Consider the following 47,003-nt stretch of genomic DNA (forward strand, 5'->3'; position numbering starts at 1 on the left):
CGGTTTACGAGCCGCTGCAACTATACCCCAAAGAGGATCATTCCGAACTCGTTGCCTGGAATCTCAAACGGGGGCTGGAGCAGCAGGTGCAAGGCGACGTCAGAGGCGCGGTAGACTCATTCAGCTTTGCGATCCAGCTGGATCCTTACAACGCCGAGGCCTTTTACGACCGGGCGCTTGCCGAGGCATCCCAGGGAAATTACGCCATTGCCGCCACGGACTGCCGGCGCGCCATCGAACTCGACCCGAAGCGCGCAGGCTCTTGCAGCGAACACGCCCCAGGCGAAACAGCTCCGTCGGTTGCCACAGGGAAGGACCCGGCAGCCGCAAAAATCCTGCTCGAGCGCGCCGAGGCGCGGCTTACAAAATATGGCATCGAAGGCGCACTTCTCGATCTCGACAAGGCGATCAACCTGGATCCCGAGAGCGCCGAAGCGTATTTCAGCCGGGCCGGTGCCAGGACACTGAAGGGCGATATGGTCGGTGCAGCGGCGGATTGCCGTCGCGCCGCCGAACTCGATCCAAAATGGACGGGAGGCTGCAGTGAACAGGTTGCGGGTAACCACAGCAAACCGCCACCATTGCCGGACACCCGACAGCCGACGCCGCGAGCCGTCGTTGCCGATGTAACGGCCACGCAGGACACGCTGGCCGCGAAGGCCCTGGAGGCGAACGACCCGCGGGCCCTGGAAGCGATCCTTGGCGGCGATGCCTTCCTGGACATGGGCAAGTACGATCAGGCCATCGGCGCCTACAACCACGCGATCGCGCTCGACCCGGACAACCGGTTCGCCTATTTCGGCCGCGGCAAGGCCTGGGCTGCCAAACGCGCCTACCAGCAGGCGATCGCCGACTACGGCCAGGCCATCGAACGCGCCCCCAATTTTGCCGCGGCGCATTTTCGCCGAGGCCTCGCTAAGATCACCCTTGGGGACATCGATGGTGCTCTCGCCGATTGCGACCGAGCCGCCGCGCTCGATCCAAAGGCGCGCGACGCATTTTACTGCAAAGGCATGGCTCAGCATGCCAAGGGCGACGCAGGAAGCGCAATCGCTGCTTATTCGGTGGCGATCGGGATCGATCCGAAGGATGATGCCAGCTATTACGGGCGCGGCATGGCGTGGGCCGACGGCAAGGACTATTCGAAGGCGATTGACGACTTCGATCAAGCCATAAAGCTCAGCCCTAGCAATCCAGACTATACGGTTGCGCGCAAAGCGACGGTGGCTGCGCTGGCAGAGGGTGGCGCCGCGCCGGACGCCGTAGGCTCGGCCCCAAAGGACCTCAAGGCTTTCATCGACCGCGGCGACGCCTTCTACGACAAAGGCAAATTCGATCGCGCCATCGCCGAATACAGCAAGGCGATTGCGCTCGATCCAAGAAAGGCCTCGACCTATGTCGGCCGCGGTCTGTCGTTTGTCGAGAAGGGCATGTACGACGCAGCCATCACCGACTTCGGCGAGGTGATCAAACTCTATCCCGGCCATTCAGACGCCTACATCGGCCGCGCCGTCGCGTGGACAAACAAGAACGAACTGGATCGTGCCATCGCCGACTACAGCCGCGTGATCGAACTCAACCCGCAATATGCGCCGGCTTATTTTGCACGTGGCACTGTCTGGTTCACCAAGGGCGACTACGACCCGGCGATTGCCGACCTGGACCAAGCGCTGAAGCTCGATCCAAAGATGGCCCTCGCCCGCAAGGGTCGCGAATTGGCGATGCTTGCAAGGGACGAAGCCAACGCATCGAACATGCCGGGCCAAGCCGTTGGCCGGGCTGGCGAGCAAGCGACCAGGCCGAGTTGGACTTCGCTGGCCGCACAGACCTTCAACAAGGGTCAAGCGCTGTATGGCAAGGACGACTATGACGGCGCCATAGCCCTGTATGGCAAGGCGATTTCATTCTTTCCTGCATTCCACGACGCCTATCTAGCCCGAGCAGTGGCCTGGGAGGCCAAGAGCGATTACGCGCATGCGGTCGCCGATTACAGCCAGGCGATTACGCTCAATTCGAATCTTGCCGAGACCTATTACGACCGCGGCCAGAACCTCGGTTTCCAAGGCGATTACGACGGGGCGCTCGCGGACTACAACATGGCCATCAGTCTCAACACCTCGGACGCAAGGGTCTATGCCAATCGGGGACTCATATGGATGGGCAGGCATGAGGACGTCGCTGCGTTGCGCGATTTCGAAAAGGCACTCAGCCTCGATCACGGAAACCCCTTTGCTTATTTGGGCCGAGGCGTGATCCGGACCAGCAGGGCAGACTATGACGGCGCCATCGCCGATTTGAGCCACGCGATAAAGCTCCAACCGGATTTCGCCACCGCCTACAACGCGCGAAGCCAGGCGTGGGAAGCCAAGGGCAACCACAAGCGCGCCGAGGCCGACCGCAAGAAGGCGCTGAGCCTTGGCGCGAAGTAAGGTTCGAGAACGCTGCCAGATGACGCGTTGAAAAGCTTTGAACGATGGGAAGCTTTCACGCCAACCGAGCGCCTTTGGCTAGCCAGCCATTCCCTCGAGGCGCGAAAGGCAGACCGACGCACCTTACCCCAGAGCTGAATTGCTGAAATACCCTGCAAAATCAGGGCGCTGCGTCAGAACCTTACCATCCGCGTCGCGCAAAATGCCCGCTTTGAAGAGATAGTCGCCGATGGCGTCCATCTTGGCCGGATCCATCGTACCGATGGCGCCGTTCTCCGCGCGCAGATAGTGTCCGTCGATCAACGCCTTGAGCGATGCTTCGATCAATGCCGGATTGGTCAAGGCGTCCTTGTTGCCGGCGATCAGCAGCGCGGCGGCTTCGGCCGGATGATCGACGGTGAACTGATAGCCGCGCCGCGTTGCCTGGATAAAGGCCGACGCTAATGCCGGGTTTGCCTTGAGATAGGCTTCGCTCGACGAGATCAGCGTCGTGTGCTCGTCCGGCACGCCGTAGTCGGCATAGACGAAGTTCCGCTGCTTGACGCCCTTGAGTTCGGCCTCGACGCCCTCCCAGGTCGAGACCTCGAGCGTGAAGTCGACTGAGCCATTGGCCAGCGCTTCATAGGCGGAAGTGCCAAGCGTCACCGTTTCGAAATTGCCCTTGCCGCCGTCGTGGCGGATGATGGTCGAGATCAGTGCGTTTTCCCAGGCGCTGCCGAAACCGCCATAGGTCAGGCCGTCAAGATCCCTGGGACTTTTGATCTCGCTGCGCGCCGCATTGAAGACCACGCGGCCGGTTTCGGACTGCACCACGGCGTAGACGGCCTTCAAGTCGGCCCCGCCGGTCTTCTGGCTGAACAGGCTGATGGTGCCGTTGATGCCGAAGTCGGCAACGCGGTTGGCGACCAGCGTGCCGGCGCCGGTGTCACTATAGGGTAAAATGTCGACCTCGAGGCCGGCCTCGCGGTAAAATCCCTTGTCGCGGGCGACGAACAGCCCGATGTGGTTGGTGTTGACAGTCCAGTCCAGCGCGACGGTGACTTTTTGCGTCGCGGCGAAGACGCGGCTCGCTCCAGCGATCAGCGGAAGACCGCTGGCAAGGGTGAGCAGCAGGGCCTGCCGGCGTGTCATATCAGTCATGGTCATGTCCTTTGGATGGTTGAGGGTTGAGCAAGATGTCGAGGATCTCGGCCTCGAGTGCGCCGGCCTGCTGCGCGGCGGCGCCAGTCGGATCTCGCGGACGCGGCAAGGGCACCGTGATCTCACGCAACACACGGGCCGGACGCGCCGACAGCACATAGATGCGGTCGGACAGGAACACCGCCTCGCGCACATCGTGGGTGATCAGCAGCGCCGTCCAGCGATGGTGACGCCACATCTGCTCAAGCCAGCGCTGCATGGCCGCACGGGTCAATGCGTCGAGCGCGCCGAACGGTTCGTCGAGCAAAAGCATGTCGCGCTCCTGCACCACCGTGCGCAAAAGCGCCGCGCGCTGGCGCATGCCGCCGGAAAGCTGTGCCGGAAAATGCCGCTCGAAGCCGGCAAGGCCGAACTCTGCAAGCAGCGGCACGACCCGCGCCCGCGCCACCTGGCGTCTGACGCCTTGCACTTCAAGCCCGAGTGTCGTGTTGTCGAGGATGCGCCGCCACGGCATCAGGGCGTCGCGCTGCGGCATGAATGCGAAATGCCGGCCATGGTCGTCGAGCGGCATGCCGTCGAACAACATCTCGCCTTCGCCATGCTCGGCACCCGTCAGAAGCTGGAACAGCGTCGACTTGCCGGCGCCCGAAGGCCCAAGGATCGAGACGAATTCGCCGGCACCGACGCTGAGCGAAATGTCGGCGAGCACGTCGAGCCCGCCAAACGCCTTGCGCACATGCCGCAATTCGAGCCGGCTCATCGCCCCGGCCCCTTCCCTGCCGGCTGACGGCCGATCCGTTCCCAGGGCATGGCGAGGCGCTGCAAGAGCGCCGTCAGCCCGAACAGGATCAGCGTGAGCGCGGCACTCACGCCGACCGCGGCCAGCACCAGATCGGGGCGGAAATTGTTCTTGGCGTTGAGCATGTAGATGCCCAGTCCCTTGGCCGCACCGGCATATTCGGCGAAGATGGCGCCGACCACGGCATAGGTGATGGAGATCCGCAGGCCGGCGAAGAAATAGGGCAGTGCCGAAGGCAGCCGCGCCAGAACGAAGACACGCCAGCGCCCTGCCCCCATGGCGCGCAGCATCTGGCCGATCTCCACCTCGGTCGCCTCGTAGCCCTGCACCAGAGCCACCAGCATCGGGAAAAAGGTGACCAGCGCCACCAGCATGATCTTTGGCGTCAAACCGAAGCCGAACCACAGCACCACCAGCGGCGCGATGGCCACCAGCGGCAAGGTCTGGCTGACGATGAAGACAGGAAACAGCGCGCGCCGCAGCGGCTGGAAGAAGTCGACCAGCATCGACAGCGCGAAAGCGGCGCCGAGCGAGCAGGCAAAGCCGATCAGCGTGGCGCGGATGGTGGGAACGGCGTTGTCGATCAGCGCCTCGCGATTGAGCATCGCCTGTTCGAAGACGCGCGACGGCGCTGGCAGGATCGTCGGCTTGATGCCGGAATAATTTGCGTAGAGTTCCCAGGCCACGAGCAGCAACCCGACCGACATCACGGCCGGTGCCGCCCTGGCGAAGAGACCCGCGAGCTGCCGCGGGCGGCTTGACGACAATGAGACCACGAGAGGACAACCTCGACCGCGCGTAGAGCAAGCGGGTGTTTCAGACTCAGACAGCGGTGGGGCTGTTGGCGGAAACCGTGACGTCAAGGGTTACGTGGCCCGCGCCCGGTCCGAAGCGGCAGAAGGCTTCGTTCAGCGCCGAAAAGATCGCGCCGGTATCGCCGCGCAGTTTGGTGCAAAAATTCTTGGAGCGATCGTAGACGCCGGACTGTTTCAGGAAATCGATGCAGCCATAGATCTCATCGATGTGGTCGCCGGTGCCCATCACATAGAGCGAGAACTGCGCCGCCGCCGGCTGGCCGGTGGCAGCAGCGCTGCGCACGGCGGCGATGGCGGCTTCCTTGCGCGGCCCGAGCGGCCCGACAGGCCCGCCAAACGCGTCGGAGCGGCAGATCGGATCGTCCGGCTCGCCAGGACAGCCGCGCGAAATGGCGGCCGACAGCACGCAATGCTTGCCGCTCTGCGCCGCCGCCACGAACAGGTCGCGCAGCGCCGGGAACAACACTTCGGGCGGCCCGACCAGCAAGGTCGAGATGTCGTCGGTTTCGATCCGGAGCCTGTCCCGGTAGGGATCGAGCGCGCCGAGCGCGCCCAGGATGACGCCGACGAAATCGTCGGCCATGGGATATAGGGAAATCTGTGCGCCTGAAAACATAGCCCGCCTCGCTCCGCTGGTATTACCCAGATCAGCTTCTAGGGTCTGTGGGCTTGCCGCCCCCGTCTCAGCCCCGACCGTACGGAGCACCCCTGTGGATGGACGCGTTAAAGCACCATTCGAACGGAAGGGGAAGCCGTTTTTTCAGCGCACCGGGCCAAAAGCGTTGCACCAACTCTGGCCGTTGCGTGGACGCTGGCGACGCCGCGCAGTCGGAATTTTATGGGGAACCTTCGCCAAGCCGAGAGGTTGTCCCACCAGTCGCAACGCGGCGAGTTCACAGAAATGGAGGCAAAACCATGTTCATGAAAATCCTCGCAGCTTCGGCGTTCACCGTTGCGCTTGCCACTTCCGCGATGGCGCAAAGCAACACCGCAAACGGCATGGATGGGTCAGGCGGCAGCGGCCACTCAGTGACTGTAGACCCGAGCACGCCGGCTTCGCCCAATACGGTCGATCCGGCAATTACCAACAGCACCACCATCGCGCCGGGCGACATGAACTCCAATGCGGATCGGAATTGCCCGACCAACCCCCAAGGTGCGCAGTCCGATGCCAACGGCAATTTGACGGCGCCCACCGTGAATGACAACAACTGTGGCAAGTAAGTGATTGTCCAAAAACAAAAAAGCCGCCGGACATCCGGCGGCTTTTCGATATCACTTCCAACGATGCTTTGTGCCAACCGTTAGGATGCGGCCTTTTCGCGAACCGGCAGTTTCCAGCCCGGCCTGACGAAGTGGCAGGTGTAGCCGTTTGGATATTTCTCCAGATAATCCTGGTGCTCGGGCTCGGCTTCCCAGAAGGCGCCGGCCGGCGCGACTTCCGTGACGACCTTGCCAGGCCACAGGCCGGAAGCATCGACATCGGCGATGGTGTCTTCGGCGACGCGTTTCTGCTCGTCGCTCGTATAGTAGATCGCCGAACGGTAGCTCATCCCGACATCGTTGCCCTGGCGGTTGCGCGTCGTCGGATCGTGGATCTGGAAAAAGCGCTCCAGCAGCGTGCGATAGCTAATCACGGCCGGATCGAAATTGATCTCGATGGCTTCGGCATGGGTGCCGTGGTTGCGATAGGTGGCGTTGGCTACATCACCGCCGCTATAGCCGACACGCGTGGAGATGACGCCGGGATAGCGCCGTATCAGATCCTGCATGCCCCAGAAACAGCCACCGGCAAGCACTGCGCGTTCGGTCGAAGTCGCCATGTCACGTCTCCTCAAAAGGCAATTCCAGCTCATGTAGCGGTTTCCCGCCCGGAATTGCGCGGACAAAATTGGATTTCCCAATAGATGGGCATTGTCGTCCGCTTCGTCCAGTCGCGTGGAAACAACGCGGCCATGAGCGAACGATATCACGACGCGGTCGGGGATCGAACCGTTTCAGTTGCCCGGATGCAGGGTCCGGCTGTCGACGGCAAGCGGCGGATACAGCGTGCCGGGCGGAATGGCGGCAAAGCTGATTGCCACCGGCGGCGCCGTGCGCGACCAATTGAAAAGAACCGTCTTGACCGGGAGGTTGCCCAGCCATGTCTGCAACTGCGGCGGAACGTCATGCCCTGGCCAAACCATCAGCATGCCGTGGTCGTGCAAGCGCTGCCTGGTGATCCAGGGCGCGAACCGCGTATCGAGATCGGTGAAGATCGACGGCTTGTCATAGGCATTGAGGCCCGCCAGCATAGCCACCTGGGTATCGCCGCCGACAATGTCGAGCCGGCCGGGCGCCGCCGCGTGCCAGACCGCCTCGGCCTCGTCCGCGATCGGCTGTGCCGGCCAGCAGACGGCGTCCAGGCGCCCCCGCACATTGCAGCCCGTCCAGCGCAGCGCCGCATAGGCACCCGACATGGTGAGGATGCAGAGGAACGCGCAGATCGCCAGCCTTCGCATCTCGATGGCGCCGAGCCGGTGGCCAAGAAAGGCGAGCACCGTGACGCCGACAAGATTGTACATCGGCGCGCCCCAGGACTCGCCGGTGCCGGTGAACAACGAGGCCACCATGATCAGGGTCGCCGGGCCGAGCCCCATCCACACGAGATAGACCAGAATGCCGCGCTCGACCGGCGCTTCTGGGGCCGGCGAGCGCCGCAACAACCCGGATATCGTCAGCACCAGAAGCAAGCCGGAGAGCCCGGCCATCTGGACGCCGATGTAGTAGAGACGCGCCCGGTTTTCGGTCACCCATTGGTCGCGGGCTGCGAAATAGGTCAGCGGCAGGAAATCGATGCGGTAGAGCGCTATGGCCAGCGGCGCGGCAACGGCGAGAAAGACGGCAAGGCCGAGCCATGGCCAGGGCGTCGCCAGCCGGCTGCGCGCGCGTGCGTCATACAACAGCCAGAGCGCGCCGAAGGCAAGCAGCAGGCCGGTGGAGAACTTGGCATAGAGCCCGACGCCCGACACCAGTCCGAGCGCCAGCCACCAGCCCGGCCCGCCGCCACGGCCGGCGCGCCAGAGCAACCAGCAAATGGCCGCCCAGAACGGCATCTGCGCGTAGTCATGATTGAATTGCGGGGTCGGCCAGCCGAAGAAATAGACCGACGGCATCAAAAGCACGGCGGCCAGCGCACGGCTTTGCCCGAGCATGTCGCGGGCCAGCAGATAGACCAGGATGAAGGTCGACGAGATCGTCAGCTGGGCAAGCATATATTGTGGCCAGCGGAACGATCCGGTCAGAAGATGGCTGGTTTCGAGCAGCCAGCCTGGAAGCTGCGGGTGCTTGTAGGTCAACAGCACCCATTCGCGGCCCCACATGAAACCTTCCACCACATCGCCGGGCGGGGCGGGATCGATCAGTGCCGGCACCACCGTCCAGCACAGGATCTGCACCAGGCACAAAAGCGCCAACAAATACCAGGGATGGCGGAGCAGGCCGGGCCATACCGATGACGAGTCAAGGCCGGCGGCAGTCAGCCCCGCCGGCTCCCAACCATCCATGGAGTCGTCTATTCCCACCATGCGGCGCTTAAACCACATCGTCCGGTTTGCCGAACAGCCCCAACGTGAAAGCTTACGAAAAAGTATACTTGCAGGCCATTGCAAGACCAAGATTGGGCAGGAATTTCGGCGCTCCGTTGCCCTCCCCCGGCAGAACAGCCGCCCATTTGATCCTGTCTGAACATCCCGGATATTCGATGCGTCACCAGCATGCCGTCATCCACCATCGCGCGCTCGACTTCTGGCTGGCACGCGCGGCGGTCCTCGTCATCATTTGTTTGCAGCTCCTAGTGATCAACGATCTTTCGTTCGGCCCGCGCTGGCTGGCGCCGGCGCTGGAGGCCGCCCTGCTCGTGCCCCTGTCCGTCGCCACCGCCTGGACACAGGTCGCCAGCCAGAAAGCGGTCGAGGAGGAGCACTGGTATCTGGTCGGCCGGTTTCGCGTCATCATCCGCAGGACCGCGCTGGTGATGACCGGCGTCGTCAGCATCATGAATTGCGGTTCGCTGGTGTTCCTGGTGCGCGCCTTGCTGGCGGGCCATGCCGGCTCCACCGGCCAGACGCTGCTCATCGACGCGCTCAACATTTGGGTCACCAATGTCATCGTCTTTGCCTTGTGGTTCTGGAGCACGGACCGCGGCGGGCCGCCGACCTGCGGCCTCGTCAATCGCGCCCATTCCGACTTCCTGTTCCCGCAAATGACCTTGAACGACCGCGAGATCCGCGACTGGCTGCCTGGCTTCGTCGACTATTTCTTCCTCGCCTTCACCAATGCGACGGCGTTTTCGCCGACCGACACCTTGCCGCTGTCGCAGCGGGCCAAGCTTTTGATGATGGCCGAGTCGATGATATCGCTGCTGACGATCGCACTGGTCGCCGCCCGCGCCGTCAACATCCTCGCCTAAGCCCAGAAACGCAAAATAGCCCTCCCGGCGAACCGGAGCGGGCTATTGGATGGTTTGCGACAGTCCCGAAGCTGGAGCGCGGGGTGGACGATCCTCACCTCAATCCGCGCCGAGGTCGCGTTCGAAGACCACCTGGTCGCGCAGCGGAATGCCGTTCACAGCCGAGCCTTCGGGGTAACCGGTCGATGGCCCGAACGCATCCTGCACGATGCGAGACATTCGAAAGCCCTGTCTCTGGTAAAACCGCAAATTGCCGATATCGGCCGCCGCGGTCGCCACGATCAGGCGCCGGCCGTGGCGCTCGCGGCAGCGGGTGACTGCCGCCGCGACAAGGGCGCGCCCCAAGCCCTCGCTCTGCCTTGCCGGACGAACGGCCAGGCTCTTGATCTCGAAGACACCGCCCTCGCCTGTCTCGATGAGTTGCACGTGGCCGATGATCCTGTTGCCCTCCCGCGCGACCAGCACTTCGCCCTCATCGATATAGCTGGAAACCTGCATGGGGGAATCGTCGGCAAGGGCAAACAGCGGCAGCAATATTTCACGGTTCCCGTCATATCGTTCAATCTGCATCCGTAGCCCCGGGCTGGATCAACGCCGCCGCGATCTCGGCAACCTTGCACCGCGATATAGCAGTGGCCGGGCAGGAGCCACAAACGCAAAAAGCCCGCCCCAGCGTGAGCCGAGGCGGGCATTGGCTCGATCGAGCCGTCAGGCGCGAATTCTCGGACGCAGGGCAAGGCCTGGAGCTATTCCTGGACCGCGCCCCGCCGCGTGCAATCTGTCACCCAAACCAGCCAAACGTAAGGCTAACCACCAAGACCGCGATCAGGATCGAGAGCGGCACCGCCATGAACAGCCCTGCTTCTAATAATCGGGTTTCCCTGTCACTGAACATTAGGCCCTGCCTCAACAAGCTTCGCTCAGATAGAAGCTGCGAAGCCTGTTTCCGTTCCCAATACCGGCGACATGCGATCCACGAGCGATTGGCTTAACGTGGCCGCCTGGAGAGCGAAATCAGTTCGGCTTCCCCAACGATGCCGGCCATGTATTTTGCAACGATACGGGAGGCCAGCGCATCATTCGATTGGTGCTCCATTCCGCCCCAACAAAGGCGTTTTGGGGGCAATTTCAGCGGAGGCTGATTGAATCGCTGTTTTCAAGGAGCGAGCAGCTGTCGAAAAGCCCGCCGGCCGGAGCCAGCGCGCCCTGCCCTTCCTTCGTTCGCATGTTTCGCTGATATGGGCGGGGGTGCATACATCTTTGCCAGTCGGCGCTGCCATCCTTAAGGCCCTGCCGGTCAGGCCCAGTGGCCTTCCGCTGCCAGTCCCCACTAGCAACCAAGCCGCTGGGCCGCAGGCATGATTTGCGCCACATATGCGGCTTGAAGGCGCTGAACAGAAGGTGTTGCTCGATGCTCCGGACAGACAATGGCGCGGCGCTCAGGCTTTCAGATTTTGCCGATCCTAACGATGCAGTCATTGCCGCAATCGAACTCTATGGGCCGGAAGCGCAGACCGCAGCGGCCTACTGTGCGATGGAAGCACACTTCGCCGGGAGACTGGCCGATTTCCGCCTCTGGTGCGAAGTCTTTCGCGTCTTCAAAACCAGATTCCATTGAGAGGCACATATATCGAGGCCGCCACGGCCATCAGCGCGTTCGCGCCGTGTAGCCTGCCGGGAAGATAACGAAGCAATCATCGGCAATACCGAAGCCCGCTTCGCGGCCTTTCAGTCTTCCGTCGCCGGCCTGAACTTCCGCACGATCAGCTCGAACAGGATATCCGAAAGGCGGCAACGATCGCCGCGCGTTCTTCGGGCGAATAATGCGCGGCATCGTCGATGGTCATGAAGGTGACGTGACGGGACATGAGGCGGCCTGAATCAATCGGCGAGATGTCAATCGTATCACTTTGTTAAGGCGAGATTTTCGGGCGACACGCGGCGGCTCGTTCCTTCTCCCCTTGTGGGAGAAGGTGGATCGGCGCGCAGCGCCGAGACGGATGAGGGGTGTGACGGAGCGCGGCGGCGCCAAGCTGGAACACCCCGACCGAGCTTCGCTCGGCCACCTTCTCCCGCAAGGGGAGAAGGGAAGGCCTGCGCGCACCGCATCTCACCCCTTCCCCATCCTCTCCACCTCCCCCGCCGACAGGAACAACAGCACCACGTCGCTCATGCCAAGCAGCGGCGTGAAGGTGACGATCGTTATCCCGCCCGTGGCGTTGGTGCGGGTCAGGCCTTCGGAATAGATGTCGAGCGGCGGCTCCTCGTCGAACCAGACGCCGTGCAGCGTCTCGCCCTGCCATTTCTCGCGGCCTTTCTCGAAACTCTTGAACGACAGCACGCTCTCGCCGGCCTGGACATCGCCGCCGCCGCCATGGCGCACCACCACGCTGTCGAGCGCGCCCGGCGCGCCGCGGCCCATGATGGTGTTACGAATAGCATCGGCCGGGATCATGCCGGTGCCCCAGGCCGCCTGCTGCTGCGGCGGGCCGACCAGCACGCGCTGCGGGTTGTCGCGCGTGCCCTCGCCGGTCACGCCGGCGGCCCACAGCCGCACGGGCGTGTCGAAAACCTTGCCTTGCCACCACGCGGGATAGCGGCCGGTCAGATGCATGGCCCATTCGGCGCCGCCGGCCCTGGTCTTGCCGAGCTGGTTGCCGGCCATGAACAGCCTTTCGCGGTTCAGCGCCCCTGCCGCGTGAAATTCGGCCTGGCGCCGATACGGTTTGTAGGCCGCCAGCAGGTTGCGGCGTCTGCGGCGGTCAAGTTCCGCCAGCAGCGCCAGATACTCCGTCTTCGCGGCGAGCGGCGGGCTCTTCGAGGAATGGCCTGAGGACGGTTTCAAGGCTGCGGATACGGCTGCGGATTTCTTCATCGCTCAAGGCGTCCAGATGGTTGATGGCGACATCGAAATCCCTGGGCAAGACGGACAGCACGATCTTCAGATACTGGTCGGGCTTGTCGGCCCGCACCTCGGCGATGACGCCGGCGCCATGCGCGCGGAAATCGGCCCGCACGGCGGCGAGAAAATCGTCGCCCAGCGTCTTTTTCGTCCGCTTCGCGCGGGGTTTTTGCGCAACCGCCGCGCGGCTGGGCTTGCGCCTTGCCGGCTTTGTCATGCGGCGCACCGGCCTGGCATCGGCTTCGTCAGCCATCGACCTGACCCATCGCCTTCGCAGCGGCATTGTTGGCCGCCTTGCTTGCCTTCGGCATTGATCCGGCCGGATTCCTCGATCGGACGGCTTTCTTCTTCGTCCGCTTTGTCCGCTTGGATTTTGCGATCGCGGCAGGTTTTGGCGCGGCGGCCCGGGCTTTGAGCCGCGCCATGGCAAGCGACACCGCGTTGGCGCCGACGCCCGGTAGCTCGAAAGAAAAGCCGCCGCCAGCATCCCGCACCATGCCGATCAGCACGCCGGATGCCACCGGCTCGATCCGGCCCAGACGCGGGCGTGGCGCCGCACCCTCAAACGCGCCGATGGCGCTGACGATTTCGCGGCCGTCATCGTCGGTGATGATCGTGGCGTAGCGTTGGGTCATTGGATTGCTCGCAAAGGTCGCGCTCTACGGCCCGCCAGCGTTCAAATAGGCAGCCACAGCGCCGTCACAGAAAGGGGGGCAGAAACACAAAACCCGCCTCGGCGGGCGGGTCGTTGGCGCAAATCAGCACCATGGACAAAAATGTAGCATGGCTGCCCTCACCCGGTCAAGGAAAAAATTCCTATATCATCAAAAACCCTCCTTCTCGGTCAAGCTCTGCGCCACTTATGCCCGCATTGGCTAGCCGGCTTTTCATCAGCCGGCAGCTGTGGGACCATCAGAAGAAGCTCATGGAATGATTCGCGTCGTACGGCCTTGTAGGAGAGGACGATGGACAGGCCAGCCATGGCATCCGTCTTCAGGATGCGGCATGCTCCAGCCACGGTTTCCGGTGTGCGCAGCACCGGTCAGGGTCAGGCTGATCCGATGATCCGCGTGAACTCGCTTGGCGACGCGATCCGCTTCGTCGCCAACGCCTACCCCAACTACGACATCAGCGCCGTCGCCATCACCTGCGGCGATCCGTCGATCCCGCGCCTCGGCAGCCTCGAGGTCAAGGCGGTGTGGCGCGAATATGGCGAGCGCCTGACGCAGGAATAGGCCGGTAGCACGAGCCAGCGCCTGCCCGGCATCGCGGTTGAAACCGGCTCCGCGCCTGGCTTCGGATCGGAAACGCCGCTGGCGCGTTTCCTCTTTGGTCAATGGAGGGAACACCATGAACGTCGCCAATCTGCAACTCGAAGGCCTGCTGATGGCCGTCGCCTCGATCAACCACGTCCTGGTTCGCAAGGGGGTGCTGACTTCGGAGGAGATCGATATCGCGCTGCGCAAGGCCGAGGCCAGCGAAACCGGCGAGGAGCGGTCCAACGGCATGTCGGCCTCGAGCCGCGACGCCGTCAATTTTCCGATCCGGCTGCTGGAACTCGCCAACCAGTGCCAGCCGGAAGCCGACATGCCGTCCTTCTCGAAACTGGCCCGCATGGTCGGCCAGATGAAGGAACCCTACAACGATCAGATGTGATGACATCACGCAGGGGCGATTGAAATAGTTACGCTATTTGCGTTGCAAGAATTGTGCTCCCGCTGTTTCACACACTATTTTAGAGCGCCGATCATATTCGTTGCGCGCCTGCGGCACGCTTTGACTCTCCCCAATTTTAGTGCCGAATTCTTTGGCGATCTGGACGTCGATAAGATGAAAATTGGCCCTATGCAATTAAGAAAACCGCAACGCGGCAGCGATACTGATTGCAAGTCGGGCGAAGATGGGAGACGGGGTGTTGGTCGAGGACAATATTTGGGCGGCTTCGCTCGAAGTTTATATCCGCAACTGGAAATGGGTTGTCGGATACATCTTCTTGGCCGGTGGACTAGCGTTGCTCAACAGGTTCATACACATCAACTCCGGAGCTTCAATCTTCGTCGGTGTAATGGTTTCGAGCTTCTTGGCGATTCCTGCTCACATCGCCGTTCTGACACAGCTTGATCCCGACCAGGTATCCGATTGGCTGAAGGAACGGCCCAAGGCATTCTTCACTTTCGTGAAGCGTTGCCTGTTGCTCGGCTTCCTCGGCGCGATAGGTCCACTTGCGTTTGGGATCGTCATGGTCATCGGCGGCATCCGTCCATCCGTCGCCATGCTGGCAGCGCTCCTGGTCTGGGTTCTTTCCGGCATCGCTGCGTTCGCGAAATGGGGCACCATGTTGCCTGCGGTCATTGCCGATGATGACCAAACGCTTGCAGTTGCCGGCCAACGCGGCTCCAAAGTGTTCGGCTATGCGTTCCCGCGTCTGCTGATCTCGTTCGGCTTGCTTACGGTATTGTTCGTAGCGATATTGATGTTGCTGGCCTCTCTGCTGGGCATCGATCCAAAGGATTCAAGCCCCGCGTCTTTTATCCTGCCTGTCATAGGCGCCATGATCGGCGCCTATCAAATCGTGATGACATCAGTCGTTTTGTCACGCTCGTACCTCAGGGCACAACCGGCTGCACGCCGGATGGCGGATAAGTCCTTGCTGTCCTTTCGAACCTGACAAACAACGACAAGCTGTGAGGCCAGGCCTGCTCATGCGCTGCCCGGCCAGCCCAGGTTCAGCGCCAGTACCCTGCCCGGGCCATGCACGGCGGCAAACAGCAGTCCGGCCATGAACGAAAAATGGTCGACGAAGAAGCCGAACTCGGCCTGGTTGCCGGCCCAGTGGCTGGGCCCGTGGAAGGCGAAGCCGAGGAACAGCACATAGGCCGCGGCTATCAGCGCTGCCTGTGTAAAGAAGGCGCCGCTCAGGAAGCACAGCACCAGCGCCACCTCGAGGATCGCCGCGCACCACGCCAGGAACAGCGGAAACGGAAAGCCGGCGGCTGCGATGAAGCCTGCGGTGGCACCCATGCCCATGAATTTGAAGGTCACCGCCATCAGGAAGACGGCGGCGAAGATCAGGCGGGCAATGAGAAGGGCCGCGGTCTGCCACGGCGATTGGGTGAAGTCCGACATGCTGTCTCTCCAGGGTTGCAATGGATATCGACCTAAGGACGAGCGACACCGTGCAGTTCCGACACCGGCCCGGAATTTTTTGTCCGCAAACGCTGCCGCGACGGACGTCGGCACCGGTCCGGCGCTTGCCGACAGGAGGCCGTCGCCGGGCTGCAACCTTGCCGCGGGCTGCCTCGAAAGCTACCCTCAACAGGGGGGCTTGATCAGTTTGCGAGGAGAGCCAGCAATGGCGACGGTCCGGTATCTCGTCAGCGATGTTGAGTTGGCGATAGAATTTTACACCAGCCATCTGGGGTTCGCGCTGCGGCAGCAGTTCGGTCCGGCGATGGCCATCCTCAAGCGCGACGACCTGACGTTCTGGCTCGCCGGCCCGATGGCGTCGGCGGCAAGACCGATGCCCGATGGCCGTACGCCGCAGCCGGGCGGCTGGAACCGCATCGTGATCGAGGTGCAGGACCTGCCGGCGCTCGCCGCCCGGATGCGCGATGCCGGCGTGCCGTTCCGCAACGAGATCGTCGACGGCCCCGGCGGCCGCCAGATCCTTTGCGAGGACCCGTCCGGCAACGTGGTCGAGCTTTTTGAACCAAGGGCATGATTCCCTCCCGAAGCCCGCGGGATGATCATTTGGCCCTTCGTTGCCTCGCCTGGACCTAGTTCGCCACCGGCGCCGGCGTGCTGAGTTCGAGGAACGGCACCGTCGATCCGGGGATCATCGACTTCGGTAACTGCCCGTCCCACTTCTCGGCCTTGGTCAATTCGACCAGCAGCGGATTGTTGGCGAGGGCGGCGGCGCGCGCCTTGATCGCTTCGGCGGTCGCCTCGCCTTCGATCTTGGTCTTGTAGGCGCTGGCCTCGGCTTCCGCCTTCACGCTGTCGGCACGGCCCTTGGCCTGGGTGACCGCGATGTCGGCCTTGATCTTTTCCTGCTGCAGGTTCTGTTCCTGCTTCTGCACTTCCACCTGCGCCGTCATCCTTGCCTCGACCGCCTGCTCATAGGCGTCTGAAAAGTCGATGTTTTCGACCTGGACGCTGTCGATCATCACCGGGCCGTCCGTCACGGACGAGATGGCGTCGGCGACATCCTTGTTGAACTTGGCGCGGTTCTGGATCACCGACACGGCGTCGTACTGGCCGAACACCGTCTTGATCTCCTGCGGTGCCTTGCGGGCGATGACCCGGTCGGCCAGCGCTTCGATCGACCCGTAATTGGTGTAGACGTTGGAGACCTCCGCCTCCGGCACGTGGAAATTGACGGTGACGCGCATGTCGGCCGGCTGCTGGTCACGCGAATAAGCCTGCATGGCCGGCAAATTGCCGCAATCGCTCTGGTTCTCGCAGCCCCATTTCAACACCTGCTGGCGCAGGCTGATCTTCTCGACCCGCTGCAGCCAGGGCAGTTTGAAATGCAGGCCGGGATCGACGACCGAACTCAATGCGCCATTGGTCAACAGCACGCCGCGGTCGCCCTGATCGATCGTGTACCAGGACCCCATGACGGCACCGACCAGCGCCAACACGATGGCCAGTGCGACAATGCCGCTGCCGATCGAGCGCTACCCGACGGCACCGTGCAGTTGGGCACGGTTCGAATTCCCTTGCGTGTCAGTCATTGCCAACCCCCGTTGTCATTGCCCGATCCCAGGATTGCACGGAATCATGCCGGCAAGATTGCTGAGATGTGGAGTGTCGCGGCCGTCCGCGCCAGTAAAATCGGATTATTTTCGGTTGCCAGCTGATGGCATCATCCTCCTCGGCCAGGGGGGAATCGACCATGGCCAAAAGCGATGACTATCGCCGCGCGGCGGCACCCGGCGATGGTTGCTGTCAGGATTGGCGGGAGATGCTCGTCCCCATGTCGACCCGCTGCTCGACAAGGTCGAGGCCGCCGGCTGGGATCGCGGCCAGGCCGCGTCTCGCCGCCAGACTGAACGCTGACCGAGGCCGACGCCCCAGGCCCTTGGCGCCAACGTTCAACAACAATTTGCGATCCTGAAACTTGTCCGTAACCGGCAAAGTGATACTGTAGACATGGCTAATGTACAGGCATGTCCGGTGCATCCATTTGGGGGTAAGTTTTGGGCGCGAGCGTCAGGTTCAGGACGGGGTCCTATCTGGTCCGGTCACCGGTCCTCGAGTGTAGCGGCTGTGGCGGCACCGGGCAGGTTTTCCAATGCCCACGCTGGACAAGCTCCAACGGGCTTTGCTGTCCCGCCGGCACGCATCAGCGCGGCTGTCCCGGCGCCAGCGCGCCTTGCGCCGAATGCGGCGCGGCCGATCCCCATGCCGCTGGCCCCGCCCCGGCCTGACAGCCTGCGATCCGCGTCCGGCAGGCTTCTGTCCGCCGTCTGCCATGGAACCAGCAGCGCCGATCGCTGTTATGTCTGATCGCGGCATCCTATATACTGGTGTTCCGCGACCGTGCGGCTGACAGAAAGCGAGGCACGCAATGCCCGACGACAAAACGAAGATCAAGCAGGACCGCAAGCTGGTTTCGAGCGAGGAGACCTATGAGGTCGCCGCCTTCGCGCGCAAATACGGCATCCCGCAGAGCGAAGCCCAGACCATCATCAAGCGCTACGGCCCGTCGCGCAAGAAGCTCGACAACCACATGGCCGCGCGCGGCTAGGCAGCGAGCCGCAACCATTTCGCCGGCATTGCGTTGAAGGATGCCGCGGGCCACATCGAACGGGTTGGTAGCACCAACCTGTTCGGCGGTACGATGAACCGGATTTTTTCCCGGTTTCTGACCAACGAAATGGCGAGCATCTGTTCCGCCCGGCCCCCGGCGTGCCAGACTGACGAAAGCCAGACCAAGGGAGGGCCGCGATCATGTCCGACACCACACGCAGAACCGGCAGTTGCCTGTGCGGCGGCGTGCATTTCGTCGTCACCGGCCAGCCAACACGCGTCGGCCTTTGCCACTGCAAGGACTGCCGCAAGGCCAGCGGCTCGGCCTATTCGGCCTTCGCCATCTGGCCGCGCGACGCCTTCGAGACATCGGGCGAAGTCGCCTCTTACGGCACGCGCAGCTTCTGCCCGACCTGCGGGGGCCGCGTCGCCTGGATCGGCGACGATGAAGTCGAGGTGATGCTCGGCAGCCTCGACGTCGCGCCGACCGACTTGGAGCCGCAATATGAATTGTGGATCAGCCGCCGCGAGACATGGCTGCATGCCTTGCCCGGCACCGAACAATTCGAGCACGACCGGCCCCTTGACGGGCCAGCGCCGGAAGACGCCGCTCCGCCGCCACCGCGACCTTTGTCCGACGCCGTCGCGCACGACTGAAAATTGATCTTTCGGGCCTGGAACCCTCCCTTGTCGACGGCGTTATCCGGCGCCCCTCAAAGTACCGTTGTCCCACATCCGCGGTCACTGTCGGGCGACATGCACGGAGACTTCAGTTGAACGACAAGATGTTCCCCCGACCGATCCGCCTGAAATTCTCCCCCGAGCGTGAACGCGTCGTGCGTAGCGCCTGGGAGGGCCTGGAATGCCTCGGCGACTGGCCGGCCGGCCAAGGCCGGCGATACCGGGCGGCGCTGCGCAGTTGCCGCGATGCGCTGGATGGCTGGACGCCGCCGGAGAAGGCGATGCGGGCGATGATCGACGCAGCGCGCGAAGCCCGCATCCTTCAATAATAGCGGGAAAACCGGAGGTGGGAAAAACAATGGCCGAAATGATGCTGTCGACTCCGGTGCGGATCAAGCCGCACGGCTCGGACACGATCCGTGAGGTGGCGACCCTGCAGGACGCCAGTGAAATCCTCATCGACTGGCCGCATGCCAGCCGCGGTCCTTTCTACCAGGCCGCACGCGAAAAGATCGAGGCGGCCCTGGAAGACAAGGACGGCGCGGCACAGGCGCAGGAAGCCTTTACGGCACTGTGCGATCACGCCGGCGTGCTGGTCCGCTAACCCAAAAAAGCAGGCGATGCCCCTCGTCTGCCTTCCTGTTGATGCCGATCCCTATTTTTGCGTGGGCAGATCGCCATCCACGATCGGATGAGAGGTCTCGAACCCAAAATTCTTCGGCGCCATCAGCATCAGGACGATGACGATGGCGATAGAGGCAATAAACGTGGCTGTGCTGGCAATATCTCTCATGGCCCCGTCCTTTCAAATTGAATTCCTGAAAGAAACGTTTCGTCGGATACGAGGTTCCGGCTTGCGGAAATAACGCCGCCAGCCAAGCTTTTCTACTTGGCGGGCGGCTGGGCTGGCACTTCGCCCGGTTTGATCACCGGTGTCTTGCCTACATCGGGCGCCGGCGTGGCCATGCCCTGGTCGCCGGTGGCCGGCGGCTTCAGCACCCCGCCGCAATCATTGAGCTTTTCGCTCAGATTGCCGCCATCTGGCTGCTGCTTGCCTTGATCGGGCTGGACCCGGCATTTGTCGGCCTGCGGGGCCGGGTTGTCGGTGCCCTGCTGCTGATCCATCTGTGCCGCCGCCGGCGCGGCCAGGGCCAGCATCAGCGACGCGATAACCAGAGGTTTCATCCGAGCCTCCTTTTGCTTTTCTTGCTTTGACGGCCGCCCGCGGCAGCCTTCCTCGCAGGGACAACGCCCAGCCGCGCGAAAGGTTGGCGACAAAGGTGGACACCGAGCGACCGCCCGCAACCAAATCCGGCCTCCAGCCGTTGCCGGCAAGGAGGCACCACCATGTTCGGTAACTTTCAGTCGATGGAAATCGATACCGGCGAAGCCGGCATATTTATCCGCCGTGCGGGCAACGGTCCGGCGCTGCTGCTCCTGCACGGTTTTCCGCAGACCCATCTGATGTGGCGCGACGTGGCGCCTGAATTGGCCGAGCGGTTTACCGTCATCTGCGCCGACCTGCGCGGCTACGGCGCCAGCGCGTGCCCTTCGTCCGACAGCGCTCATGCCCCTTACGCCAAACGGGCCATGGCCGCCGACATGGCTGCCCTGATGGCCAAACTCGGCTTCGGCAGCTTCATGGTCGCCGGCCATGATCGCGGTGGGCGGGTCGCCTACCGCATGGCACTCGATCATCCCGGCCGCGTTGAAAAGCTCGCGGTGCTGGACATCGTCGCAACGGCCGACGCCTGGGATCGGGCCGACGCCAGACTGGCGCAGGGCTACTGGCCCTGGTCGCTGCTGGCGCAGCCCGAGCCCTTGCCGGAATTGATGCTGGCGGGAGCCGCCGAGGCGGTCGTCGACAACGCGCTCGGCGGCTGGGGATCGTCGCCGTCGGCATTTCCGCCCGAGGTGCGCCAGGCCTATGTCGATGCCTTGCGCGATCCCGCCCACATCCACGCCATCTGCGAGGAATACCGCGCGGCGGCGACGCTCGACCGCGAGCACGACCATGCCGACAAGGCCGCCGGCCGGCGTATCCGCTGTCCGGTGCTGGCGCTGTGGAGCGGGCAAGGCGCGCTTGCCGACTGGTACGCGGGCGAAGGCGGGCCGCTGGCTCTTTGGCGAGGCTGGGCCGATGATGTCCGCGGCCAAGCCATGCCCGGCGGCCATTTCTTCCCCGAGGAGGCGTGGCAACAAACCGCCCGGGCATTGGCGAATTTCTTCGGCGAACCAGATCGCGCCTAGTGGTCGACCTTGCCTGCACTATCGCCCGAGCGAGGAGACGGCGCACCGCGATCTCCTTTTATGTCTTGCGGGCGGGGACCGAGCCGATAGACCAGCCCCGCGACGACCAGCACGATCAGCGTGGCAAGACCGGCCACTTGCCACAGGCCGAGACCGCATGCGACGCCGATCGCGCCGGCGAGCCACATCCCGGCGCCCGTAGTCAGCCCGTGCACCTCTCCACGCGAAAACAGGATTGACCCGGCGGCGAGAAAGGCAACGCCGGCAGTCACCGCCTCGACCACACGGATCGGATCGACCTTGACGGAGTCCTGCGCGAACATTGGCGCATGGACAATCTCGATGGTGAGGATGCCGAAGGTGGCAGCGGCCACGCAGATCAGGATGTGGGTGCGCAGCCCGGCGGGACGGTTGCGCCATTCGCGCTCGAAGCCGATCACCGCGCCGTAAAGCGCCGCGAGCAGTAAACGCGCGGCAATGACCGGGAACGAGGTGTAGCTCGGATGGCCGAATTCCTCGACGAGTTGTTCCATGATTCCCTCTGAAGATCTGGAGTGCACAACGTGGACGACGTGCGGGAGTTCCGTCCACGAGGCGAGCGGGTGGAACCTGCCGTCTTCGATGCGCGACAGGGAACCTTGCCAAGCGGACGGAGTTGCGACCTTTGAACCAGGAGGAAACTGATGGCCATTGAGAAAGACGACCTCGACCGTGTCTGGAAGCTGATGGATAAGATAGGCTTCTGCATGTTGGCCACCCGCGAAGGCGACGACATCCGCTCGCGACCGATGGCGGCGCATGTCGTGCGGGGGGAGAACGCCGTTTACTTCCTCACCGACGTCACTAGCCACAAGGATGACGAGATCGAGGCGGAGCCCAATGTCGCCTTGGCCTTTGCCGATTCCGGTGGGCAGAAATACGTCTCCGTCAGCGGACAGGCGGAAGTCTCCAATGACCGCGCCAAGATCAAGGAATTGTGGTCGACACCGGCCAAGGCCTGGTGGGACAGCGCTGACGATCCGGCGATCCGCGTGCTCAAGATCACCCCAAAGGATGCTCAGTACTGGGACAGTCCCGGCACAGTGGTCAGTTATGTGAAGATGCTGGCGGCGGCAGTCAGCGACAGCCGTCCGGAGATTGGCGATAGCGGCAAGGTCAGAATGTAGCTCCGACAGCGCAGGTCGCGCCCGCAGTGCGGCCTGCATTGCATCGTGCGGCAGGTTTGACTGACGGAAAAGTTCTAGCCGCGTCGGGTAGGCCGAGAGTGGCCGCTATCGTCCTGATGCTGCGTGGCAGGCGGATCGGCCCTTTGCGGGCACTCCTCAAAGCGGTGGTCTCGGCCGCCGCAGAAGGAACAGCAAATGGCTTCGCGGCCCTCGTTTCCGGGCCACCATTGCGGCGTTTCGTAAGGCTTCCTGCCATCCATGACCAGCAATGCGCGATGCCTGATTTGGTTGCGTGGGCGGCCACCGCGTCTTGCCCGCGCAATGCGCGGCCCGTCGCGGAACCGGCGGACACATCCCGGGTTTTATGGGACAATGCAGCATCCTGAACCAAAGAGAAGCCGTCATGCCCGCTCGCCTTCCTGTCCTGTTGATGTCCTTGGGCGCCGTGCTCGCGGCGACCGCCGCAGCCGAGGCCCGCCCCGACAGCCGCGGCATGAGTTGTGCCGAGATCCGGGCCATGATCCAGAGCCGTCGCGCCGTGGTGCTGACCACGGGACCGAACACCTATGACCGCTATGTCAGGCAGTTCGGCAATGAATGCGACTGGCCGGAAGTGCCGATGTCGGCCTATATCCCGGCGCGCGACGGGCACTGCCCGGTCTATCGCTGCGAAGAGCCGGTCGACAACTTCCCGAATTGACGCCTCGCCGTCCTGACGGCATAAGCATCCGAGCTTCTCCCGCTTCGTCTAATGGTAGGACAGCGCCCTTTGAAGGCGTGAATCGTGGTTCGAGCCCATGAGCGGGAACCAGCCACAATCAGATCGCTGGCTTCTGGACCTTCCTTCTGTCGAACATCCACCGCATGAGGGATGTTCAGGACATGGCCCCGGACAAGAACGCAAAGCCGCCTTCCCCGGTGTCTCGGCGGCAATCGAGCGGGCACATCCCACCGTGTTTGCAACCGAGCCCCAAGCCTGCCTTCCGCGATCACACCATAGGCTAACGCGGCCACGTGGTTCACAGTGCAATCACAAGCGGTCGATTCCTTCGGGATGTAGCCACTGCGAAAGCCCGCTGCGGGTCGCTCCCGTGGCGGGCTTTCCCATGGGGACCAAGGTCCCATGGCCCTCGCGCAAAGGTCTGATGTAACCGCTTTGGTTCCGATATCGTCCATTGGACGTTCCGTTACTTTATCCAATCGCGATATACATCTCCTTCATTTGAATGCTTCAGTTGAATTGGACGTGCCGCATATATGGCCAGCCGGCAGCCGCCCCAGGCCGGTTAGGCCCGGTGCGCTGCTTTCCCCAACCAGAGGTGTACCGGGCCGCCCTAAGGATGAAAGCCCGCGCTCTCGGCCAGAGGCGCGCGGGCCGATCGGAAGCCCGATCTTCGGCAGAGATGCCCCCGCCCTGCCGACAAACACAAACAATTAGAAACGACTAATGTTCCATCAGCCCGTCATTCATCTTCGATCGAATGCCGGTTTCCCGTCGCGGCAAAATTGCCACTCAATTAGCAGGGACTTAATTAGCTATTTTGGATTTTAACGAATCGTTGACCGCGCTGTCCTATTTTGGAACAGCGCGGTCAAACCCCAACCGGACCGCGTAGGCGGCTCCGGCAACCCGGCCCCCGTTGCACTGCCGGAGCCGCCACCACACCCATATAAAATACCAGCAATGGTTGAATCAACAGTTACCACGCGTGCTTTCCAGTGCGCTAACGACGCCATTGGCAGTGCCAACGGATCGGGGAACGCGTTCCGCTTCGATCGAGAAAGCCCGCAGGACCTTCAGGTCTCGCGCCTCGTGCGTATCCCCGAGCCAACATTCGAAGATGTCGCCACAGCAGTGCCCAGCCTCACGCGACAGTGATTGGAACCGGTGAAACCTTGCGCCGACATGCGCGTTTTTCGCCGGCAACCTTGTCGAGGTTCCAATGCAACCTGCATGGTTCTCCAAGCCGGTGGTGGTTTCGGTCGGCGTGGCCGGCGCCACCCGCCACCTGTCCAATACACAGCAGGCCATCGAATTGCTGACGACCCATTGGCGCGACGCCGGCAGCCTGAAACATCAGTCCGCGCTGCGCGCCTGCCGCCAAGCGACAAGGGGCGACGTGCCTCCCGATATCGCCAGGGAGGCTCTGATCGAGGCCGCGCGCGAGGCGCATATACTGGTCGAGTAGCCCGCGCCCCATTCACGGATCGCAACCCTCGTTCACAATTTCGTGATCGAGGGAACCGTTTGAAACGGCAGGCGTTTTTTTGCAGGCGTCTTTTTGTCAGGCAACATCAGGAGGCGTTTATGCGCATCATGAACCTCGTCACGCTCGCCCTCATCATCCTCGGCGGTCTCAACTGGCTGTCCATGGGTGTGACCGGCTATGACGTAATCGGCACGGTCCTTGGGGGCGCCATGCTGGCCCGCTTGGCCTATCTGATCATAGGCCTTGCAGCCATATGGCAGCTCATGCCGGGCTTCCAGAGCTTCACCGTTGGGGAAGTCGACGCCGAAAGGCATCTCCCGCATCACCGGTGACCGGCAAGCCGGGGCGGCGGAAAACCTGCCGCCCCGGTTGGGCACGACGCCCTTGGCTGGCTGTGTCCATCGCCTGATTATCGCTGGTCTCGAACAGTGCCGCGATTGCAGTGGCAATCAAAATCCAACCGTTGCCGGACGGAGAAACGACGCCAATCTCTTTTTACGGGGCATACGGGACGTTCAGATGCCGAAGCCCAGCGCGGCGCCGTCGTCGCCTTCGATGCCGGCTTGCGGCACGATGATCGATGCCAGCGGTGCACTGAGGCGCCAGCTGAGACGGCCGGGCGAGCGCTCCAGTTGAGCCGAACCGCCCAGCGACTGCGGCGCCACCCGCTGCAGGACGACGGTGCCGAACCCCTTGCGCGCACTCTCGTCCCCCTTGTCGTCCGGGCGAGGCGTGGAAGTCTCGGTCCAGAGCAGCTGGAAGTCGCGTCCGCCCGATGCACCGACACTCCTGCCCAAGTCCTTGGCACCCAAGTCCTTGGCACCCAAGTCCTTGGCACCCAAGTCCTGGGCACCCAAGTCCTGGGTGCCGGAGCCTTGGGCGCTTGAGCCGATTGTCCAGGTGATCTCGACCTGGCCGTCTTCACTGCCCAGCGCGCCATATTTGGAGGAATTCGTGCCAAGCTCGTGGAAAGCCATGCCGAGATTCTGTACCGCATTCGACTGCAGCGTCAGGACCGGGCCGGAGAGCAGGATCTGCTCCTCGCGGCCGAAAGGCTTCAGATGTTCCTGGATCAGGTCGAACAGGCTGGCGCCGGCCCACTCCGAGGTGACGAGCAGATCATGCGAACGCGACAGCGCCATGATGCGGGCGCGGATCAGTTCTTCGAACTCCCGCGGGTCGCTCGAGCGCTTGCTCGTCTCCCTGACCATCGACAGGATGACCGCGAACTGGTTCTTGACGCGATGGTTGACCTCCCGCATCAAAAGCCTGATGCGGCGCTCGCTCTCCTTTGCGGCGGAAATGTCGCGGGCGATCTTGGAGGCGCCGACGATCTCGCCATTGGCGTTCTTGATCGGCGAAACCGTGAGCGAGACGGAGATAAGCGCGCCGTCCTTGCGCCTTCGCGTCGTCTCATAACTCGCCACGCGGTGGCCACCGCGAACCCTGCTGATGATCTCGGTCTCCTCGCTCTTGAGGTGATCGGGAATGAGCATGAGGATCGACTGGCCGACGGCTTCCTCGGCGGTGTAGCCGAACATGCGTTCAGCCGCCAGGTTCCAGCTCGTGATGATGCTGGTCAAATCCTTGCTGATGATGGCATCGAAAGAGGAATCGACGATGGCCGCGAGGCGTGCGTCGGCGGTCGCGCTCTGTTTTTCGTTGTTTGTTGCCGTCGCCGCCACGATTTCGGTCATTGGCATGAGGTAGCGCGCAAGCGGATCAAGACAATCTCCCCGGACGCAATTCACATAGGCGGCGCGCCACGGATGAAGCAAGCTTCACTCCGAAGGCCGATCGCTCGTCTTGCCGTCGCCTTCGGGCAGCACGCCGAATTCCTGCGACTTGACGCCGTGCTCGGCCGTCAGGAACCCATCCGAGGAAAGACCGCGCCGCAGCAGCTCCCGGACCGCTGCCGAGCGGCTCGGCATGCGCTTTTCGAAGCGCCAGTTTTCCAGCGCCGCCAATTCGTCCGTGGTGAGCATGATCTGCAGCCGTTCCGGGCGTTCCAGTTCAGCCATGTGCGCGCTCCTCGCTCAGGACTAAAAATACGGTGAGTTAGTATCTAACTCATTCAGCTTATAATTATGGTAACACCCATTACGCGTCAAGGCCGGCCAGTGAGCCCTCCGCACATCAAACGCATGATGCTCATCGAACGTCTGATACGCATTCCTGTAATTTCACTAACTAACTGATTTTATTTGTATATTTCACAGATTTTGCTTGCCAGGCCGACACCCCGGGCGCATGCTCCAATCTGAACAGAAAACCGTTCCCTTTGGGAGGTTTCGATGCGGTACGATTACTCCATGCGCCTGCGCGATGACGTCAATGCAGCGGTCGAGAAGGCGTTCAAGACGGCCGGCATCGTCAACATTACGGTGACGGCCGAGCAGGTCAGGGTCATGAATCTGGCCGAGAATGTCGCGCTCGAGGATGTTGAATACCTGGTTTTGCAGGCTGCCCAAATGCTTGGAGCGGCAATCGAATTCGACACGTTGGGCAGCGGGTTGGTGCTGTCTGGAAACGGCGTCGAGGGTGATGAACCAGTGATCAGCCCCCTCATCCTTTCGCAGCCAGCCTCGATCCAGTGATGCCGCTCCGACGCGGCGCCCTGCGGTCGTGGCGTCGCTTCCAACATGTGAACGGATGGCTCCGGTCCGAGCCTGCACGGTGCCTGGCACCCTTGATCACAGTCGGTTGAGGTGGCGCTGGACACCTATGGCAACCGAGCACACGCTCTATATGGTGCTGCAAACCCCAAACGGAGCAGCGCTGCCATGACCCTCGCGACACGAAAACTCGGCAGCCAGGGATTGAAAGTCTCGGCCATCGGCCTCGGCTGCATGGGCATGAGCCAGTCCTACGGCCCGGCCGACGAGGCCGAGTCCATCGCCACGCTGCACCGCGCCATCGAACTTGGCTGCACCTTCCTGGATACCGCCGAGGTCTATGGCCCGCACACCAACGAGGCATTGCTCGGCCGGGCGCTGAAGGGCAAGCGCGACCAGGTGACGATCGCCACCAAATTCGGCTTCCGCATCGAAAACGGCAAGCAGCTCAGCGGCGTCGATAGCCGGCCCGAGCATATCCGTGAGGTTGTGGAAGCCTCGCTCGGCCGGCTCGCCACCGACCATATCGACCTGCTCTACCAGCACCGCGTCGACCCTGATGTGCCGATGGAGGATGTCGCCGGCGCGGTCGGCAAGCTTGTGGCCGAGGGCAAGGTGCGCTTTTTCGGCCTGTCGGAGGCCGGTAGCGCCAACATCCGCCGGGCGCATGCCGTCTTTCCCGTCTCGGCGCTGCAGAGTGAATATTCGCTGTGGGAGCGCAATCTGGAGCCGGAGATCATCCCGCTGCTCAAGGAACTCGGCATTGGTCTGGTGCCCTTCTCGCCGCTCGGCCGCGGCTTCCTCACCGGTGATGTCAAGCGCGCCGAGGATTATCCGGAGGGCGACTATCGCCGCAACGACCCGCGCTACCAGGGCGAGAACTACGACGCCAATGTCGAGGCGGCCGGCACGGTGCGCGACATCGCGGCCGCCCGGGGCGTCAAGCCAGGACAGATCGCGCTGGCCTGGCTGCTCGGCAAAGGCAGCGATTTCGCTGTCGATATCGTGCCGATCCCCGGCACCAAGCGCAGAAAATATCTGGAGGAGAACGTCGCCGCCACCTCGCTGAAACTCGACGCCGCCGAAATGGCCGCACTGGGAGAGGCGCTGGCGCCAGGAAAAATCTCCGGCCCGCGCTACGGCGAGCGCGGCATGGCGATGGTCGATCGATAGCTCGTCTCGACCGCGCGGCGAAGGCCCGGCGGCAATCATTACCGGATCGGCCGATGCGGACGATTGCCAGCCGTCCATGCACGGTCGCTCCGTAAGCAGTTCCGCGAAAAGGATCTCATCGACAGCATCCCTGAATGTGATTGTCCCCGCCTGTCTCCCGAGATTTCCGCCTGTCGATTTTGCCAATTCGCCGGGAACGAAGTTTTTTCGTTGAGGTTTACCCCGCGAAGGGACTGATGCTTTCGAGGAGATCTCCCATGAAGCAAATTCTGATCACCAGCATGCTCGCGCTCGGCATCGGATGCGGTGCCGCGATTGCTCAGACACAGCCGGCTGAAACCCAGTCGGGCGGTGACGCCAATTGCGCGGCCGCTGCGGCCAACTGTCAAAAAGGCTCGAAGATGAAGATGGGCGAGCAGGCCCAGGGCAAGGCCAAGGTCCAGACGGACCAACAGGCCCAGGGCAAGCCCAAGCTCAAGACCGACGAGCAGGCCCAGGGCAAAGCCAAGGTCCAGACGGATCAGCAGGCCCAGGGCAAGGCGAATGCAACCACCGATCAGCAGGCTCAGGGCAAGGCCAAGGTCCAGACGGATCAGCAGGCTCAGGGCAAAGCCAAGGTCCAGACGGACCAGCAGGCCGAGGGCAAGGCAAACGCGACCACCGATCAGCAGGCCCAGGGCAAGGCCAAGGTCCAGACGGACCAGCAGGCCCAGGGCAAGGCGAATGCTACCACCGATAAGCAGGCCCAGGGCAAGGCCAAGGTCCAGACGGATCAGCAGGCCGAGGGCAAGGCAAATGCTACCACCGATCAGCAGGCCCAGGGCAAGGCCTCGACACAGACTGATCAGGGGTCGACTGCTTCCATCAGCAATGTGACTGTCGAACAGAAAACCCAGATCACCCAGGTCATCAAGGAGACCCGGGTCGAGCCGGTCTCCAATATCGATTTCGACATTACGGTCGGCGTCGAGGTTCCCCGGCACAAGATCCGGCTGCATCGTCTGCCGGCGCGCATCGTCAAGATCGTACCAGCCTACGAAAGCTACGAGTATTTCGTATTGGCCGACGGTCGGATCGTCATCGTCGATCCGGATACGTTGAAGATCGTCCTTATCCTGACCTGACTTGGGCGCTCGCTCTGAAACGCCCGCCACATCCAGGTGGCGGGCGTTCTATGAAACCTGCCGCTAAATCGACCGTGGCCGAACGACTGCAGAATGGGTTTCAGCGTCATGCAACCAGAGCTGGGCAATGCCGCCAGGATTTGGCCGTCAGGACATCAAAGCTGGATTTCAGCCCCTGCCTGTTCATCGAACAAGACTGAGCAGCCTCGTGCAAGCGCTACAGTGGAAAGGGCGTTTGCCACCACGTCGTCCGGCGACACGAAATCGCCGGTCAGAACCCGCAACTCTTCCACCCCTTCAGCCATCGAGACAAAATTTCCGACCACGCGATCGTGCTTGCAGGCCTCGACCACGTAAAGCAGATCGACCAGTTCGAAGCTGCGCATGTTCAGCCTCCAATAAGAATGTCCCTTGCTTTATCGTGAAACGCGTTGGCTGAACATTGTGTTCCGGCGGGCTCGAATTAACCCTGCCCCACCGCTGCGTCCGGCGCCGTTGGCGACGAACTTCAGCGCCAACGGCCGCTCGTTCGGCGTGCGCCCGTCCACCATGCCATGCGCGACAAAATCCGCGCTGATGTCATGGGCGAGCGCTTGCCGTCGATCGTCAAACTCACTTCCGAATATCGGAACATTTTCGGCCCGGCGCGCCTCGCCGACATCAGCGCCGATGGTTTTTCCCGCCTGATCTGAAGCCCTCGCTGTACATGAGGTTCTGACGCCAACGATGCGCAGCGCCTGTGGCCGTTGGAATTTTGCCGTTGCTTGGGTTATGATCAGCCGGATGCTTCCCTCTGGAAATGGCGGTGAAGGCATGTTGCGAAAGAGCTTTTCCAGCTATTTGAGGCAGGGCCTCCTGCTCGCGTTCCTGGCCACGTTCAGCACGCTCTGGCTCGCCCAGGCCCACGCCGAGCGGCGTGCGGCCATTGTCGTCGGCAACAGCGAATATCCGTTTGCCCCGCTGACCAATCCCCGCAACGACGCCAAGCTCATCGCCAATACCTTGACCGAACTCAAATTCGACGTCCTGCTCTTTTACGATGTCAAGAAATCGGCGGAGAAAGACCTGAACGACGCGATACGCGCGCATCTCATAGGCGCCGACATGGCGGTCTTCTATTACGCCGGCCATGCCTTGCAGTATAACGGCCAGAACCTGCTGCTCCCCGTCGATACCCGGATCTCGTCGGCCAAGGACGTCGCGGCCGACGCCATGAGGCTCAACGATCTGATCGACATCGTGAAGAACGATCCGGTCGGCGTGAAAGTCTTCATCCTCGATGCCTGCCGCAACAATCCGGTTGCCAAGGAGAAGGGGTTGCAGCAAGGCCTCGCCTACACGGAGGCCGGCAGCGGCCAGGTGCTGGTCGCCTTTGCCACCAGCGCCGGTGAGGTCGCTTATGACGGGACGGGCATCAACAGCCCCTATTCGTCGGCGCTCGCCAACGCCCTGCTCATGCCCAATCTCGATGTGTACGACACGTTCCGCACGGTGCGGGGCGACGTTCGCCAGGCGACGGCCGGCTCACAAATTCCCTGGATCACCGGCTCGATCGAAACGAAATTCGTCTTCCGGCAGGGTGACGCCGGCAAGCAGGTTGCGCAAGCCGAGCACGCCGCCGAAGCGAATGGCGGCCTGACCATCGATGAGGTGTTATGGTCCTTCATCAGCGACAGCCAGAATCCGGAGGACTTCGAGCGCTTCGTGAAGGTCTTTCCCAATAGCCGCTACGCGGCCGAGGCGACGGAGAAGAGCCGCTTCAAGGTGGCTGCGTTGACCAAGCGCGGACTCTATGTCAACGGCAATCTGGTCTCCAGCTCGATCGCGGCGGTGGCGCCGGTCGAGGCGAGTGACAAGGCGTTGAGCGAGGAGTTCGTGTTCCAGCAGGCCGGCGAGCGCGCCGTCAGCGAGACCTTTCGTATTTGGCCGAGCAACCTGCCCGACACGCAGCGCGGCATGCGGACGATGGTGACGGATTGCGATCTCTACGCCGCCGACCCCAACGATCCACAGCGCGCGGTGCCTGGTGTCACCAACGGGCTCGTCAATGTTCGGGACGCGTTGCGCGCTTGCGCTTTTGCACTGGCGGCCGACATCAACAACCCGCGCCTGCAGTTCCAGTTCGGCCGTGTGCTGGAAATTGCCAGGCGCTACAGCTGGGCCGAGCATTTCTACGAATTGGCCGGCAATCAGCAATACAGCGCCGCGCTCATCAATATGGGCTACATGGCGCGCGTCGGCATGGGGCGCGAGATCGACTACGGCCGCGCGTTCGACTTTTACGTTCGGGCCGCTGCGCTTGGCAATCTCAGAGCCAGGACCGATATCGGCTCCGCCTATATTGCTGGCCAAGGCGTACCAAAGCTGCCGCAGGAAGGCGTTCTTTGGTATCGCCTGGCCGCATCAAGTGGCTGGGCGAATGCGATCACGGCGCTCGGCGACGCTTACCGCCTCGGCACTGGTGTGAAGCAAGACTATGTCCAGGCGGCCTCCTTGTATTCAGCAGCGGCCGATACCGGCCAGATCGATGCGATGGCAAATCTGGGACAGGCGTATCTCGCGGGCGAAGGCGTGAAAAAGGACGTGCCACGAGGACTCGAACTGTTGCAGCGCGCAAACGACATGGGCAACAGGTACGCACCGTATTTTATGGCGCAGCTGTATCTGAAAGGCGACCGCAAGCTGGCTGCCGATCCTCGCCGCGCCTTGACCCTCCTTGAGCTTTCCGCAAACCGGGGAAATGAGTACGCCTACGTCCGTCTCGCCTGGGGGCATCGCGACGGGGTATTCACCGGCAAGCCTGACCTGCGACGAGCCTACTTCGACGCCTCCCTCGCCGCGAGGCTTCGGGCCGATCAGGGAGAACAGGCGAAGGCGGAGATAGCCAAGAAAATAGACCCCGCAACGCGAAAGGAAATAGACGGAGAAGTTGAACTATATATCAAACAGAATGGTCCGTAACGCGTGATAGACATTGCGCGATATTCGAGATGATTGCGCTATCAGAACCAAAGACCGTGCCGGTAGTTGGTGCCGAACAAGGCGGCGGATCAATAGTGAGAATCGCCGCGCTTCGAACTCGATTTGTCGGGTTGAGGCGTACTTACCTTGGTGACCTTGGTGACCTTGGCGCACCGTCCATCCTTCAGCGAAAAACCGAAATCGCAGAGGATGGGCCTTCCTGCAATCGTCCAGCATCCGCTCAGCATGACTGAGGTCGAAACCAAGGCGGCGGCCGAAGCCATCTTTGCCAGCAGCAATCTTGCCATTTGCGTCGCTCCAGCCTCGACCAAAACGGGCGCGGCATCGCATCAGGACTTTCAACGTCACGCCGTAACAAGAAAATACGCCTAGTGCCCTATAGTCAAGGGGAACGCAGGCGAGTGTGCCAGTCCTGCTTACTGACGGACTGCCCACCGAGTTTGACGAAGGCATGTAACCGGAGTGTGCCGCCGTTGCGGGGCTTTCTCGCCATGGCCGTGCAGGTTGCAGCTCAACGACAATGCGTCGGCATCACACGGCGCGGCGCATCGACCTGAACGTTTGACACGTACAAATCGCCATTGGTAGATTCCTGCATCCCTCATGTGAGCGCCATCCAGATGAGAAAGCTCAAGGAACTCTTCCTTCGAAAGGATAAGCAGGATCCGGGAGATGAAGGTCCGGGGAATATTTATGTATACAAATCCAAAGAGGAAATTTCGGCAATTATCGTTACGACTTTAGGTGTCGATCCTGACCTTCTCGAAGAAATCATTGTTACGACCAAGCGCAAGCTCTCAGGAAAGAGCGACCGGCTCATCTATCTGACCGACAATTCGGACTTCACGATATTCCGCCGTCACGGTGTGATTTTCGAGTATCTGCCTCCATTGGTTGAGCAGCGGCTGCACGCAGCCGACATGCCCTGGCAGGCTTATTTGCGGGAGCACTGGGGGCTCCTTCTTGCAAAATGGCGCCCCCGCCGTGTCCTGGCTTACGGCACGACTATCGACAGTTTCCTGGCGGCGGCACCGACGGCATCCGTCCGCAACGCCCCGGACATGCCCAGATCATGAGGCTGGACATTCTGTTTGTCGCTGATGTCCGCTTCGAAGGCGGCACCTCCACCGCGCTCGCCGTGGAAATCCGAGCGGCCGCCCGCGCGGGTTTCAAGACAGGCTTGCTGGCCGTGAAGGGACCATTGCTGCGTAACCCCTACCCTATGCATCCCGACTTGCGGGCACTGATTGATGGCGGCGCGACAGAACGGATCGACCCGGACACGAAGGTCGACGCCGACCTCGTCCTGGTGCACCATCCGGCGATAATGTCCAACCGCTTCACCAGGCGGACCGGCATCCGGACCGAACGCATGGTCATGGTTCTCCATCATCCCATGGTCGACCGGCGGGGCAAGCTGCAGTACGACCTCGCGCGCATCGTAAGCAATTGCCGTTGGGCGTTTGGCGTCAAGGTTTGGCTCGCCACCGTCAGCGCCGTCGTTCGCGATGCCTTGCCCCGTCATTTGCCTGCGGGCGCGGAACTCCTGCCTGAAAACTGGACCAATCTGATCGATCTCGACGACTGGCCTCGCAGGCCGGACGGCCCGCCGCACAATCCGGTCATCATCGGCCGCCATGCCCGCCCGGACAAATTGAAATGGCCGAGCAGACCCGCCGACGCGCTGCGTATCTATCCTGCCGACGCAGCCCGCTACAGTATCAGGATCCTGGGCGGCGGTCCCTTCCTTAGGGAACTCTATGGTCCGCTGCCGGCAAACTGGGAAATACTGCCCTTTGCATGGACCGGCATTGCCGGGTTTCTCCAAGGGCTCGATTTCTATGTCTACTACCACAGCGATTCCTGGTCGGAGGCTTTTGGCCGCACGATCCTCGAAGCGCTCGCGGTAGGTCTCGTCACGATTCTCCCCGCGCACTTCCAGCCATTGTTCGGTGACGCGGCAGTCTATGCGGCGCCGAGAGATGTCGAGGGCGTCATCGGCAAATTCATCACCGACGCGGATGCCTACGCGCGGCAATCGGCGTTGGCCAGGGAGTTCGTTGCCCGGCACCATTCCGCCGAGCTCTTCCCGCAACGCCTTGAGAGGCTGTTCAACATTTCCAAACCACGGGATGCGGCGGCCGCGCGGGCGTCTACGATCCAGCCTTTGCCGATACGTCAGGTGCTGTTTGCATCGTCCAACGGCATCGGAATGGGGCATCTCGCGCAGCAGCTGGCTGTCGCCCAGCGACTGCCGCGAGGGCTGAAGCCGGTCTTTGCTACGATGTCCTACGCCATGAAAATCGCAGCCGAGGAGGGTTATCACGCTCACTTCCTGACCCATCACCGCGGCATCGATGCCGCGCCCGAGGACTGGAACGACGTGCTTGCCGAAGAACTGTTCGACCTGATCAGTCATCTGCGTCCAGCGGTATTTGCCTATGACGCCACAGCTGTCTTCGACGGTGTCGTCGCAGCCCTGGCCATGAACCGCAACCTGTTCTCGATCTGGGTACGTCGACCGATGTGGCGGGAATCGCACCGCCCGTTCCTTGAGATGGCGGACGCTTTCGACGCTGTTATAGAGCCCGGCGAACTGGCCGATGAATTCGATCACGGCCCCACGTCGGAAGTGCGCGATAAGGTTCTGTTGGTTCCGCCGGTGTTGTTGCTGGAGCCAAATCAGCGCCTGGACAGAGCCGCCGCGCGCAACTTCCTCGAAATACCCGATGGCATGACCGTCGTCGCCCTGCAACTCGGCTCCGGCAGCAATTTCGACATGCGCGGCGTCCGCAACGGCGTTCTCAAGGCCGTGCTTGACCGTCCCGATACGCTGGTGCTGGACATCCGCTCGCCGATCCGCGCCGATTTCGAGTCGGACGAGCCGGTCGGGCCGAGGCATCGCATCGTCGAGCTGTTCCCGAGTTTCAACTACAGCCGCGCATTCGACGCCGCGGTCGTCGCGCCTGGCTACAACACGTTCCATGAGAACATCCTTGGCGCGGTGCCGACCTTGTTCGTGCCCAACGAGAGCGACGAGATGGACCTGCAGCTCAACCGCGCCCGCTGGGCAGAGCTTGGCGGTTTTGGCCTGCTGATGCGGCGCGACCATGACCTTCCGCATGTCGACCGCTTCATCGAACAGCTGCTCGACCCCACCGAGCGCGAAGGAATGGCGGCGCGCTGCGAGGCGGTCCCCTGGACCAACGGCGCTGACGTCATCGCGAACTATATCGAAGACCATGCCAGGACGGTCCGAACTGACTGGGACATCACCAAGGACAGCTGATGTAGGGCTGCACCGAGGAACGGCACTCTTGAAACCAAGCCAGCCTTCGACGCGGTCGCCCCCTGGACCTCCAGCGCCTGCGCCAGCATCGCCGCGGCGTGCCCGGCGCGCGCCGGCAGCCAGAGTTCAGATGTCAGGATTGTCGAGAATGCGAGACAGCGTGCTGCGCCCCAGCGCACTCATGGCGGGGTTGGTGCGACGGTAATACCAGACGAGGCCCATGGCCTGCTGGAACGCCCAGGCAGCACCGCGCTTCCATAAGAGGTCCTCGACTTGAAGGCCGCTCCGAAAGGTCGCCCTTCGCTCGCGGTCGAGAAGATGCCACGCGACCGCCAGATCCAGCGACGGATCGGCCGGCCCGAAACTGCCACTATCAAGCACGCCGACAAGACGCTCGCCCTGCACCAGAAGGTTTGGCGGGATAAGGTCCTTGTGGCTCATCACGACGGGCTCAGCGGCGGGCAACTCCCGCAACCGGGCCCACAGATCGCGCAGTCGAGCCACATCGAGAAGGCCCTCGCTGTTTTCAAAGCAGACAGCCATCCAATCGTCATGATCGGGGAGATGTCCGCCACGTCCTTGCCCGTCGAAGCGTCGGCCCCGTGTGTCCGCCTGGCGCAACGACGCCACGAGGCTTGCAAGGTCGAGGGCGAAAATCGCCGATCCACTGAGCCCGTTCGGCGTGGCAACCTCGCCTTCGATCCACGTTTGCACTGCCCATGGCATTGGATATCGAGGACCGGGCTGGCCGAGCCCAATCGGTTGCGGCGTAGGAAACAGGCAATGCTGTCCAATCTCGACCATGGCGGCGGCCTCCGATCGAAGCATATCGGCGCATTCGGTCGGCTTCATCGCCCGCAGCGGGAACCGCGCAGCGCTCTTTGAGCCAATGCGGAAGATGGCGTTGACGGTTCCCGACGATCCGACCGAGGTGACGTCCTCATGACGATACTGGGGAAACTGATCGCGGATCATCTGGCGGGCGATATCGATGTCGATATCCACCTGATCGTCATGCATCATGAGTTCTCATCCTGCCGAGCTCGGCATCAAGGGCAAAAGCACCGACCTACAGTAGCTGACGTCAAGGTTGAAGCAGGTGTCGATCAGATTCCAATCGCCCTTCTATCATCGCCAGCAGGTCACTCGGAGGAAACAGGCGACAAGAATGCAGCTGATATAGTATAAAGAGTCCACGGCATATTGTCTCAGAGGCGCATCGATATGCCCACAAGATATGTTCGAGTTTATTTAACTTTGCAGCTTTGTGAATCCCGTTAACAGGAGGGGCGACGGATCATGCCAAACGAGCAAACGACAATTGACCCAGGCGCAGCCGAAACGCAACTCGGCCCGAGTGTATCGGTGCAAGTCAACCCCGAGGATTCCGTACCTTTCCGGCCGGAGCCGGTGTTCATCTCGCTCGGCCTGAAACGAGATGTTTTCGTGGGATTCTCGGGCGGTAACGCGGCACCGAATCCCGATCCGATGGGCATCCCGCCGGTAGACCTGAAGACCGAGAACGGACTGCTGAAGGCCTTCCTGCTGCTCGGATTCGAACCGGGCCCGGACACAACCCCATTCGGGTTTTCGATGCCAGCAATCTTCCGCGCTTCAGCCGCGTTCAGAGAAACCGTCGACCTGCCCGGCCTCAATGTCCCCATGCCTCCGGCTGTCATTGGCCAACAACCTCCAGTGATCAAGCCGGGCATGATTCAGAATTACATGGCTCTCCAGGCCAATTTCTTTCAAATGTCGCTGGCTCCGCTTCAGGCGAAGCTCAGGGAGGCGCGTGTTCCGTTTACGCAGGGCGGCATACCCGCGCCGGAGGACCTTCGGCCACAGCTCTTCCTGGTCGAGCAATATCAGCTTGCTAGCTTTCGCGGAGACCTGGCACGGGATGATCTGGTCGACTCCATCAGCCTGTCGCCCGGCGGCTCGATGACCTACAAGGTGATCATCAAGAAGAGAACATCGACGAGCAACGAGCTGACCTCCACCGTGTTGGACAGTCAGGACCGGGAAGCGAAAGATAATTTCAACAAGCAGCTCAAGGATACCGCCGACAAAAGGTCCGGAACGAACAACTATGATTATGGATTCGAAGGGAGTTTCCATGGGGAGGCTTCGGTCGAAATCGGCGGAGGCAGCGCGGACGCCCGGGTTCATGCCCGCGGATCGACCAATGAGGTTCGGCAGGATTTTGCGGAATCGACCACATCCGCCATCGATTCCCAAGTGTCCGAGACGAACCGTTCCCGCAAGCAGAGCATAGAAACCGGGAGAGAGGACACCCAGACTGACGAGCAAACCGAGAGCGTCAGGGAAAAGACGGCGCATAACCCGACGGCGCAGCCTGTGAATGTCGGAATCTTCCTGCTCAAGGAAGAGTTCGTTTCCGTTCTCAGCCTGGTCGATGTCGAGATTGCCTATCGCAATGGCGATGCGAACCAGGACCGTCAGGTGCCGTTGCGCAAGCTTGGCGAACTGCTGGATGCCGTGATCGAGCGCCTCGAGGATCGCACGGAGATTGCCGCGACAATCAAGGCGCTCCTTGAAGGGATCGCCGACTACCAGGATGAACCTCGCAGTATCGTCAAGCCGGACCCGAGCAGTCCGCTTGGCTTCAGCCGCGATGCGCAACTGAGATCGGAATATCGGCTTCTGAAGTCGGACGGGACCTTGCGGCGGACGTTTTCGGTGAAAGGCATCCCGATACGCGGCTGCGAAAGGTCGTTGCGCCGGCCGAATGTCACGGTCGAGCTGCCGATCGCCGGAATATGATCCGCTGGGCGACGGGATGCCGCGCAAAGCCGTTGTGAGCGTCTTTGCCGGCAGGTCCGCCTGGGCCGAACCAGCGCGCTCGCAACTATCGGTTTTCACCCCTAGCTCGCCGCCGCGGCCGGCACCTTCCTTGGCGCGGCGCGCGGCCGGCGCATGCGCCGTTTGGCGACGAGTTTCAGCGCCACCGGCGGCTCGTTCGACAGCGCGCCGGTCACCGCGTCGACCATGCCGTGGGCGACGAAATCCGCGTTGATGTCCTGGGCGAGCTTGTCGGCGGCTTCCTTGTCTCCGTTGCCGGTCTCCGACCAGAACACGATGCCCACCCGCAGCGCCGCCTTCGCGCGCTTCAGCCGGCGGACCAGGAAGCGGGCGTGCTTGACGGAATCGCGGTTGAGGAAGCCGACCACCACTGTGTCGATGGTCTCGAGCTCCAGGCGGCGAATGCTGGCCGGTTCCATGTCGGCAAAACCCGCCTTTGACGCGGTCGCCCCCTGGACCTCCAGCACCTGCGCCAGCATCGCGGCAGCGGCATCGTCGAGTTCGCCGCGCCCGCCGGCGCAAAGCAGCGACATGCCGGTGCCGTCGGGCAGTTCGGCCTCGTCCTCGTCGGCGGCATCGCCGGGCTCGCCCGCGTCCGAGCTTTCGTCCTCGGCCGCCTCCTCCTTGGCATCGTCTTCGAGATTGGCCACCAGCGCGAGCGCACTGGCCGCCACTTGCCGTCGCTGCAGGTCGCCCATGACGCCGCGCACACGATCGCGCTCGCCCAGCAGCAGGGCCGGAATGGCCACCTTGTCGTAGAATTCGACCAGATATTTCTCCTCGAGCATTTCCTCGGCATGATCGGTGGCCTCGTCCGGGTCGCCGGCCAGCAGCCGCTGGTAGAGCCGAGCATGCGGTTCCAGCACCGGCTCGTTGCCGAACAGCACGTCGAGGAATTCAAACTGCGGCACGTGCCTGCCCAGCACCACGAGGCAGACGGTGAGCGGCGTCGACAGAACGAGGCCGAGCGGCCCCCACAGCCACGTCCAGAAGATCGCCGCGACGATGATCGCCAACGGCGACAGTCCGGTTCGCGAGCCGTACAGCCAGGGCTCGACGACATTGCCGGTGACCAGTTCCATCACCACGAACAGGGCAGCAGTCCACAACACCAGCGACCAGCCGGGCGCCACGGCCAGTGCCAGGAACAGCGGCAAAAGCATGCCGATGGCCGGACCGATATAGGGAACGAACCGCAATGCCAGCGCCAGCATCCCCCACAACAGCGCATTGGGAATGCCGAGGATCCACAGCCCGATCGCAATCGGTATGGCGTAGACGATGTTGACGACCAGTTGCATGAGCAGGTAGCGGCCCACCCGCTTGGCTGCATCCTGAAGCGCCTCGGTGGTGCGGTGAAGGTCACCATAGCCGACAAGCCTGATGAAGCGGTCGCGCAAATCCTCCCGTTCGAGCAGCATGAAGATGACGACGACGATGATCAGACCCGCCGATCCGAGCGGACTGATCAGCGGGCCGACGATGTTCTGCAGGACTTCGAGCGGCCTTTCGCGCGCCACGATCTCGACCGGCACCGGCTCGCGCGGCGGCTTGTCCGCGGTGGCGGCCGGCAATGTGGCGTCCTGCCGGTCGATCTCCTGGCCGACACGCTCGACCACGCTGCTCAATCTGGCGATGATACCGCCGCCGACGCCGGTTTCCTTGAGCGAGCGGATCTTGGCCAGGATGTTGGTCTGGTAGACCGGAATGTTCTGCGCCAGTTCGCTGACCTGCGTGGCGACGACGAAGCTGAACAAGGCAAGTGCCGCGAAGGCGCTGAGCACGCTGGCGATGACGGCGGCGATGCGGGGAATGCCGACCCGTTTGAGCGCCGAGACAAACGGCGCCAGCGCGAACGTCAAAAGCAGGGCGATGGCGATCGGCAGGAACACCTCGCGGCCGAAATACAGCGCCGCCACCGTTGTGACGGTGGTGGCCACATTGGGCAACGCGGTTCGCGGATGGGGCGCGGCAGCCGCAAGAATATCGTCCAGCCCATGCGCCTCGGACGCCGTCCCGTTTCGACGATTGGCCGCCACTTGATGTCTCTCCCCCTGCCAGCGGCCATGGTCTGACATATTGAGCCGGCGTGCAACATTTGCCGGCAGACCGCTGGTTACCCTTCAATTCCGGGCGGGTCAGTATGTTCCCTGCGGCCCGAGGTATTGGCGAGAAGCACCTTTATCCGCCCGTCCGGATTCACGGGCCAAGGCCGGCGGCAAGCGTGGCGTGACGCTGAACAGAGCCGATCAGCGCGCCGCATGCCTGGCCAGCGCGTGCTCGATCAGCACGTCGATCACCTGGCTGTAGCCGATGCCGATCGCCGCCAGCGCCTTGGCGTACATCGAGATGTCGGTGAAGCCGGGCAGCGTGTTAACCTCGTTGACCAGCAGCGAACCGTCGGCGCGCAGGAAGAAGTCGACGCGCGCCATGGCCTCGCAGCCGAGCGCCCGGAAAGCCCGCGCGGCCATCTCGCTCGTCCTGGCAACGACATCCGCCGGGACATCGGCGGGCACCTTGACCAGCGCGCCGTCGGCGTCGAAATACTTCGCTTCGTAGGTGTAGAACCCATGCTTGTCGGCCGGAATGATCTCGCCGGGCGGCGAAACCGTCAGCGAACTGTCGGCCCGCTCCAGCACCGAACACTCGATCTCGCGGCCGTCGACGAACTCCTCGATCAGCGCCTTGCTGTCATAGCGCAAAGCCGTTTCGACGGCCTGTTCGAAGCCATCCCTGTCATGCACCTTGCTCACCCCGAAGGACGAGCCCTGGCGCGCCGGCTTGGCGAAGAAGGGCAGCCCAAGCGCCCCGGCAATCTCCTGGAACGAACCGACCTCGCCTCTCAGCACGGTGACCGAGCGGGCAACGGCAAGCCCTGCCTCGCGTAGCAGCCGCTTGGCGACATCCTTGTCCATGGCGGCGGCGGAAGCCAGGACGCCGCAGCCGACATAGGCGACATCGGCAACCTCGGCATAGCCTTGCACCGAACCGTCCTCGCCGAACGGCCCATGCAGCACGGGAAAGACGACATCGACAGGGTCAGGCTGTTCGCCGCTCTCGGTGAGAGCCACCAGCCGGCCCTTGCCGCCTGGCAGCAGGGCTACCTCCACGCCATCCTCAGACACCGGAGCCCCTGCCCCGTCGGCGCCGGCCTCGGACGAAGGCTGCAGCCGCCATCTGCCATCCCTGGAAATGGCGATCGGCACCACCTGGTAGCGCGTCCGGTCGATCGCCTTCAGCACATTGGCCGCCGACAGCCGCGACACGTCATGCTCGGCCGAGCGCCCGCCATAGAGGATGGCGACCCTGGTCTTTTCAGTCATTGAAACCCCTTAGAAATCAAATGGTGACGGCAATCCCGCGATTGGCAAAGAAACGATCGAAATCGGCTGGCGATAACACTGCGTTGGCCTGTGTGGCGCTGGTATGGCCGGATGGGTTGTGGAAGCGAAAACCATCATCCGACGCCGCCGTCACCAGCACCAGATGGCCGCCCTTCGACGGCGGCTCGCGCTCGGGCCAGCGGATCGAACTGCTGACCGAGGCGATGAAGAAGCGTGAGCGGGCGAGGATCGCCGGAATGTCCGACGTCGCGACATTGGTCATCACCTGCGCCTCCAGGCCGAACTCCGCCTTCACGAAAGTGACGAAGGGCGCGTAGATCAGGCCCCTGATCGAGCCTTCGTAGACGACATAGCCGCCATATCGGGTGCAGCGTCTCGCCAAGTCGATCGTCGGCACGATCTCGCCGCGCGTGGCCAGGATCATTTTCAGGCACGCCATGCCGCAGATGTTGGCGGCCCAGACCGCATATTCGTCTGGTGTTTCCGCTCCCGACCCCCGCCACAGCGGATCGCGCCGCAGCGCCACATCAGCGCCATCGGCGAGCACGGCCAGCGTCATGTCAGGCGTTTCCCACTGGCTGAAAAACGGCACGGTTTCGGGCGATGTATCCATGGAACTCCGCGGCTCGGTTTCCATCTCGTATCGAGGATGTCGGACAAAAGGAAGGCCACCTGGTCAGTGCTTCGAATTGGTGCTGGTGCGCCAGTGCGTCGAAGGTTCGGCGCAGTCTTCGGTTGGTCTGTAAGAAATTTCGTCTAGGTACGACTACCTTGACATGACCATGCTTTACCAAAACGAGAGGGGCGGTGCCGAAGCGGCCGCGCCACCGGATGTCGACCGGCTCTACATCCAGGCGGTGGATCAGCTAGGTCCCGCGTTGGCTCGTCTGGCAGTTGGATACGAAGCAAACCCTATCGAGCGGCAGGACCTGTTGCAGGATATCCATCTGCAGGTCTGGCGCAGCCTGACGTCTTTCGATGAGCGCTGCTCGCTGCGCACCTGGGTCTACCGTGTGGCACACAATGTCGCTGCCGATCATATCGGGCGAGCCCGACGCCTGAAAGGAATGATCGGCCTCGATCACCCGGCGGCGGAGATCGCCGCTGACCCGAATCCCTCCCCGGAGACGGAGGTATCCGACCGGCTTGCGCTGGCCCGGATCCACGCAATGCTCCACCGCCTGCAGCCGATCGATCGGCAGGTGATGATCCTCTACCTGGAGGAGGAGGATGCCGCGACCATCGCGGAGGTTTCCGGTCTCTCGGCCGGCGCGGTGGCGACGCGTATCAGCCGCATCAAGCGCGTTCTGGCCGGCCAGGTCGTTCTGGAGGCAGTACGATGATTAACCGGTCACAATCTTCCTGGAAGGAACAACCTGTTATGACCTCGGTCATAAATCTCGAAGACATCAAGGCGCGACATGCCGCTTTGAGCCGAACCACCAAGCGCCGCAACACTTTGGAATATGTCTCCGCAGGCATGGCCGCCGCCTTTCTGCTCGTCACCAGTGCAGTGACATTCCTGGCAGCCGACTCGTCGGCGGAATGGATCATGGCGTCAGGATTTGCAACGCTGGTGCTCGGCCTCCTGTTGGTGGGCCTGAATATCTTCCGCAAGAGCACACGTGCCGGATTCGATCTTGCGACAAGTGGAATGGGCCATCTGCAACAGCGCTTGGCTCATGAGCGCGACCTGCTGAGATCCGCCTGGCTTTGGTATGTAGGGCCAATAGTGCCGGGGTTCGTCATGATCTATCTCGGATCATGGGCGACAAATCCCGCGCGCCCGATCTTCGCGCTGGTCGGAGGCGGGTCGACCTTTGCCTTCCTTGTTTTGGTCATCATCCTGAACCGCCGTGCGGCTCGACGGATTGAAACGGAAATGCGTGCCCTGCGGGAATGACGATGCTTCGCGAGCCGCGCCGTTCGTGCACCGTCTCTAGAAGGTGATCTTCACCGAAGCGGCACTGCGCGCGTGCGCACCGTGATGGACGGCCTCGATGTTATTGCCGTCGGGGTCGAGCAGGAAGGCGGCGTAATAGCCGGGATGATAGGGCCGCTCGCCCGGCGCGCCATTGTCCGTGCCGCCGGCCGCCAGCCCGGCCTTGTAGAAGGCATCGACCATCGCGTGGTCCCTGGCCTGGAAGGCCAGATGGTGACGGCCGGTGAGCTTTCCCAGTGCTGCCCGGCTGTCGGCGCTGGAGATGAACAGCTCATCGGACCAGAAATAATCCTCGCCGGTCCCGCCGATCGGCACGCCGAGCACCTGCAAGACCGCCTCGTAGAAACGCCGGCTGGCGGCGAGATCCCTTACCACCAGCTGGATGTGGTCGATGAGCCGGCCGCGATGCAGTTCCTGGGTTTCCACGAAAATTTCTCCTCGCAATGTTCCAAATCTAAATTCGCTTGGGGCGCCGTCAACGCGGACGGGCGCAGGCTACTGACAGGCGCTGCCTTCCGGCGTCGTCGCCGAAAATCCCGCCCTTCGGTCCTTTGCAAATGAAAAGCCCGCCGGAGAGGGGGAAACCGGCGGGTTTTGGAAAGCCTCGTTGACAAGGCCTTCAGATGTCTGCGGGGGGTCAGACACCTAGGAACACCTGTCGGCTAAAGAGGTTCCATGCAGATCTCTTTTCAGGAGAAATTCTCCTGACGGGAACTTTCCGATCAAACCGGAGTTTCGTGGCGCGGCGGGAGGGACATCGATTGGACTGTTTTCAGAGACTGGAAGCGCTTATCGGCAGCGCTGGGGTTGGCGACGTCGAGAAAGCAAACGCCTTGCTGCGACGCTTCAAGGGCAAGTCGCAGGCGGTCGACACGGCAATAGACGAGTTCATGCTCGACTTCATGACATTGATCTTCGTCGTCGAGGCCGGCGAGGAACGCTTTGAAAAACCGCTCCGCAGACTGGCGCGCACCAGGCTTGCGATACTCAAGCATCTGGTCACCGTGACGGCATAGAAATGCCGCCTTCTCTGACCGGCCTACCCCTTCAGCAGCGCCGCCAGCCTTGGAATGCCCTCGGTCACGGCGCGCTGGTCGGCCAGCGTGAAGGACAGCCGCAGCGTGTTGCGTCCGGTGCCGTCGGCGTAAAAAGCGTTGCCGGGCACGAAGGCGACGCGCGCCTCCTTCACCGACCGAGCCAAAAGCTCGGTGGCGTCCGACCCTTCCGGCAGCGTCGCCCAGACGAACATGCCGCCTTCCGGCCGGCTCCAGGTCACGCCCTTCGGCATGTTGGCTTCGAGCGCGCCGAGCAGGCCGTCGCGGCGCTGGCGATAGGCGCCGATGAGTTTGTCGACCTGGCCGTCGAACACGGATTCGGCGACGCGGTGCATGACCAGCTGGTTGATCGACGGGCTGTGCAGGTCGGAAGCCTGCTTCATCAGCACCAGCTTTTCCACCACATGACGCGGCGCGCACACCCAGCCGACGCGCATGCCCGGCGACAGGATTTTCGAGAACGAGCCGCAATAGAGCGTGCGCGCCTTGTCGATAGAGCCAGAGCGCGCGCAATCGAGCGCCAGGATCGGCGGCACGCCCTCGCCATCATAGCGCAGCGCGCGATAGGCGGCGTCCTCGATGATGGCGATGTCGAGTTCGCCAGCGAGGTCGAGCACCGCCTCGCGCTGCTTTCGATCGAGTGTATTGCCGGTCGGGTTGGCGAAGTCGGGCACCAGATAGGCGAACTTGACCTTGCCGCCCCCTCTTGAAGAACCGGTGGGGGCGGCGGCCGCCGCGCGATAGGCGTCCGGCGTCATGTTGCCGCCTTCCGGCCGCAGACGGTCATAGCGCGGCTCATAGGCGTTGAAGGCCTGCAGCGCGCCGAGATAGGTCGGCCATGTCACCAGCGCGGTGTCGCCCGGCGACAGGAACAGCTTGCCCAGATAATCCAGCGCCTGCTGCGAGCCGGAGGTGATGAAGATGTTGGCCTCGTCGCAGGCGACGCCGAGCTTGCCCATCTGCCCGGCGATCCAGCGCCGCAGCGGCAAATAACCTTCCGACACCTGGTATTGCAGCGCCGCCCCTGCCTCCGCGCCGCCCAGCACCTCGGCATAGGCATCGCGGATGGCATCGGCCGGAAACAGCGCCGGATCGGGAATGCCGCCGGCGAAGGAGATGATGTCGGGCTGGTCGAGCAGCTTCAGCAGCTCGCGGATTTCGGAGGCCTTCATGCGCGACGAGCGCGAAGCCAACAGGTTCAAAAGGGTCAAGTCACGCCTCCCCAGACGATTTTCATATAGGTCAATGTAGCTGACCTATATCCGCTTTGTCAGGCAATTTGAATAGTGCCTGAAAGCCTGCCGCTATACGCCAGTCGCCGCCGGGGCGGAACGGAGTTGCATCTAGAGGCTCTTCTTGTAACCAATATGGCTGGCGGTGAAGCCAAGGTTTTCATAGAAACGGTGCGCGTCAGCCCGCCCCTTGTCGGTTGTGAGCTGCACAAGGCTGCAGCCGCGCGACCGACACTGATCGATCGCCCATTCGAGCATCAGCCGGCCGATGCCGCCCGAGCGCCGATGGCCGGCGACACGAACCGCCTCGATCTGCCCGCGCCAGGCGCCCTTGCGCGACAGCCCGGCAAGAAAGGTGATCTGCAACGTACCGATCACCTCGGCCCCGTCCACTGCCACCGCCAGCAGTTGGTTGGGGTCGGCATCGATCGCGGCAAAAGCTTTGAGATAGCCCTGGGCCAGCGGCAAGGAGGCATCCTCGCGAGCAGCGCCCAGTGGATCGTCGGCGAGCATCGCGACGATTGCCGGCAGGTCGGAAGCTTGCGCCTTGCGGAAGGTGATCATGGCGCCGGGATAGCGCGAGGCGGTGGCGGCGGCAAGTGAGCTCTCCCTTCTCCCCTTGTGGGAGAAGGAGGCCGAGCGAAGCGAGGTCGGATGAGGGGTGTTCCAGGGAACGCCGACGTCTCACTCCGCTGGAACACCCCTTGTATCTGCACGGAGGAGACTTTGTGCGATGGAAGCGACTGAGCCTCGAACCGGACGGCCATCCGATTCGAGGCTTGGCGAAGTCGCCCGACACCCCTGCGGCTACAACCGTGGATGAGCCTG

At 62.6% G+C, this 47,003-nt stretch carries 54 protein-coding genes, 1 tRNA gene and 1 riboswitch (1 of these 56 cut by a window edge); of the genes, 29 read left to right on the forward strand and 26 right to left on the reverse strand.

Annotation, left to right across the window (positions count from 1 at the left end):
- Nucleotides 1–2,429, forward strand: the 3' portion of a protein-coding gene (locus AB4Z43_RS04385) for a tetratricopeptide repeat protein (RefSeq protein WP_441936165.1). 1,072 nt of this gene lie to the left of the window's left edge; 2,429 of the gene's 3,501 nt are visible here — the last part of the coding sequence; its start codon lies beyond the left edge, outside the window; its stop codon occupies nt 2,427–2,429.
- Nucleotides 2,430–2,552: 123 nt separating this feature from the next.
- On the opposite strand, the gene AB4Z43_RS04390 is transcribed toward AB4Z43_RS04385, so the two are convergent.
- The 4 genes from AB4Z43_RS04390 to AB4Z43_RS04405 form a co-directional block, all read right to left on the reverse strand.
- The gene (locus tag AB4Z43_RS04390; protein WP_441936074.1) at nt 2,553–3,569 is read right to left on the reverse strand and encodes an ABC transporter substrate-binding protein; all 1,017 of its coding nucleotides are present in this window, start codon (nt 3,567–3,569) and stop codon (nt 2,553–2,555) included.
- Nucleotides 3,562–4,329 (reverse strand): ABC transporter ATP-binding protein, encoded by a 768-nt coding sequence (locus AB4Z43_RS04395; protein WP_019859277.1) that lies wholly within the window; start codon nt 4,327–4,329, stop codon nt 3,562–3,564. The genes AB4Z43_RS04390 and AB4Z43_RS04395 overlap by 8 nt, the downstream gene beginning before the upstream one ends.
- A complete protein-coding gene (locus tag AB4Z43_RS04400; protein WP_236952006.1) occupies nt 4,326–5,075 on the reverse strand; it encodes an ABC transporter permease in 750 nt (249 codons plus the stop codon). The genes AB4Z43_RS04395 and AB4Z43_RS04400 overlap by 4 nt, the downstream gene beginning before the upstream one ends.
- A 115-nt stretch (nt 5,076–5,190) precedes the next feature.
- Nucleotides 5,191–5,799 carry a YkoF family thiamine/hydroxymethylpyrimidine-binding protein gene (locus AB4Z43_RS04405; protein WP_441936076.1) on the reverse strand — a complete coding sequence of 203 codons (609 nt, stop codon included), beginning with the start codon at nt 5,797–5,799 and terminating at the stop codon, nt 5,191–5,193.
- Nucleotides 5,790–5,903: riboswitch (TPP riboswitch) on the reverse strand. (Overlaps the previous gene by 10 nt.)
- Nucleotides 5,904–6,098: 195 nt before the next feature.
- Between AB4Z43_RS04405 and AB4Z43_RS04410 the strand changes: the two genes are divergently transcribed.
- Entirely contained in the window at nt 6,099–6,407 is a 309-nt protein-coding gene (locus tag AB4Z43_RS04410) for a hypothetical protein (protein WP_019859280.1), read from the forward strand.
- Nucleotides 6,408–6,487: 80 nt separating this feature from the next.
- On the opposite strand, the gene msrA is transcribed toward AB4Z43_RS04410, so the two are convergent.
- Both msrA and AB4Z43_RS04420 read right to left on the reverse strand, forming a co-directional pair.
- On the reverse strand, nt 6,488–7,006 hold the full coding sequence (gene msrA / locus AB4Z43_RS04415) for a peptide-methionine (S)-S-oxide reductase MsrA (RefSeq protein ID WP_019859281.1): 519 nt from the start codon (nt 7,004–7,006) through the stop codon (nt 6,488–6,490).
- 174 nt (nt 7,007–7,180) lie between these two features.
- On the reverse strand, nt 7,181–8,728 hold the full coding sequence (locus tag AB4Z43_RS04420; RefSeq protein ID WP_441936078.1) for a glycosyltransferase family 39 protein: 1,548 nt from the start codon (nt 8,726–8,728) through the stop codon (nt 7,181–7,183).
- A 197-nt stretch (nt 8,729–8,925) separates the two neighbouring features.
- Between AB4Z43_RS04420 and AB4Z43_RS04425 the strand changes: the two genes are divergently transcribed.
- Complete coding sequence (locus AB4Z43_RS04425; RefSeq protein WP_019859283.1) at nt 8,926–9,633, forward strand: hypothetical protein; 708 nt, start codon at nt 8,926–8,928, stop codon at nt 9,631–9,633.
- Between the two features lie 99 nt (nt 9,634–9,732).
- On the opposite strand, the gene AB4Z43_RS04430 is transcribed toward AB4Z43_RS04425, so the two are convergent.
- Complete coding sequence (locus AB4Z43_RS04430; protein WP_027047051.1) at nt 9,733–10,203, reverse strand: GNAT family N-acetyltransferase; 471 nt, start codon at nt 10,201–10,203, stop codon at nt 9,733–9,735.
- A gap of 811 nt (nt 10,204–11,014) precedes the next feature.
- Between AB4Z43_RS04430 and AB4Z43_RS04435 the strand changes: the two genes are divergently transcribed.
- A complete protein-coding gene (locus tag AB4Z43_RS04435; protein ID WP_095203861.1) occupies nt 11,015–11,251 on the forward strand; it encodes a hypothetical protein in 237 nt (78 codons plus the stop codon).
- Between the two features lie 492 nt (nt 11,252–11,743).
- Here AB4Z43_RS04435 and AB4Z43_RS04440 read toward each other — a convergent pair whose 3' ends face one another.
- The 3 genes from AB4Z43_RS04440 to AB4Z43_RS04450 are packed head-to-tail and all read right to left on the reverse strand — an operon-like array spanning nt 11,744 to nt 13,170.
- Complete coding sequence (locus tag AB4Z43_RS04440; RefSeq protein WP_441936167.1) at nt 11,744–12,478, reverse strand: terminase large subunit domain-containing protein; 735 nt, start codon at nt 12,476–12,478, stop codon at nt 11,744–11,746.
- A complete protein-coding gene (locus AB4Z43_RS04445) occupies nt 12,396–12,788 on the reverse strand; it encodes a hypothetical protein (protein ID WP_441936081.1) in 393 nt (130 codons plus the stop codon). Before AB4Z43_RS04445 ends, AB4Z43_RS04440 begins: the two co-directional genes overlap by 83 nt.
- The gene (locus tag AB4Z43_RS04450; RefSeq protein WP_441936083.1) at nt 12,781–13,170 is read right to left on the reverse strand and encodes a hypothetical protein; all 390 of its coding nucleotides are present in this window, start codon (nt 13,168–13,170) and stop codon (nt 12,781–12,783) included. The genes AB4Z43_RS04445 and AB4Z43_RS04450 overlap by 8 nt, the downstream gene beginning before the upstream one ends.
- 330 nt (nt 13,171–13,500) lie before the next feature.
- Here AB4Z43_RS04450 and AB4Z43_RS04455 point away from each other — a divergent pair, with 330 nt between their 5' ends.
- The 3 genes from AB4Z43_RS04455 to AB4Z43_RS04465 all read left to right on the forward strand — a co-directional run bounded on the left by AB4Z43_RS04455 (nt 13,501) and on the right by AB4Z43_RS04465 (nt 15,203).
- A complete protein-coding gene (locus AB4Z43_RS04455; protein ID WP_019859292.1) occupies nt 13,501–13,770 on the forward strand; it encodes a hypothetical protein in 270 nt (89 codons plus the stop codon).
- 115 nt (nt 13,771–13,885) lie between these two features.
- Nucleotides 13,886–14,191, forward strand: coding sequence for a hypothetical protein (locus AB4Z43_RS04460; RefSeq protein WP_019859293.1), 306 nt, complete (start codon nt 13,886–13,888; stop codon nt 14,189–14,191).
- A gap of 259 nt (nt 14,192–14,450) precedes the next feature.
- The gene (locus AB4Z43_RS04465) at nt 14,451–15,203 is read left to right on the forward strand and encodes a hypothetical protein (protein WP_147377512.1); all 753 of its coding nucleotides are present in this window, start codon (nt 14,451–14,453) and stop codon (nt 15,201–15,203) included.
- A 32-nt stretch (nt 15,204–15,235) separates the two neighbouring features.
- On the opposite strand, the gene AB4Z43_RS04470 is transcribed toward AB4Z43_RS04465, so the two are convergent.
- On the reverse strand, nt 15,236–15,661 hold the full coding sequence (locus AB4Z43_RS04470; RefSeq protein ID WP_441936086.1) for a DoxX family protein: 426 nt from the start codon (nt 15,659–15,661) through the stop codon (nt 15,236–15,238).
- Between the two features lie 226 nt (nt 15,662–15,887).
- Here AB4Z43_RS04470 and AB4Z43_RS04475 point away from each other — a divergent pair, with 226 nt between their 5' ends.
- Nucleotides 15,888–16,256 carry a VOC family protein gene (locus AB4Z43_RS04475; protein ID WP_027047052.1) on the forward strand — a complete coding sequence of 123 codons (369 nt, stop codon included), beginning with the start codon at nt 15,888–15,890 and terminating at the stop codon, nt 16,254–16,256.
- A 55-nt stretch (nt 16,257–16,311) separates the two neighbouring features.
- On the opposite strand, the gene AB4Z43_RS04480 is transcribed toward AB4Z43_RS04475, so the two are convergent.
- Nucleotides 16,312–17,178 carry a prohibitin family protein gene (locus tag AB4Z43_RS04480; RefSeq protein ID WP_441936089.1) on the reverse strand — a complete coding sequence of 289 codons (867 nt, stop codon included), beginning with the start codon at nt 17,176–17,178 and terminating at the stop codon, nt 16,312–16,314.
- 929 nt (nt 17,179–18,107) lie between these two features.
- Between AB4Z43_RS04480 and AB4Z43_RS04485 the strand changes: the two genes are divergently transcribed.
- The 4 genes from AB4Z43_RS04485 (at nt 18,108) to AB4Z43_RS04500 (ending at nt 19,574) form a co-directional block, all read left to right on the forward strand.
- Nucleotides 18,108–18,287, forward strand: a complete 180-nt coding sequence (locus tag AB4Z43_RS04485; protein ID WP_010910426.1) for a DUF3606 domain-containing protein — start codon at nt 18,108–18,110, stop codon at nt 18,285–18,287.
- A gap of 203 nt (nt 18,288–18,490) precedes the next feature.
- On the forward strand, nt 18,491–18,946 hold the full coding sequence (locus tag AB4Z43_RS04490; RefSeq protein WP_019859296.1) for a GFA family protein: 456 nt from the start codon (nt 18,491–18,493) through the stop codon (nt 18,944–18,946).
- Between the two features lie 116 nt (nt 18,947–19,062).
- The gene (locus tag AB4Z43_RS04495) at nt 19,063–19,299 is read left to right on the forward strand and encodes a DUF982 domain-containing protein (RefSeq protein WP_019859297.1); all 237 of its coding nucleotides are present in this window, start codon (nt 19,063–19,065) and stop codon (nt 19,297–19,299) included.
- Between the two features lie 29 nt (nt 19,300–19,328).
- Nucleotides 19,329–19,574: a DUF982 domain-containing protein gene (locus AB4Z43_RS04500; RefSeq protein WP_019859298.1), complete on the forward strand. Its 246-nt coding sequence runs from the start codon at nt 19,329–19,331 to the stop codon at nt 19,572–19,574.
- 51 nt (nt 19,575–19,625) lie between these two features.
- On the opposite strand, the gene AB4Z43_RS04505 is transcribed toward AB4Z43_RS04500, so the two are convergent.
- Both AB4Z43_RS04505 and AB4Z43_RS04510 read right to left on the reverse strand, forming a co-directional pair.
- Nucleotides 19,626–19,763 (reverse strand): hypothetical protein, encoded by a 138-nt coding sequence (locus AB4Z43_RS04505; protein ID WP_441936092.1) that lies wholly within the window; start codon nt 19,761–19,763, stop codon nt 19,626–19,628.
- 92 nt (nt 19,764–19,855) lie between these two features.
- Nucleotides 19,856–20,155, reverse strand: coding sequence for a hypothetical protein (locus AB4Z43_RS04510; RefSeq protein WP_441936094.1), 300 nt, complete (start codon nt 20,153–20,155; stop codon nt 19,856–19,858).
- Nucleotides 20,156–20,317: 162 nt separating this feature from the next.
- On the opposite strand from AB4Z43_RS04510, the gene AB4Z43_RS04515 reads away from it, so the two are divergent.
- A complete protein-coding gene (locus tag AB4Z43_RS04515) occupies nt 20,318–21,220 on the forward strand; it encodes an alpha/beta fold hydrolase (protein ID WP_441936096.1) in 903 nt (300 codons plus the stop codon).
- On the opposite strand, the gene AB4Z43_RS04520 is transcribed toward AB4Z43_RS04515, so the two are convergent.
- The gene (locus AB4Z43_RS04520) at nt 21,217–21,753 is read right to left on the reverse strand and encodes an MgtC/SapB family protein (RefSeq protein ID WP_069092564.1); all 537 of its coding nucleotides are present in this window, start codon (nt 21,751–21,753) and stop codon (nt 21,217–21,219) included. The genes AB4Z43_RS04515 and AB4Z43_RS04520 overlap by 4 nt on opposite strands.
- Nucleotides 21,754–21,903: 150 nt before the next feature.
- Between AB4Z43_RS04520 and AB4Z43_RS04525 the strand changes: the two genes are divergently transcribed.
- From AB4Z43_RS04525 to AB4Z43_RS04545, 5 genes are all read left to right on the forward strand, one after another.
- A complete protein-coding gene (locus tag AB4Z43_RS04525) occupies nt 21,904–22,386 on the forward strand; it encodes a pyridoxamine 5'-phosphate oxidase family protein (protein ID WP_441936098.1) in 483 nt (160 codons plus the stop codon).
- A gap of 403 nt (nt 22,387–22,789) precedes the next feature.
- A complete protein-coding gene (locus AB4Z43_RS04530; protein WP_202359603.1) occupies nt 22,790–23,086 on the forward strand; it encodes a hypothetical protein in 297 nt (98 codons plus the stop codon).
- A gap of 37 nt (nt 23,087–23,123) precedes the next feature.
- A tRNA-Gln gene (locus tag AB4Z43_RS04535) sits at nt 23,124–23,197 on the forward strand.
- 1,132 nt (nt 23,198–24,329) lie between these two features.
- Complete coding sequence (locus AB4Z43_RS04540; protein ID WP_441936101.1) at nt 24,330–24,575, forward strand: DUF982 domain-containing protein; 246 nt, start codon at nt 24,330–24,332, stop codon at nt 24,573–24,575.
- A 119-nt stretch (nt 24,576–24,694) separates the two neighbouring features.
- On the forward strand, nt 24,695–24,928 hold the full coding sequence (locus tag AB4Z43_RS04545) for a DUF378 domain-containing protein (RefSeq protein WP_019859308.1): 234 nt from the start codon (nt 24,695–24,697) through the stop codon (nt 24,926–24,928).
- Nucleotides 24,929–25,111: 183 nt separating this feature from the next.
- Here the strand turns inward: AB4Z43_RS04545 and AB4Z43_RS04550 are convergent, their stop codons facing one another.
- Both AB4Z43_RS04550 and AB4Z43_RS04555 read right to left on the reverse strand, forming a co-directional pair.
- Entirely contained in the window at nt 25,112–26,299 is a 1,188-nt protein-coding gene (locus tag AB4Z43_RS04550; protein ID WP_038647922.1) for a PAS domain S-box protein, read from the reverse strand.
- A 78-nt stretch (nt 26,300–26,377) separates the two neighbouring features.
- Entirely contained in the window at nt 26,378–26,617 is a 240-nt protein-coding gene (locus AB4Z43_RS04555) for a hypothetical protein (RefSeq protein ID WP_019859310.1), read from the reverse strand.
- A gap of 291 nt (nt 26,618–26,908) precedes the next feature.
- On the opposite strand from AB4Z43_RS04555, the gene AB4Z43_RS04560 reads away from it, so the two are divergent.
- The 3 genes from AB4Z43_RS04560 to AB4Z43_RS04570 all read left to right on the forward strand — a co-directional run bounded on the left by AB4Z43_RS04560 (nt 26,909) and on the right by AB4Z43_RS04570 (nt 29,508).
- Nucleotides 26,909–27,193: a hypothetical protein gene (locus tag AB4Z43_RS04560; protein ID WP_019859311.1), complete on the forward strand. Its 285-nt coding sequence runs from the start codon at nt 26,909–26,911 to the stop codon at nt 27,191–27,193.
- Nucleotides 27,194–27,379: 186 nt separating this feature from the next.
- Nucleotides 27,380–28,384, forward strand: a complete 1,005-nt coding sequence (locus tag AB4Z43_RS04565) for an aldo/keto reductase (RefSeq protein ID WP_019859312.1) — start codon at nt 27,380–27,382, stop codon at nt 28,382–28,384.
- A gap of 257 nt (nt 28,385–28,641) precedes the next feature.
- Nucleotides 28,642–29,508 carry a DUF1236 domain-containing protein gene (locus AB4Z43_RS04570; RefSeq protein ID WP_441936105.1) on the forward strand — a complete coding sequence of 289 codons (867 nt, stop codon included), beginning with the start codon at nt 28,642–28,644 and terminating at the stop codon, nt 29,506–29,508.
- 155 nt (nt 29,509–29,663) lie between these two features.
- Here the strand turns inward: AB4Z43_RS04570 and AB4Z43_RS04575 are convergent, their stop codons facing one another.
- Together AB4Z43_RS04575 and AB4Z43_RS04580 are read right to left on the reverse strand one after the other, a co-directional pair.
- Entirely contained in the window at nt 29,664–29,894 is a 231-nt protein-coding gene (locus tag AB4Z43_RS04575; protein WP_019859314.1) for a hypothetical protein, read from the reverse strand.
- A gap of 30 nt (nt 29,895–29,924) precedes the next feature.
- Nucleotides 29,925–30,323 (reverse strand): hypothetical protein, encoded by a 399-nt coding sequence (locus AB4Z43_RS04580; RefSeq protein ID WP_441936107.1) that lies wholly within the window; start codon nt 30,321–30,323, stop codon nt 29,925–29,927.
- Between AB4Z43_RS04580 and AB4Z43_RS04585 the strand changes: the two genes are divergently transcribed.
- The 4 genes from AB4Z43_RS04585 to AB4Z43_RS04600 all read left to right on the forward strand — a co-directional run bounded on the left by AB4Z43_RS04585 (nt 30,322) and on the right by AB4Z43_RS04600 (nt 35,779).
- Nucleotides 30,322–32,469, forward strand: a complete 2,148-nt coding sequence (locus AB4Z43_RS04585) for a caspase family protein (protein WP_038652979.1) — start codon at nt 30,322–30,324, stop codon at nt 32,467–32,469. The genes AB4Z43_RS04580 and AB4Z43_RS04585 overlap by 2 nt on opposite strands.
- Nucleotides 32,470–32,616: 147 nt before the next feature.
- Nucleotides 32,617–32,862 carry a hypothetical protein gene (locus tag AB4Z43_RS04590; RefSeq protein ID WP_441936109.1) on the forward strand — a complete coding sequence of 82 codons (246 nt, stop codon included), beginning with the start codon at nt 32,617–32,619 and terminating at the stop codon, nt 32,860–32,862.
- Between the two features lie 248 nt (nt 32,863–33,110).
- On the forward strand, nt 33,111–33,566 hold the full coding sequence (locus AB4Z43_RS04595) for a hypothetical protein (protein ID WP_069092571.1): 456 nt from the start codon (nt 33,111–33,113) through the stop codon (nt 33,564–33,566).
- Entirely contained in the window at nt 33,563–35,779 is a 2,217-nt protein-coding gene (locus AB4Z43_RS04600; RefSeq protein ID WP_441936111.1) for a glycosyltransferase, read from the forward strand. Before AB4Z43_RS04595 ends, AB4Z43_RS04600 begins: the two co-directional genes overlap by 4 nt.
- A 126-nt stretch (nt 35,780–35,905) precedes the next feature.
- Here AB4Z43_RS04600 and AB4Z43_RS04605 read toward each other — a convergent pair whose 3' ends face one another.
- Complete coding sequence (locus tag AB4Z43_RS04605; RefSeq protein WP_171880378.1) at nt 35,906–36,802, reverse strand: aminoglycoside phosphotransferase family protein; 897 nt, start codon at nt 36,800–36,802, stop codon at nt 35,906–35,908.
- 276 nt (nt 36,803–37,078) lie between these two features.
- Between AB4Z43_RS04605 and AB4Z43_RS04610 the strand changes: the two genes are divergently transcribed.
- The gene (locus AB4Z43_RS04610; protein WP_441936113.1) at nt 37,079–38,563 is read left to right on the forward strand and encodes a hypothetical protein; all 1,485 of its coding nucleotides are present in this window, start codon (nt 37,079–37,081) and stop codon (nt 38,561–38,563) included.
- A gap of 101 nt (nt 38,564–38,664) precedes the next feature.
- Here the strand turns inward: AB4Z43_RS04610 and AB4Z43_RS04615 are convergent, their stop codons facing one another.
- The 3 genes from AB4Z43_RS04615 to AB4Z43_RS04625 all read right to left on the reverse strand — a co-directional run bounded on the left by AB4Z43_RS04615 (nt 38,665) and on the right by AB4Z43_RS04625 (nt 42,559).
- Nucleotides 38,665–40,641, reverse strand: coding sequence for an AI-2E family transporter (locus AB4Z43_RS04615; protein ID WP_441936115.1), 1,977 nt, complete (start codon nt 40,639–40,641; stop codon nt 38,665–38,667).
- Between the two features lie 210 nt (nt 40,642–40,851).
- Entirely contained in the window at nt 40,852–41,925 is a 1,074-nt protein-coding gene (locus tag AB4Z43_RS04620; RefSeq protein ID WP_441936117.1) for a D-alanine--D-alanine ligase family protein, read from the reverse strand.
- Between the two features lie 16 nt (nt 41,926–41,941).
- A complete protein-coding gene (locus AB4Z43_RS04625; RefSeq protein ID WP_441936119.1) occupies nt 41,942–42,559 on the reverse strand; it encodes a C39 family peptidase in 618 nt (205 codons plus the stop codon).
- A gap of 163 nt (nt 42,560–42,722) precedes the next feature.
- Between AB4Z43_RS04625 and AB4Z43_RS04630 the strand changes: the two genes are divergently transcribed.
- Both AB4Z43_RS04630 and AB4Z43_RS04635 read left to right on the forward strand, forming a co-directional pair.
- Nucleotides 42,723–43,289: an RNA polymerase sigma factor gene (locus tag AB4Z43_RS04630; RefSeq protein WP_064981794.1), complete on the forward strand. Its 567-nt coding sequence runs from the start codon at nt 42,723–42,725 to the stop codon at nt 43,287–43,289.
- 38 nt (nt 43,290–43,327) lie between these two features.
- Nucleotides 43,328–43,849 (forward strand): hypothetical protein, encoded by a 522-nt coding sequence (locus AB4Z43_RS04635; protein WP_064981795.1) that lies wholly within the window; start codon nt 43,328–43,330, stop codon nt 43,847–43,849.
- A gap of 36 nt (nt 43,850–43,885) precedes the next feature.
- Here the strand turns inward: AB4Z43_RS04635 and AB4Z43_RS04640 are convergent, their stop codons facing one another.
- The gene (locus tag AB4Z43_RS04640) at nt 43,886–44,314 is read right to left on the reverse strand and encodes a VOC family protein (RefSeq protein ID WP_019859327.1); all 429 of its coding nucleotides are present in this window, start codon (nt 44,312–44,314) and stop codon (nt 43,886–43,888) included.
- A 335-nt stretch (nt 44,315–44,649) separates the two neighbouring features.
- On the opposite strand from AB4Z43_RS04640, the gene AB4Z43_RS04645 reads away from it, so the two are divergent.
- The gene (locus AB4Z43_RS04645) at nt 44,650–44,904 is read left to right on the forward strand and encodes a hypothetical protein (RefSeq protein ID WP_441936122.1); all 255 of its coding nucleotides are present in this window, start codon (nt 44,650–44,652) and stop codon (nt 44,902–44,904) included.
- Between the two features lie 23 nt (nt 44,905–44,927).
- Here the strand turns inward: AB4Z43_RS04645 and AB4Z43_RS04650 are convergent, their stop codons facing one another.
- Complete coding sequence (locus tag AB4Z43_RS04650) at nt 44,928–46,115, reverse strand: aminotransferase-like domain-containing protein (protein WP_051112907.1); 1,188 nt, start codon at nt 46,113–46,115, stop codon at nt 44,928–44,930.
- 171 nt (nt 46,116–46,286) lie between these two features.
- Nucleotides 46,287–46,739: a GNAT family N-acetyltransferase gene (locus AB4Z43_RS04655; RefSeq protein WP_441936124.1), complete on the reverse strand. Its 453-nt coding sequence runs from the start codon at nt 46,737–46,739 to the stop codon at nt 46,287–46,289.
- Nucleotides 46,740–47,003 lie beyond the last annotated feature (264 nt).

Source organism: Mesorhizobium sp. 2RAF45, from assembly GCF_052115225.1.
Classification (GTDB): domain Bacteria; phylum Pseudomonadota; class Alphaproteobacteria; order Rhizobiales; family Rhizobiaceae; genus Mesorhizobium; species Mesorhizobium jarvisii.

Bases quoted from the DNA above. Each gene is read 5' to 3' on its own strand.
- AB4Z43_RS04400 (WP_236952006.1), bottom strand. From the start codon at position 5,075: ATGTCGGTCGGGTTGCTGCTCGTGGCCTGGGAACTCTACGCAAATTAT.
- AB4Z43_RS04585 (WP_038652979.1), top strand. From the start codon at position 30,322: ATGTTGCGAAAGAGCTTTTCCAGCTATTTGAGGCAGGGCCTCCTGCTC.
- AB4Z43_RS04530 (WP_202359603.1), top strand. From the start codon at position 22,790: ATGCCCGCTCGCCTTCCTGTCCTGTTGATGTCCTTGGGCGCCGTGCTC.
- AB4Z43_RS04450 (WP_441936083.1), bottom strand. From the start codon at position 13,170: ATGACCCAACGCTACGCCACGATCATCACCGACGATGACGGCCGCGAA.
- AB4Z43_RS04620 (WP_441936117.1), bottom strand. From the start codon at position 41,925: ATGACTGAAAAGACCAGGGTCGCCATCCTCTATGGCGGGCGCTCGGCC.
- AB4Z43_RS04500 (WP_019859298.1), top strand. From the start codon at position 19,329: ATGGCCGAAATGATGCTGTCGACTCCGGTGCGGATCAAGCCGCACGGC.
- AB4Z43_RS04600 (WP_441936111.1), top strand. From the start codon at position 33,563: ATGAGGCTGGACATTCTGTTTGTCGCTGATGTCCGCTTCGAAGGCGGC.
- AB4Z43_RS04485 (WP_010910426.1), top strand. From the start codon at position 18,108: ATGCCCGACGACAAAACGAAGATCAAGCAGGACCGCAAGCTGGTTTCG.
- AB4Z43_RS04570 (WP_441936105.1), top strand. From the start codon at position 28,642: ATGAAGCAAATTCTGATCACCAGCATGCTCGCGCTCGGCATCGGATGC.
- msrA (WP_019859281.1), bottom strand. From the start codon at position 7,006: ATGGCGACTTCGACCGAACGCGCAGTGCTTGCCGGTGGCTGTTTCTGG.
- AB4Z43_RS04525 (WP_441936098.1), top strand. From the start codon at position 21,904: ATGGCCATTGAGAAAGACGACCTCGACCGTGTCTGGAAGCTGATGGAT.
- AB4Z43_RS04515 (WP_441936096.1), top strand. From the start codon at position 20,318: ATGTTCGGTAACTTTCAGTCGATGGAAATCGATACCGGCGAAGCCGGC.
- AB4Z43_RS04510 (WP_441936094.1), bottom strand. From the start codon at position 20,155: ATGAAACCTCTGGTTATCGCGTCGCTGATGCTGGCCCTGGCCGCGCCG.
- AB4Z43_RS04505 (WP_441936092.1), bottom strand. From the start codon at position 19,763: ATGAGAGATATTGCCAGCACAGCCACGTTTATTGCCTCTATCGCCATC.
- AB4Z43_RS04540 (WP_441936101.1), top strand. From the start codon at position 24,330: ATGCAACCTGCATGGTTCTCCAAGCCGGTGGTGGTTTCGGTCGGCGTG.
- AB4Z43_RS04605 (WP_171880378.1), bottom strand. From the start codon at position 36,802: ATGATGCATGACGATCAGGTGGATATCGACATCGATATCGCCCGCCAG.
- AB4Z43_RS04390 (WP_441936074.1), bottom strand. From the start codon at position 3,569: ATGACTGATATGACACGCCGGCAGGCCCTGCTGCTCACCCTTGCCAGC.
- AB4Z43_RS04630 (WP_064981794.1), top strand. From the start codon at position 42,723: ATGACCATGCTTTACCAAAACGAGAGGGGCGGTGCCGAAGCGGCCGCG.
- AB4Z43_RS04490 (WP_019859296.1), top strand. From the start codon at position 18,491: ATGTCCGACACCACACGCAGAACCGGCAGTTGCCTGTGCGGCGGCGTG.
- AB4Z43_RS04420 (WP_441936078.1), bottom strand. From the start codon at position 8,728: ATGGATGGTTGGGAGCCGGCGGGGCTGACTGCCGCCGGCCTTGACTCG.
- AB4Z43_RS04475 (WP_027047052.1), top strand. From the start codon at position 15,888: ATGGCGACGGTCCGGTATCTCGTCAGCGATGTTGAGTTGGCGATAGAA.
- AB4Z43_RS04635 (WP_064981795.1), top strand. From the start codon at position 43,328: ATGACCTCGGTCATAAATCTCGAAGACATCAAGGCGCGACATGCCGCT.
- AB4Z43_RS04520 (WP_069092564.1), bottom strand. From the start codon at position 21,753: ATGGAACAACTCGTCGAGGAATTCGGCCATCCGAGCTACACCTCGTTC.
- AB4Z43_RS04470 (WP_441936086.1), bottom strand. From the start codon at position 15,661: ATGTCGGACTTCACCCAATCGCCGTGGCAGACCGCGGCCCTTCTCATT.
- AB4Z43_RS04460 (WP_019859293.1), top strand. From the start codon at position 13,886: ATGAACGTCGCCAATCTGCAACTCGAAGGCCTGCTGATGGCCGTCGCC.
- AB4Z43_RS04625 (WP_441936119.1), bottom strand. From the start codon at position 42,559: ATGGATACATCGCCCGAAACCGTGCCGTTTTTCAGCCAGTGGGAAACG.
- AB4Z43_RS04555 (WP_019859310.1), bottom strand. From the start codon at position 26,617: ATGGCTGAACTGGAACGCCCGGAACGGCTGCAGATCATGCTCACCACG.
- AB4Z43_RS04565 (WP_019859312.1), top strand. From the start codon at position 27,380: ATGACCCTCGCGACACGAAAACTCGGCAGCCAGGGATTGAAAGTCTCG.
- AB4Z43_RS04560 (WP_019859311.1), top strand. From the start codon at position 26,909: ATGCGCCTGCGCGATGACGTCAATGCAGCGGTCGAGAAGGCGTTCAAG.
- AB4Z43_RS04655 (WP_441936124.1), bottom strand. From the start codon at position 46,739: ATGATCACCTTCCGCAAGGCGCAAGCTTCCGACCTGCCGGCAATCGTC.
- AB4Z43_RS04455 (WP_019859292.1), top strand. From the start codon at position 13,501: ATGGACAGGCCAGCCATGGCATCCGTCTTCAGGATGCGGCATGCTCCA.
- AB4Z43_RS04595 (WP_069092571.1), top strand. From the start codon at position 33,111: ATGAGAAAGCTCAAGGAACTCTTCCTTCGAAAGGATAAGCAGGATCCG.
- AB4Z43_RS04410 (WP_019859280.1), top strand. From the start codon at position 6,099: ATGTTCATGAAAATCCTCGCAGCTTCGGCGTTCACCGTTGCGCTTGCC.
- AB4Z43_RS04425 (WP_019859283.1), top strand. From the start codon at position 8,926: ATGCGTCACCAGCATGCCGTCATCCACCATCGCGCGCTCGACTTCTGG.
- AB4Z43_RS04650 (WP_051112907.1), bottom strand. From the start codon at position 46,115: ATGAAGGCCTCCGAAATCCGCGAGCTGCTGAAGCTGCTCGACCAGCCC.
- AB4Z43_RS04580 (WP_441936107.1), bottom strand. From the start codon at position 30,323: ATGCCTTCACCGCCATTTCCAGAGGGAAGCATCCGGCTGATCATAACC.
- AB4Z43_RS04545 (WP_019859308.1), top strand. From the start codon at position 24,695: ATGCGCATCATGAACCTCGTCACGCTCGCCCTCATCATCCTCGGCGGT.
- AB4Z43_RS04550 (WP_038647922.1), bottom strand. From the start codon at position 26,299: ATGCCAATGACCGAAATCGTGGCGGCGACGGCAACAAACAACGAAAAA.
- AB4Z43_RS04405 (WP_441936076.1), bottom strand. From the start codon at position 5,799: ATGTTTTCAGGCGCACAGATTTCCCTATATCCCATGGCCGACGATTTC.
- AB4Z43_RS04610 (WP_441936113.1), top strand. From the start codon at position 37,079: ATGCCAAACGAGCAAACGACAATTGACCCAGGCGCAGCCGAAACGCAA.
- AB4Z43_RS04430 (WP_027047051.1), bottom strand. From the start codon at position 10,203: ATGCAGATTGAACGATATGACGGGAACCGTGAAATATTGCTGCCGCTG.
- AB4Z43_RS04575 (WP_019859314.1), bottom strand. From the start codon at position 29,894: ATGCGCAGCTTCGAACTGGTCGATCTGCTTTACGTGGTCGAGGCCTGC.
- AB4Z43_RS04395 (WP_019859277.1), bottom strand. From the start codon at position 4,329: ATGAGCCGGCTCGAATTGCGGCATGTGCGCAAGGCGTTTGGCGGGCTC.
- AB4Z43_RS04445 (WP_441936081.1), bottom strand. From the start codon at position 12,788: ATGGCTGACGAAGCCGATGCCAGGCCGGTGCGCCGCATGACAAAGCCG.